This window comes from Thalassospira sp. MIT121401, from assembly GCF_047125595.1.
Classification (GTDB): Bacteria; Pseudomonadota; Alphaproteobacteria; order Rhodospirillales; family Thalassospiraceae; genus Thalassospira; species Thalassospira povalilytica.
Genome location: NZ_CP138926.1, coordinates 2944043 through 3001713 on the forward strand (window position 1 = coordinate 2944043; position 57671 = coordinate 3001713).

Below are 57671 nucleotides of genomic sequence, written 5' to 3' on the forward strand. Positions count from 1 at the left end.
CGACACCATCTATCTCGCGACTGACCCGGATCGCGAAGGGGAAGCGATTTCGTGGCATATTCTTGAAGTTCTCGAGCAGAAAAAATTGCTCCGCGGGCGTGATGTGCACCGCGTCGTGTTTCACGAGATCACCAAGAAGGCCGTCACGGACGCCATCGCTAATCCGCGTGAACTCAATCAGGAACTGGTTGATGCCTATCTGGCGCGTCGTGCGCTTGATTATCTTGTGGGCTTCAACCTGTCGCCGGTTCTGTGGCGCAAACTTCCGGGTTCACGTTCGGCTGGCCGTGTGCAGTCGGTTGCCCTGCGTCTGATTTGCGAACGTGAAATCGAGATCGAGGCCTTCAAACCCGACGAATACTGGTCGCTTGAGGCCGGCTTTGCTGTTCCGGAAGGCAACTTTACCGCACGGCTGACGCATCTGAACGGCGAAAAGCTTGACAAACTGGCGCTTGGCAACGAAGACGCCGCCAAGATCGCCAAGGAAAAGGTCGAAAGCAGAAGCTACGCGGTCTCAAAGGTTGAGCGCAAGGACGTCAAACGTCGTCCGCAGCCGCCTTTCACCACATCGACCCTGCAACAGGAAGCATCGCGCAAGCTTGGCTTTGGCGCAAAGCGCACCATGCAGCTCGCCCAGCGCCTGTATGAAGGGGTTGATATCGGCGGTGAAACGGTTGGTCTGATCACCTATATGCGTACCGATGCCGTGGTTCTTTCGCAGGAAGCACTGGCTGCTGCACGCCGCCTTATTGGAAAGGATTACGGGGATGCCTACCTTCCGGCCAGTGCGCGCAGCTTTGCCAACAAGGCAAAGAACGCACAGGAAGCCCACGAAGCGGTTCGTCCGACCGATCTTTTCCGCCGCCCCGATCAGGTGGCGCGCCACCTTGATAAGGACCAGCTGGCACTTTACACCCTGATCTGGAAACGTACCGTTGCCTGCCAGATGGAAGATGCCCGCTTTGATCAGGTTGCTGTTGACCTGTCATCGAATGACAATCATGTCGTTCTGCGCGCCAACGGCTCGGTCGTGAAGTTTGACGGCTTCCTGAAACTGTATCAGGAAGGCAAGGATGACGAGGCCGAGGACGAAAATGATCGTCGCCTGCCGCCGCTCAAGGAAGGTCAGAAACCCAACCTTGGCAAAGTCAGCATCGACCAGCACTTCACCCAGCCCCCGCCCCGTTATACCGAGGCGAGCCTGGTCAAGAAGATGGAAGAACTTGGCATCGGCCGCCCGTCGACCTATGCATCGATCATTTCGGTTCTTCAGGATCGCAACTATGTGTTGCTTGAACGGCGCCGCTTTGTCGCACAGGACCGTGGTCGCCTTGTCACCGCGTTTCTGTCGAAGTTCTTTGAACGCTATGTTCAGTACAACTTCACCGCCGATCTTGAAAACCAACTTGATGAAATCTCGACCGGCAACCTTGCCTGGAAAGAAGTGCTTCGTGACTTCTGGAAATCGTTCAAGGGCAATGTCGACGAGGCCAAGGAACTGAAAATCACCGATGTGCTTGATGCGCTTCAGGTGATGCTTGAAAATTATCTGTTCCCGCCGCGTGAAGACGGCACCGATCCACATAAATGCCCGAAATGTTCTGATGGCACACTAAGCTTGAAGCTGGGCAAGTTCGGTGCATTCCTGGGATGTTCGAACTATCCGGACTGCAACTTCACCCGACCGCTGGTTGCCAATGAAAATGGCAATGATTCCGAACTTGATGCCGGACCCAAGGTTCTGGGCATCGACAAGGAAACCGGCAAGGAAATCACCCTGCGCAAAGGCCCGTACGGGGTTTATGTTCAGCTTGGTGAAGAAGAAGAAGTCGAAGGCAAGAACGGCAAACCCAAAAAGGTCAAACCGAAACGTACCTCCCTTCCCAAGGGGCTGGAACCATCGGTCGTTGACCTGACCAAGGCCGAAGAGCTTCTGACACTTCCGCGCGTGGTCGGGATTTACCCCGATACCGGCGAGGAAATGAAAGCCAATATCGGACGTTTTGGTCCCTATGTTCAGGCCGGCAGCATCTTTGCGTCTCTTAAGGCCGATGATGACGTGCTGACCATTGGTGAAAACCGGGCCATCGCCCTGATTGCGGACAAGCGCGAAAAAGCCGGCAAGGAAATCGGCAAACATCCCGATGACAACGAACCGATCTTTGTCGCAGTTGGTCGTTGGGGTCCGTTTGTGAAACACAAAAAGACCATCGCCAACATCCGCGATGTTGAACGCGATGACATCACCCTTGAGATGGCGATAAAGGCCATCAAGGAAAAGGAAGCAAAGTCGGGCAAAACATCAAAAGCCGCGACCAAGAAAACGGCAACCAAAACCGCGACGGCAAAGAAAAAAGCCCCCGCGAAAAAGAAAACGGCTGCAAAGAAAACCGCAGCAAAGAAGACAACCACGAAAAAGGCGGCGGCAGATTAATCTGCCGCTTTCCTTTTCAGTGGAAATTAAGTGAAAGGACGCCGCGAAGTTGGCGAACGATACAGAAGACAAAAAACACTTCCCGACCCGGGAAGAAATCATCGAATTCATCGATATGAGCCCCACCCCGGTGGGCAAGCGCGAAATTGCGCGCGCCTTTAACATCAAGGGTGCAGCGAAGATCGAGCTTAAAAAGATCCTCAAGGAACTGAAAATCGGCGGCGATGTCGTCAAAGGACGCAGACGGTTTGACAAACCCGACCGCCTGCCCCCGGTCGAGGTGCTTGAAATCACCGGCATCGACGATGATGGCGAAGTTCTGGCCAAGCCGAATGTCTGGAAACACGACTACGAACCGCCCCAGATTGTTGTCAAATCGATCCGCCGCGGCGGGCCAAGCGCGCCTGGCATCGGTGACAAGATCCTGGCCAAGCTGCGCTATACCGGCAAGCAAACCTACGAAGCCAGCATCATGCGGGTCCTTGGAAGCGGCCCACAGCGCGTTTTGGGACTTTACCGCCCCAACGAACGCGAAGGCCGTGTTGTGCCCACGGATCGCAAGGATAGCGGCGAAATCGCGGTACCGCTTGATGATCATCCCGATCTTGAAGCCGGATCGCTGGTTTTGACGGAAATCCTGCCGGGCAAACATTTCGGATTGCGCAAAGGCAGGATCACCGAGGTTCTTGGCAATATCAACGAACCCAAATCGATCAGCCTTGTGTCGATCCATGCGCGTGGCATTCCGTTTGAATTCCCGCCGGAAGTCGAACTTCAGGCACGGGAATCCAAGGCCACGCCGCTTGGCAAACGCACCGACCTTCGCGATATTCCGCTGGTGACCATTGATGGTGCCGACGCACGTGATTTCGATGATGCCGTCTGGGCCGAAGCCGACCGCGATCCTGCCAATGAAGGCGGCTGGCACATCATGGTCGCGATTGCCGACGTGTCCTGGTATGTGCGCCCGGGCGACGCGCTTGACCGCGAAGCGGTGAAACGCGGCAACAGTTGCTATTTCCCGGACCGTGTCGTCCCGATGTTGCCGTTTGAACTGTCAAACGGCTGGTGTTCGCTGGTTCCCCATGAAGATCGCGGCTGTATGGCAGTCGAGATGTGGCTCGACAAGCACGGGCACAAGCTGCGTCACAAGTTCTGTCGCGGCATGATGCGTTCTGCGGCGCGCCTGACCTATGATCAGGTGCAGCGCGCCATGGATGGTCAGCCTGATGACACCACAGGACCGCTGGTCGACACGATCATCAAGCCGCTTTATGGCGCTTTCCACGCCTTCCTCGAAGCGCGTAAAAAACGTGGCGTTCTGGAACTTGATGTTCCCGAACGCAAGATCGAGTTGAATGATCAGGGCCAGATCGTCGCCATTGCCCCGCGTGCGCGCTTTGACAGCCACAAGCTGATCGAAGAATTCATGATTGCAGCCAACGTTTGTGCAGCCGAGGAACTTGAACGCATCAAGCAGCCCTGCATGTATCGTATCCACGATGCCCCGAGCGAGGAAAAGCTTGAAGCCCTGCGCGAGTTCCTTGAAGGGGCCGGATATCAGCTGAACAAGGCATCGGTTCTGCGTCCGCGGGACTTTAACCGCATTCTGGAACTGGCCAAGGACACGCCCGAGGCAGAGCTGATCAACACGGTCGTTCTGCGCAGCCAGTCACAGGCGATGTATAGCCCCGATAATATCGGGCACTTTGGCCTGGCATTGAAGAAATATGCCCATTTCACGTCACCGATCCGCCGTTATGCCGACCTTCTGGTCCATCGTGCGCTGATTGCCGGTTTGAAACTCGGTGAAGGCGGTCTTCCGCCCGAAGATGGCGAACGGTTCGAGCAGATCGGCGAAGACATTTCCGGCACCGAACGACGCGCGGCAATGGCCGAACGCGATGCGGTCGACCGGTATGTCGCGGCCTATATGTCTGACAAGGTTGGTGCCGAATTCCCGGGCAAGATTTCCGGGGTCACGCATTTTGGGCTGTTCATTTCGCTCAATGAAACCGGGGCAGATGGCTTGGTGCCGATTTCCACCCTGCCCGATGACTATTACATCCATGATGCCGCAAGCCACGCACTGGTCGGGCAAAATCGCGGCAAGAAGTTCCAGTTGGGTGATAGCGTTGTGGTCCGCATCGCTGATGCCGATGCCGCAACCGGGTCACTGGCATTGCGACTGGCCGAACATGCCGACATCACCGCCCGCGATCTGGTCGAACGGCCACGTGGGCGCAAAGGCCAGGGCAAACGTCGGGGCAGCAGTCCCGGGGACCGCAGCCACCGTCATGGCAGCAAACCCGGCTTCCGTTCCGGCCCGCGCGATGGCAAGGGCCCTGGTGGCACGTCTGCGACCAAGTCAAAGGGCAAAAAGAAAACCACGCCCAAAAAGCAACGCAAGCTGGTCGCGTCAAACCGCGTCACCCGCAACACTGCCAAACGCGACGACAAGTCGTAATCAAAACACCCTTGAATAAACACGTAGACAAACAAAGGGCGGCCATCTGGCCGCCCTTTGTGCAATCAAAACAATAAATTACGCCATTTACATCATGGTCGCGATGAATTTCGCCAGATGCTCGGATGTCTGTTTGCCACGATTATTGATGATCGCGACATTGCCCGGCAACCCGTCCAGATCAGGATGCGATGCATCAAAACTTGTCAGAAGGCCCAGTTTTTTATCCGCCAGCGTCTTCATCGCCGCCAAGGCCCGGATCAGTTCAATGCCACTCAGCCCGTCAAGAACAGCCGCGGTGATGATCGCATCGGGATGGGACTGAACAACTGTTTCAAAGGCCTCGACAGCGGTGCGCGCAGTGATGGTGCGGAACCCCTGTTCGCGCAATTCGCGCTGAAGAAAATGGGCCTGAACAGCCGTTGCGGTCACAAGCAGGATTTCCTTGTCCTGCGCCGATCCGTTGTGGGATTTTTCGGCCTTTTCATCACTTTTTACCGTGCGGGTCGGCAAAGAACGCAGGATGCGGGTTTCTTCCTCGGCCTGCGGATTGGTGCCGCTTTCGATGATTTCGCGAATCCAGCTGGTGAAATCGACCAGGGATGCGGCTTCCAGATCATCGATTTTGGTCAGCTCGGCGATGTAATCTTCCATGCGATGGGCAATTGCGCCAACAAGGGGAAACCCGAATGATCCGGCCAAACCCTTGACGGTGTGGGCTTCGCGGCGAATTTCCGCAATCCCCGGCCCCGCTTCATCCATCCCGCCGGCGATACGATCAATCGTTGTTTCAATCCGGTCAACACGTTCAATTGTGTCCTCAATGAAGTCCTGTTTCAGACTGGCAACGATATCGTCCGCATTTCCCATTGGGCACTCCTTTAGCAGGTATTCAATTATGCTTTACAATCGCAAAGTCGCCCATAGGGTGATTAGAACGGGTCGATTTTACTTGCTTGCGCTATTGAACATCATGATGATGGCATACCGTTTCAATGCCCCTTTTTGCCCTTTGGATCAAGTGCGGGCAGAAAAGAAACAGGAGTTAAGCGCCCCATGACGATGCCCCTCAACGATCAGAACGATCCCCTTCGCGATATGACGCCCCCGTCCCATACCGAAGATAGCCTTTCCGGCCCGACCGATAGCGGCAAGCGGTTGCTGCTTGGTCTGCGGCGCGGGTTCCGGCGCAAATGCCCCAATTGCGGCCACGGGCTTGCATTTGGCGGGTATCTCAAGCTGCGCCCGGCATGTGATGTTTGCAGTCACCCGATTGGTGAATATCGCTGTGACGATGCACCGCCCTATTTCACCATCTTTCTGGTCGGACATATCGTTGTGCCCGGCGTTCTGATGATGGAACAAACAATCAAGCCGTCGCTTTGGATGCAAATGTCGATCTGGCTGCCGGCGACCGTGTTGCTGTGCCTTGGTTTCCTGCCCTTTATCAAAGGCGCGGTGCTTGGCACCCAGTGGGCCATGCGCATCAAAGGATAGTCATTGGCTATCGGGCACATTTTCCTTTAGAATAAGTAACTTGGATTTCCAAAATTAGTCGGATGTTTCCCTTGGTCACGATTGGCCGGCCCCGCATTGAAGACCTTTGTCTTAAGACCAGCTTGCGCCATTGGCGGCGTATCGGGGCTACGCTTGGGCTTTGCCTTTTACAGGCGGCTTGTGGCACCCCGCAGGTTGTCGGGATTACCGCCCCGGATGATCCGCAAACCCGCGAACTGGTTACCCAGACAATCGATCTTGTCGCTACCCGGTATATTGATCCGATCAGCCGCGATCAGATTCTGGTCAACACTCTTGATGGCCTGTCTGAAATCGATGACAACATCCGGGTCGATATCACCCCGGATGACCTGGTCTTGCAATATGACGGAAAGACGGTACAAACCATCGCCCTTCCGCAGACCAACTACGATCAGACAAGTGTCGAAGGCAACCAGATCTGGTCTGAAATCACCCTGCGCGGGCTTGGCACCTATCGGGCCTATTCACCAGTGCTGCGCAATAGTGACACCCTTGATGTTCAGGCCGCCCTGGTGAGTGGTGCCATTCGCAACCTAGACCGTTACAGCCGCTATGAAGGCCCAAAACAGGCCGAAACAGCGCGCAACCGGCGTGACGGATATATCGGCATCGGCATTCGCGTTATCGGCGGTGACGGCTATCCGGTGGTGAAACTGGTGCATCCCGAAAGCCCGGCGGCCAAGGCCGGACTGCATCCCGGGGATCAGATTGTCGCGGTCAATGGCGAAGACATGTATGGCAAGACCAGCACCTATACCGCCGATCTTCTTCATGGCGAAGAAGGCACACGGGTAACCATCGACATCAACAAGGCCGACAATCGGGCAATTGTCCCGGTTGAAATCATGCGCGAACGTGTCATTGACCGGACCGTTTTTGCCGAAACCCGCGACAATATCCTGATCGCCCGCATCACCAGCTTCAACAGTGCAACCGCAAGCACATTGGGCGACAACATCCTTAAGGCGCAACTTTATGATGGCGGCCTTAAGGGGGTTATCCTCGATTTGCGGGGCAATCGCGGCGGTTTGCTGCAACAGGGGGTCGCTGTGGCCGACCTGTTCCTTGAAAACGGCCCGATCGGCAACACATTTTCGCGCGTCATGGCCGCCCGCCATACGTTCCGGGCCGGCAATAGCGACCTGACAAGGGGCGCACCGCTGATTGTCCTGATCGACGGGCGCACTGCATCATCGGCCGAACTGGTTGCCGCGGCCCTTCAGGATCGCAATCGTGCTGTGCTTGTCGGATCCACCAGCTTTGGCAAAGGATCGGTTCAGGCAATCAATGATTTGCCAAACCATGGCACCTTGACCTTTACCTGGTCGCGGATGACGGCCCCGTCGGGCTATACATTTGACAGAATCGGACTGTTCCCGGCGATCTGCACGCAATCGAATGATAATGATACCCCGGTTCACCGGGTTTCAACCGCCCTGTCACAGCGTGATCAGACGGCCAGCATGCTGACCAAATGGCGCACCCTTGATTACCGGGATGAAAAAAGCCGCCGGGAACTTCGAAGCGTCTGCCCGGCCCACAGCAACAATGACGAATTTGACATTAAAGTTGCATTGGAATTGCTGAAAAACAGCCCTGATTACAAGAATCTCGCCTTTGTCGGACAACAGGAAATCGCCGATACTTTCGACGCGCATTAAAAATGCATTCTTTTTTGCCAAAATGGCTTGACACTCTGGCGATAACCTTTATGTTCCGCCGCCTGAGATACACCTGAACACAGGATGCAGAGACATGGCGAAGCCCGCTTCGATCCTCGTAAAGTTGGTAAGCACCGCAGACACCGGTTACTTCTATGTTGTTAAGAAGAACCCGCGGAATACCACCGAGAAATTCCAGTTTCGCAAGTACGACCCGGTCGTGCGTAAGCACGTCGTGTTCAAAGAAGCGAAAATGAAGTAATCAGGTTCTTCGGAACCGGACTACTGGACGATTTAAAAAAGACGTGCCCTTCGGGTCACGTCTTTTTTTTATTTCAATGCATCGGGCCAAAACGCCAGCCCGACGGATCGGGCATGGCATTCCCTATCCTGGCTATGCAAACCGGCGATACCCCGCCGCGGCAAGCGCAAGCCAGCCTGCAATGAACGATACACCGCCAATCGGTGCAATGGCCCCAAACGTGGAAATACCGCTAAAGGCGATGACATAAAGCGATCCGCAGAAGAACAGGATGCCAGCCAGCATCGCATAAGCCGCAATCCGCAAAAGCTTTTCGTCAGGAACATGATGCACAAGGCCTGCAATCGCGGCCAGCGCAACCCCGTGAACAAGCTGATAATGCGCGCCCTTTTCAACCAGGCTTCGCGCATATTCCATATCCGTCCCTGCCATCCCGTGGGCGGCAAAGGCACCAAGAGCAACCGCCATCGCCCCGTTAAGCCCCGCCATCACAACCGATAACCGCATTCCTGCCATCCTTTTGCGTTAATGATGCTGAATAATCGCGTCAGATTACAAAGGCATCCGCACCATCGCCATGCGAAAACGCAAAAAAAATGGCCGTACTAAAAAGTACGGCCAGTAAACTCTCTTGGGGGAGATGTGCCGGACCATCGAAATGCCCGTCACAAGATTATTACTACCTGCGTATACTCGCTATTTCTGTGACAGCCATCACAACTGATCGAAAAATCGTTCATTTTGTGACATTTCCGAGCAGAAACATCGTTTTTGGCAATTTTACCGACGATCCGCAAGACGATCAGTGAATGGACTCGCTCAGGAATTCTTCAAGGCGACGGACATCTGGAACATGCAATCCACTGTCAATCTTGTTGACCAGCCCCTTGCGGCCAAGACTTCCCATCACGCGCGCAACGGTTTCGCGCGACGTGCTTACACGGCCGGCCACCTCGGAATGCACCGGTACTGGCGACAAGGTTGCCGCCCCCTTGTCATCGCAAACCTGTTGCGCCCGGCGCAGGATTTCGGCAATCACCCGTTCGTTTGCACCAAGCGTGCTGACATCGACAATCCGGCGTGTTGATGTGCGTACAATCCGCGCCAGTTCGCTGATCACATTCCAGGCCACAGACGGATGACTTTTGACAACTTTTTCAAAGTTCGCGGGGCTCAAAATCCCGACATCCGTATCATCCACGGCAAAAACACAGGCAGATCTGGGTTCCCCGTCAATTGCGGACAATTGACCGACACAACCGCCAGCACCGATTTCTTCAAGCGTGATTTCGCGCCCCGACAGGGAATAATTCACAATCCGTACACGGCCCGACAAAATCAGATAGACGTCTGAGCTGTCTGCTTCGGGCTCGATGATCTGGGCACCGGCTGCATATGTTTTGCGATTGATGTGACGTTCAACGTCCCCAAGTGCGTCTTCGTCGAGGTTAGCAAAAATGCCAACGACAGATAATTTGGTCATGAACCCATGCTTTATGTTGCGCTGTTGTTGTTATTCGAATTGGCAACTGTGACGCTGCCCCTCTTGATACTTCCACTGTCCCGTACACAATCATAAGCAAACAACCAGGCACTGACAATCTATTGCAACAAGATGTAAATCAGCACATCCCGATAGACATGACCATGCTGCATATGCGAACATGTTTGCAGAATTTCCCATACGACTTCATCACATATTGGTCCTGTTTCCTTTAGGAGACCCAGCATGAGTCCAGAACTGGAAATTTTCCGCCGCAGTCCGACGGGCAAACCCAAAAGCAAACACCCGCTTGTCTTCGTGCACGGGGCCTTTACTGGTGCCTGGTGCTGGAACGAGCATTTCCTGAACTGGTTTGCCGACAAGGGATTTGAAACCGTATCCTTTTCACTCAGAGGTCACGGTGGCAGTGGCGGACGACAATTACGCAGCCTTGCCTCGATTGATGATTATGTCGAGGATCTGGAAGAAGTTGTCGACACACTGGGACAGACGCCGGTTCTGATTGGCCATTCAATGGGCGGCTATATCATTCAGAAATATCTGGAACAGCACACTGCCGAAGCCGCCATTCTGATGGCATCGGTCCCGCCCGAAGGCCTTCTGGCCAGCAATGCCATGATGGCGATGGCCCAGCCCGATCTTTATTTTCAGATGGCCTGGCTTCAGGCAATCGGCCCGCACACATTTTTGCGCGAACGACTGGGTCGCGCCATGTTGTCGCCCGACATCGCCGAAGATGAAGGCATGATCTATTTCGGGCGTCTGGAAACGGAAAGTCAGCGCGCACTTCTTGATATGATGGGTGCCAATCCGATTTTCCTGACCGCCGACGAAGCACCGGCAATGCTGGTGATCGGGGCGCATGATGATGAAATCATTCAAAGCGAACTGATCCACCACACTGCCAGGAAATATCACGCCGACTATGCGCTGATTGATGATATTCACCACGCCATGATGCTTGATAAAAACTGGGAAAAGGTGGCCGAGACGATGCTTGAATGGCTTCAGGTCAAGCTGGTGACCCAGCAGCGCACCAAGGGCAACAAAAGCGCGGCATGATCATCGATCATTTGTGGTTGAACTTTTGATCCGCTGCAAAACGATGGCTTTAAATCACAGACATTTTCTGGGAGCATGTTCACCTTAGCCAGAACAAAGGTTGGTGACATGCCCCACATGAACAGTCTTTTCCCATTGATCCGGATCCTTCCCGTCATTGCCATGGCGGGGATCGCAGGCACGATCAGCACATCGGCAACAGCCCAACAGGCCACCGATGCCGTTGCCCCGGAAAACGGTACCGCCACATCCGCCCCGCGCACAGACATTCACGCCCGACACTGGATGGTTTCGGCAGCCAATCCGCATGCCGCAAAGGCTGGTGCAGATATTCTGCAACAGGGCGGCAATGCCATTGATGCCATGGTTGCTGTCCAGACGATGCTGGGCCTTGTTGAACCACAGTCGTCCGGCCTTGGTGGCGGGGCGTTTCTTGTTTATTACGACGCACAAAGCGGCACTCTCACCACCCTTGATGGCCGTGAAACCGCCCCGCTTGATGCGACCCCCACCCTGTTTCAGGATGACAATGGCGAACCGCTTAAATTCTATGACGCGGTTGTCGGTGGCCGGTCCGTTGGAACACCGGGCACCCCGGCATTACTGAAAACGGCCCATGAAAAATGGGGGCAACTTGACTGGCCGGTCGTCCTGTCGCCAGCCATCGCACGTGCAGATGCCGGATTTGCGGTTTCCGAACGCCTGGCGTCATTGATCGCGGCAGATCAGGAAAAATTGTCGCGCGACCCGACGGCACGGAATTATTTCTTTAACAGCAATGGCACCCCGATTGCGGCCGGGACGACCCTGCGCAATCCGGATTATGCGGCCACATTGCGCGATCTAGCCCAACATGGCACTGAAAACTTCTATTACGGGTCCATCGCACGGGACATTGTTGCCAAAATCAAAGGTGCGACCTGGAACCCCGGCGTTTTATCCATGCGCGACTTTGCCAATTATCAGGTCAAGGAACGTCAACCGGTTTGTACCGAATATCGCGGCTATGACATTTGTGGCATGGGCCCGCCATCGTCAGGCGCACTTACGGTCGGACAAATCCTTGGCCTGATCGAGCCATATGACATCGCAACGCTTGGACCGAACGCGGCTGAAAGCTGGCGCCTGATCGGGGATGCATCGCGGCTGGCCTTTGCCGACCGAGGCCGGTATATGGCCGATATCGATTTTGTCCCGATGCCGTTAAGCGGATTGCTCGATAAGGACTATCTTGGTGAACGGTCCAAATTGCTTACCAGCACAAGTGCCCTTGATAACGTCGAAGCCGGTTTGCCATCCTTTAGCCATGCGATGAAGCTTGCCGATGATGAGGCCATCGAGTTCCCGAGTACCAGCCATTTTTCGATTGTCGACAGCTATGGAAATGTCGTGTCGATGACAACAACCATCGAAAACGGCTTTGGTTCGCGGCTTATGGTGAACGGCTTCATGCTTAATAACGAGTTGACCGATTTTTCATTCCGCACGCACAAGGACGGCGTTCCCATCGCCAACCGGCTAGAACCGGGTAAACGCCCGCGATCGTCAATGGCCCCGACCATCGTGATGAAAGATGACAAACCGTTCCTTGCCGTCGGCTCTCCGGGCGGGTCGCGTATTATCGGGTATGTCGCCCAGTCACTCATCGCAATGATTGATTGGAACATGTCCCCGCAAGAAGCCATCAACATGCCCCATCTGGTCAACCGGTTTGGCACATTTGATATCGAGGCGGGCACACCCGCCACATCACTTGTCCCCGAGTTGGAGTCAACGGGCTTTAAAACCAGTATCCAGGACCTTAATTCCGGCATTCACGCCATCATGATCACCGAAGATTCATTGATCGGTGGCGCCGATCCCCGCCGCGAGGGACTGGTTATCGGAAATTAGGCCAAACAAGCGTAGCAAAACACCATGCAACAACAAGGGCGGAACAGCCGTGATGCTGTTCCGCCCTTTTATCTTTGCCGTGATCGGCGGTTATTCAGGCTGCTGTGATCCAGCTTTCAAACAGGCTGTGCAAATCCTTGTGATCATTGGCAATGAAATGCGCACCGGCATCACGCAGATACTGTGCCGGTGTGATGTCAACCAACCCGACGGTTGTTGCCCCCGATGCCACGCCTGCCCGGACCCCGTTCTGGCTGTCATCAACGACCACACAGTCCGTGATCGGCAATCCCATTCTTTCCGCCGCCAGCAAATAGACATCCGGATGCGGTTTGGCATTTTTGACGTCATGGGCCGAACAGATCCGATCCCCGAAGCGATCCTTGATCCCGACCTTGCCCAGTGAAACATCCATCTTGTTATGGGGGCCGTTGCTGCCAACCGCCATCGGAATGCCGTGGTGATCAAGAAGATCAAGGATCGGTCCTAGATCAGCAAACGGTTCCAGATCATTGCGAAACGCCACAAAGGTCCGTTCATAACATTCTGCCAGCCAGTCTTCTGGCAAGGTGATGTCAAACAGTTCCTTCATTTTCGGGGGCACCATCGCAAGCGTCCCGCCGATGAAAAGATCATGGGTCTTTGTCATGTCCATATCGCAGCCATATTCACACAGCTGTTCGGTCAGAACACGACAGGCAAGTGTTTCCGTGTCCACAAGAACACCGTCGCAATCAAAGATCACGCCACGAATAACCGGCTTTGTCATGTCAGATACCCTTAAAGGCCCGCCAGTTCCGTCCAGCGTTTTTCATCATAGGCGACCGAACGGGTCGCACCGAAATCAACGACCGGCCGTTTGATCACAGTCGGGTTGGCAGCAAGAATTTCTGCGGCCTTTGCCCCGCCCTGCTCCAGCGTTGCCTTATCGGCATCAGTCAGATTGCGATAGCTTGGCCCGCGTTTATTGATCAGCACCGCGCCACCGACTTCATCAAGCCATCCTTCGATGGTTTTGGCATCAATGCCGTCCACACGGAAATCATGCAATTTGTTTTCAACACCTTGTGCATCGAACCATTTCAGGGTTTTGCGGACAGTATCGCAATTCTTGATGCCGTAAATCGTGACCATATCTATTCCTGTTAATTTTCAAACTCGGGATGCAGCCATGCATCGCTCAATCGGTTTTGACCCTTAATCCCTGAACCTATATAAAGACGGCGCTTGGAATACGGCAACCCCATTCACCCGCTTTGAACACAAACGGTAGGCATATGACTGTTAATCGACGTATTTCCGTCGCCCCCATGATGGACTGGACGGATCGGCATGATCGCTATTTCTTGCGCCAGATCAGTCGTCATACGTTGCTTTATACCGAAATGGTCACAACAGGCGCGATCATTCATGGCGGCGTTGACCGGCATCTGCGCTACAACACGGCGGAACACCCGGTTGCGCTTCAGCTTGGCGGCAGCGATCCGGATGATCTGGCACGTGCCTGTGACATCGCCAATCAATATGCCTATGACGAGATTAATCTGAATTGCGGCTGCCCATCTGATCGGGTGCAAAATGGTGCGTTCGGGGCTTGCCTGATGGGGACACCCGATATTGTGGCCGACTGCGTCAAATCAATGATCGCTGCCAGTGACGCGCCGGTTACCGTCAAAAACCGGATCGGTATTGATGATCAGGAAGACTATCCGTCGCTTAAACGGTTCACCGAAACCGTTGCCAATGCCGGGTGCAAAACATTCATTGTCCATGCCCGCAAGGCCTGGCTCAAAGGTCTGTCACCCAAAGAAAACCGCGAAGTCCCGCCCCTGAAATACGAGCTGGTTTATCAGCTTAAACAGGAATTCCCGGAACTCGAAATTCTGATCAATGGCGGCATCAAGACGCTTGATGAAACCGAAGAGCACCTTAAACATGTTGATGGTGTGATGATCGGACGCGAAGCCTATCAGAACCCCTATATTCTGGCGGATGTCGACCGTCGCTTTTATGGCGATGATGCCAAACCGCTGACCCGTCATCAGGTCGTCGAAGCCATGTTGCCCTATATCGAGCAACATCTGACCGAAGAAAATGCCACCATTGGTCATGTCACCCGTCACATGCTTGGCCTGTTCCAGCAAATGCGCGGTGCCAAGCAATGGCGTCGTTATCTCAGCGAAAATGCCCATCGCAAAGGTGCCGGAACCGAAGTCGTGCGCGAAGCACTGGCACTGGTGCCTGAACGTGATGACGAGGCCCTGTCTGCATGACAGCACGGGACCATGACGTCATCGGGGAAAATGACGCCCCTGCCAAAGCCGGCGCGATAACCTGGCGCGATGGCGATGTCCCGTTTTCCCCGCATTTTGGCGATGTTTATTACAATCCCAAGGACGGGCTTGCTGAAACACATTATGTATTCGTCGATGGCAACAATTTGCCGACGGCCTGGCAAGGCAAAGACAATTTTACCATTGGGGAAACGGGATTTGGCACCGGGCTGAATTTTCTGGCGGCGTGGCAATGCTGGGCACAGGATCCGGATCGGTCCAAACGCCTGCACTTTGTTTCGGTCGAAAAATACCCGTTATCGCGCGATGACATGATCCGCGCGCATCGAAGCTGGGCGGAACTGGCAGACTTGTCAGAACAACTTGGCGATGTCTGGCCCCATGAAACGATGCTGCCCGGTATTCACCGATTTATTCTTGGTGATGGCGCCATCACCCTGACGCTTTTGATCGGGGATGCGATCGACTGCTGGTCGGGATATTCCGGGGCAATTGATTGCTGGTTTCTTGACGGCTTTGCCCCGTCGCGCAATCCCGACATGTGGCAACCATCCCTGTTTGCGGCGCTGGCAGCGGCATCAAACCCGGCCGGTGCGACACTTGCGACCTTTACGGCCGCCCGCATTGCCCGTGACGGGCTGGAAAGTGCCGATTTCGAGGTCAGCAAACGCAAAGGCTTTGCCTATAAGCGCGACATGATCACGGCAAACCTTCCGGCCCGCCAACCGGAACTTGCCGATGATGAGGCCCGCTATGAAATTGCCGATGATCCGTGGTTTCACCTGCCCGGTGTGCCCACAACCAAAGCAAAAACCGTTGCCGTTATTGGCGGCGGCATGGCCGGTGCCGCCTGCGCGAATGCCCTGCATCAGCGTGACTGCAAGGTGGTCGTGTTCGAACAGCATCGCGACCTTGCCCAAGCCGCATCGGGCAATCCGATCGGGATGCTCGAACCATATCTGACGGTTGATCACGCGATCATGGGCCGTTTCTACGAGGCCGGATATCGGTTCAGTCATCGCATGGTCAAACGCCTGGCCGACCAGGGCAAGGTCGAGGCCGATTTTTGCGGGGTGCTGGACCTTGCGACCAGTCCGCGCAAACGTGAACGTCTTGACGGCCTGATCGCCCGCTTGCATGACAAACCCGATCTCGTTCGGGCTATGACCAGCGATGAAGCCAGCAACATGCTCGGCATTCCGGTTCCGATGGACGGAGTGTTCTATCCTTCTGCCGGATGGGTCCATCCGCCATCTTTTGTCCGCGCCCTGACAGCAGATATCGAATGTCAGCTTGCGACCTCTATTTCCGAAATCATTGATACCCCGGATGGCAAGCGACTGCGCAGCAACGATGGCCGCGAATTTGGTCCGTTTGATACGGTGGTGATCGCCGGTGCCCTCGAAACCGCAAACCTTGCCCAAACCAGCTGGCTTTCCGATCACCTTAACCCGGTCCGCGGACAGATCACCTATTGCCCGGCCGACGCATTGGCCGAAACGTATGTTAGCGCTAACATGCGTTGTGTTCTAAGCTATAAGGGATATATCACTCCCCAACGTGACGGCATGCACGTGATCGGGGCAACGTTTGGGCGCGATGATGCCAAAACAGATCTCCGCGAAAGCGATCATGCATTTAATATCAGACAGTTATCGAAAATCCTTCCGGCACTGTCTGAACATTTGTCGGGCAAGGCACTTGACGGTCGGGCGGCGGTCCGCACCACCACAGCCGATCACTTGCCGCTGATCGGGCCTGCACCGGATTTTGACCGCTATCTTTCGTGCTATCACGATATAGATAAAGGGAAAAAAGGCGCGCGATATATCCGTGCGCCTTACCACAAAGACGTGTATATCTGTACCGGGTTCGGGGCGCGTGGACTGATTGGTGCCCCGCTTGCCGCCGAAATTCTTGCCAGCGAGATTTGCGCCATGCCGTTGCCTTTGGAAAAATCCCTGATGGATGCCATACATCCGGCGCGCTTTGTCATTCGCGGGCTGAAACGTCGCCAGATCACAACATGAATGACCAAGCCACCACAATGAACGCCGCCCCGCAAAAAGACCCGGATCGCATGAAAACAGCGACCGTGCTTGCCCTGTTTTTTTCTGGCCTGTTTTTGATTCAGGGGGTGTTCCTGCCCTATTGGCCGGTATGGCTGAAGGCGCAGGGATTATCGGCCGGTGAAATCGGCATTCTTTTGTCCCTGCCCAACTGGGTGCGGGTATTTGCCGACCCGCTGATCGCACAGCGTGCCGATCGCACCGGCAATCGCAAAACGCCGATGCTGTGGCTGGCGGGCATTTATGTTCTGTCCATTCTGGCCTTCCCGGTATCAAGCAATTTCTGGTGGCTTGCCGCGTTATCGGTGGTGATCGGTTTTACCTTTTCGCCGCTATTGCCGCTTGGCACGACCATTACCGTGCATGAATGCAAGGCACGGGAACTTGATTACGGGCGTGTCCGCCTGTGGGGGTCGCTTGCCTTCATTGTGGCGTCATACGGTGCCGGCTGGGTTCTGGACGGGACATCGACGCAATGGATCGTCTGGATGCTGTTCATTGCCGGCATTGTCAATTTTGTCATCACCACCCGTATGCCCGATCCCCAAACCGATCGTCCGTTGCGTTCGGGATCATCCCTGATCTATTTGCTGCGCAAACCGGTATTTCTGGTTTATCTGGGCTGCATCGGCTTTGCACAGGGGGCACATGGCACCTATTACAGTTTTGCCTCTGTCCATTGGGAATCGGTCGGTTATTCGCATGAAATGATCGGCATGTTCTGGTCAATCGGCGTGGTTGCCGAGATTGTCCTGTTTGCGGTTGCAGGCAGGTTCGTTCGCGGACGCCATCCGGGCATTCTGTTTTCGCTTGGTGCGATGGCCGGTATCCTGCGCTGGACGGTTTTGGGGTCCAGCGACAATGTCTGGATGATCGTGCTTGTTCAGCCGCTTCATGCCATGACATTTGGCATCACCCATCTGGCAGCGGTGAGCTTTATTGCGCGCGCCATCCCGCAACAGCTTGCCACATCGGCACAAAGCCTGATGGCGACATTGTCGATGGGTGTATTTCTGGGCAGCAGCATCTGGGCATCCGGGCCGCTTTATGAGCAATTTGGTTCACATGCCTATTACTTCATGGCTGGTCTTTCGGGGATTGCGCTGGTATTCGCCTTCTGGCTTGTGCGAAGCTGGCGTGGTGAAGACAAAACGTTTTGTGATTAATGTCTTGTGCACCACATAACAGCACAATCCGTGTTCAAACCGTTTGACCATAAGGACTGCCAATATGACGTCGATGCCGTTCTCACGCAGAATGCGCCGTTGGAAACTCGGTTTGAAGACGCTTTTCGGATCCGAACCAGCGGGATATTTCATCCCTTATCGCTATGCCGCGGAAACTCAAAAGGCGGTCGGACGGCCGACATATCCGGCGATTGAAGCCATGATGGAACAGGCCGCCCCGACGATGAAAGCCTGGCTGACCAAGGCTGCCCTTTATCAGGATGCCTTTGCCAGCTTTGGCAATGCGTCACCGCCTGAACCGCGCTGGCAGCAAAGCTGGTTTCCGCGCCTTGACGGAATGATGGCCTATGTCTTTACCCGAGAATTTCGTCCCAACCGGATCATAGAAATCGGATCGGGTCATTCGACACGGTTTTATTACCGGGCCATCAAGGATGGCGATCTTCCGACACGGTTTCACGCCATTGACCCCGCCCCGCGCGCCGACATCGCCAAATTGCCGATCACGATCGAACGCAGCATTGTCCAAAAAGCTGACCAGACCGTGTTTAACGATCTTGTCGGATCGGATTTCCTGTCGATTGATTCCAGCCATATCCTGATGCCCGGCACCGATGTTGATTTGCTGTTTTCATCGGTTATTCCGATCCTGCCCAGCGGAACGATCATTCACATCCATGACATCACCCTGCCCGATGACTATCCGGAAATCTGGCAATGGCGCGGTTATAACGAACAACAGGGCGTTGCTGCGTTGCTGGCGGGCGGTGCATTTGAAATCATGTGGTCGAGCGCCTATGCCACGACCCGGCTTGATGATCTGGTCACAAATTCAATAGCCAATGGCATTCATCTGCCCGACGGCGCACATGAAACCAGCCTTTGGCTGCGCAAACGATAAACAGATATCACCGAACACATTAAAGGGCAGCCTGATCAGGCCGCCCTTTGATGTTATAAGTCGTTCCCGGTTGTCGCGGTTTCCTAGTTCTTGTAGGGGTCCGCGGCATCGCGCAGGCCATCGCCAAGGAAGTTGAAGGCCAGAACAACGATGACCACCGGGACCACGGGCAACATCAGCCACGGATAAACGGCAACGGCGTTGATGTTCTGGGCGTCATTCAAAAGCACGCCCCAACTGGTTACCGGCGCACGCAGGCCAAGCCCCAGGAAGCTGAGGGCGGTTTCGCCAAGGATCATGTTGGGAATTGAAAGCGTCACGGATGCAATCAGGTGACTTGCAAAATTCGGCAACAGATGTCGGGCAATGATGCGTTTGGGCTTTGCCCCCATCAAGCGTGCGGCAAGGGCATAGTCTTCTTCACGCAGTGCCAGAAGTTTTGAACGTACCGCACGTGCAAGCCCGGTCCAGTCAATCAGTCCAAGAATGATGGTGATCCCGAAATAGATCAGGATCGGGCTCCAGGTTACGGGCAAGGCCGCCGACAGCGCCATCCAAAGCGGGATTTCAGGCAATGATCGGATGACTTCAATGGCACGCTGTGCCGTGGCATCCACCCATCCCCCGTAGTAGCCGGCAGCACCGCCTATCAGGATCCCCAGAAGGAAACTGACCGAAATCCCCACCAGTCCGATGGTCAACGACACGCGCGCGCCATATACCATGCGCGAAAACATGTCGCGTCCAAGCCGGTCCGTTCCAAAGATGAACAATGTCCCGTCTTCCGATGGACAGACGAAATGGAAATCCATATCCACCGTGCCCCAGAATTCATATTCATCCCCCGAACAGAAGAACCTGACAGGATCAACACGGTCCATATTCGTCGTATAGGTCGGCTTCAGCGTTTCCATATCCACCGAGAAATCCGTGCCATAGGTAAATGGCCCGATAAACTCCCCGTCATGAAACAGGTGGATTGCCTGTGGCGGGTGATGGATGAATTCCGAATTGCGCGTTTCCTGCGCATAGGGGGCGATAAACTCGACGATGAACACCGAGGCATACATGATCGCCAGAATGATCAGAGAAAAATACGCCAGCCGGTGACGTTTAAGACGCCACCACATCAATTGCCATTGCGATGCCAGATAGTATTTTTCCTGTTCCGGCGTCAGAGCTTCGCGGTCCCAGGGATCAAAGGGCGCGGTATCAACAAAATGTTCGTTGCGCTTGTTGTCATCCGTCGTCATTTGGAGACGCCTCCCTGCAAGCGAATGCGGGGATCAAGCCAGGCCAGCAATACGTCAGAAATGAACATGCCAACAACGGTCAGCAACGCCAGAAACATCAGGAACGACCCGGCCAGATACATGTCCTGACTTTGCAGCGCGGCAAGCAACATCGGCCCGGTGGTTGGCAATGACATCACCACCGATACAAGGACCGAGCCCGACACCACCTGTGGAAGGATATTGCCAATATCGGCAATGAACGGGTTAAGCGCCATGCGCAGCGGATATTTGAACAGCACCTTGGTCGGTGAAAGGCCCTTGGCATGGGCGGTTACGACATATTGTTTGCCGAGTTCATCAAGCAGATTGGCACGCAACCGCCGGATCATCGATGCGGTCCCCGACGTGCCGATCACCACGACCGGCGCCCAAAGATGTTCGGCAACGGACATGATTTTGGCAAATGACCAGCCCTGATTGATGAATTCCGGATCCATCAGACCACCGATCGACGTCCCGAAGACCACATTGGCGTAATAAAGCAGGATCAGGGCAAACAGGAAGTTCGGCATTGCGAGGCCGAGGAAGCCCAAAAGGGTAAAACCATAATCGCCCCAGCTATATTGCCGTGTCGCGGAATAGATCCCGATCGGGAAGCTTACGACATAGATGAAAATGACCGTGCTGAAATTCAGCACCATCGACAACCACAACCGGTCGCCGACCACGTCACTTACCGGAAGGTTATATTCAAACGAGAAGCCGAGATCACCGTGCAACAACCCCCACGCCCATTCGGCATATTGCACATAGATCGGTTGATCGAGCCCGTATTGCCGTTTGAGAAATTCGATCTTTGCCGGATCGACGGCCTCGCCCTGGGCCTGAAGTTCATTGAGATAGGTGCTCAGAAAATCCCCGGGCGGGAGCTGAATGATCACGAATACCAGCACACTGATCAGGATCAGTGTCGGTACCATTACAAAAAGCCGTCTTGCCAAAAAAGTCAGCATCGGCGAAATCGCTCCCCCGTGTCGTTTTGCGCCCTTCCCTCGTTGGCAACAAAACGTCTTGTTATCAGTATGTCAGGCTTATCTGTCCCACCAGAATGTGTCTGGACGATACATGCCAAAGAATGCGCCCGGTTCCCAACTGTGAATGCCTTTTTCCGGTACGTTGCGCAGATCCTTGTCGACCACGACAGGCTGCGGCACGTTTCCGATCAGGCCGATTGAAAACATGTTTTCCGAATTGATATCCAGAATACCCTGCCAGGCTTCCTTGCGGCCCTTTTCATTGCTGGACTGCCATTTATTGTAAAGGTCCATCAATTCCCGAGCAGCCGGCATGTCAGGTGCTTCGCCGGCCTCGCCGTTGGTTTGATAATACTGTCCCCATTTCGGCCATTGCAGGCTGTCTTGCTGTACCGGTACGAATTCGGACGGCACCGAGTTCGCGGTGGCAAGACCGTTATCAACACCGTTAAAGATCGACATGATCGTCTCGCCGCTATAGGCGCGGTTACGCAGGACTTCGCGTTGAAGTCCCTTGATATACATTTTAACGCCGATCTTGCGCCAGCTGTCACCGATCAGCTCAAGCATGTCGTCATGTTCGGGATTTTCGCCGGTGGTTTCGACGATAATTTCCATCGGACGCCCATCAGGCAGCAAACGGATGCCATCACCGTCACGCTTGTCCAGCCCCATTTCGTCCAGCAGGGCGTTTGCCGCCTTGACGTCGAATTTTATAAAGTTTTCGCGATATCCCGGTTTGAAAAGCGGGCTTTTGGGCAGAACCGTATTATTCGTCGGCTGCGCCAGACCAAAGAACAGAACGCGGTTGATTTCGGTCCGGTTGATGCCCAGCGAAAGCGCACGGCGGAACCGCACATCGCGAATGACATCGCGCCATACCGGGTCGCTGCATGTCAGGTTGGGATAAAGCGCGGCATAGGCCCCCGCCCCGACATCCCACAAACGCACCTGATAGTTCTGTTTGGCTTCGGACTGTTTAAGGAACGTATAGTCCTTAAGCGACAGAATGCGGCTTTGCAAATCGACTTCACCGGCACCGACCTTTGCCGGGACCAGTTTGGAATTGGAAATATTGAAGATCATCCGGTCGATATAGGGCAACTGGTTCCCTTCGGGATCGACACGATGATAATACGGGTTGCGCACAAAAACGAACCGGTCGGACGGTTCCTCGGTCGTGATCAACCACGGTTCGAGGGACGGACGGTCGATATTTGAAAGTTTGTACGGGCGATCCATGTCGGTATGCAACACCGCCCAGCTGCGCAGGCCACGTTCCTGCACCAATGCGTCCAGTTCGGCCGCATCCCGGTATTTTTCGTGAAACTGCTTAAGATAATGGGCCGGACGGTAGATGAATGGCGGACGGGTCGCTGCCAACTCGGTCAGAAAGAACGGGTTGGGCCGCGACCAGCTGTAACGCACCGTGTATTCATCAATGACTTCGAAACTTGCCGGTTCATCGCCAACAAACAGGAAGCGTGGCGGGCCGACCGGGAACAATTCATCATTATTGACGATATCTTCCCAGTAATACCGGAAATCTTCGGCCGTAAAGGGCGCACCATCAGACCATTTGTGACCCTTGCGCAGATGAAGGGTGAAAACATTGCCCTCCTCGTTAACGTCAAGTGCCTCAAGAATATCGGGTTGCAGATTCAGGTCCTGGTCATAGCCCACCAAGCGCGCATAGCCATAAACAACCGCCATGCGGATATCCTTGGACCGCCCCATGATGGTGACAAATTCACCGCCATATTTTCCGACTGTTTTGCCTTCGGCACCGAAATCAATGACATTGGGATGTTCAGGAAGCCGCTGCAACATTGGCGGCAAGGTGCCCTTGGCAACCGCGTCTTCGAAATACGGGACTTCTGCCTGTGCGCCGGTTGGCAACAAGCTGGTCCCGACAAGCCCCATCCCCATCATCAGACCACCGAACAGACGGCGGGCTGATACAGCTGAACTGGCACAAAGCTTGATCATATTGCGATCTCCGTGAAATCGGCACGTTCGGCACGCACAAAATGGTCTTCGGCAAATTGCATCATTTTGGGTGCACTGGTGTCATTGATCGTAAAGGGTGCAGGCCAGCGTGCCGGATCAGACGCCTTGCCATCAACGATTTTGTCGAAATCAAGCAAATGTTCCAGATCGGCAAACGGCACAGCATTGAGCAAGGCCTGCGTATAGGGATGCAACGGATTACGGAACAACTGTTCGCGTGGTGCGGATTCAACAATTCGCCCGGCACACATCACCGCAATCCGGTCCGCGATATAATCGACAACTGCAAGGTTATGCGAAATAAACAGATATGTCAGATTAAGGTCACGCTGCAAATCTTTCAAAAGATTAAGAATTTGCGCCTGAACCGATACATCAAGTGCGGATGTCGGTTCGTCAAAAATCAACAGATCGGGCTTAAGGCTTAGCGCGCGGGCAATGCCAATACGCTGGCGCTGTCCGCCGGAAAAACTGTGCGGATACCGGCTTAGAAAGCGTGGATCAAGCCCGACCAGATCCATCAGTTCAAGGACCATATTCTTGCGATATTCCGCATCACCCACCCCGTGGATCAACATCGGTTCGGTAATGATATCCTGAACCGTCATGCGTGGATTAAGGGACCCGAACGGATCCTGAAACACGAATTGTATCCGTTTGCGATACGGGTTGAGCTGATCTTCATCAAGTCCGGTCAATTCGGTCATCTGGCCGCTTTCACCACGGAAAAGAATGGATCCCTCGTCCGGGTCCATTGCCCGCATGATCAGCTTCGAGAGCGTTGTCTTCCCACAGCCGCTTTCACCGACCAGGCCGACACATTCCCCGCGATTGACCGTCAGCGACACATCCGCAACAGCTGGGATCAGCCGTTGTTCGGATTTGATCCAGTTGCCCTTGCGCGTGGTGAAGCTTTTGCTGAGATGGCGGACCGACAGAACCGGTTCACTTGCCATCGCCGGATGCAGGGCCAGTGACGGCGGAACATCGGATGTTTCGCGCGCGCTTTCTTGCTGGCTGCTTTCGGCAAGCAGACTACCGGTTTTCGGTTTGATTTCACGAAGCGGACGCAACCGCTCATCCGGCCCCATATCAAAATGCGGAACAGCCGCCAGAAGCGATTGCGTATAGGTATGCCCTGGATTGATAAAGACATCATCGGTTTTGCCGGATTCAACAACGCGGCCGTCATAGACCACCACCATGCGGTCCGCCATGTTTGCCACCACACCAAGATCATGGGTGATCAGCAAAACCGACATTTGCAGTTCTTTTTGCACATCCTTGATCAGCCGCAGAATTTGCGCCTGGATCGTGACATCAAGGGCGGTTGTCGGTTCATCCGCAACCAGAAGTGCGGGACGGCACACCATGGCCATGGCAATCATCGCGCGTTGGCGCAAACCACCCGACAGTTCGAATGGATATGTTTTCAAGGCCCGCTTGGGATGGGGAAAGCCGATCAGTGTCAGCATTTCAACAGCAAGTTCTCTGGCCTCTGCCCGGCCGACCTTCCGATGCAGGCGCACGGCCTCGCAGATCTGGTCACCGATGGTATGCAACGGTGACAGCGAACTCATCGGTTCCTGAAAAATCATGGAAATACGGCCACCGCGGATCGCGCGCATTTCTGCGCCCGAACGATCAAGCATGGCAAGATCAACCCGCGTCCCCGGTTTTTTCGGGTCGGCAAAGATGATTGATCCTTTGGTGATCTGCGCTGTTTTGGGCAGCAGTCCCATAATGGCCTGGGAGATCGTGCTTTTGCCCGAACCGGATTCCCCGACCAAAGCGACAGTTTCTTGCGCACCGATGCGAAAGCTAACGTTTTCGACGGCCTTGACGCGCATATGCGGCAAGACAAACTCAACTTTCAGATCCTTGATACGCAGAATGTCAGTCATGTTCGTTTGGCACCACCATTTGTACGCTCGGCTGCGGCGGCCTGAACCAGTGTTTCGGCCTCATCCATGCGCATCAGGTTTGTTCTTGTCACATCATCGACCAGAAGTTGGTTATCTTTCGCCCAATCCCGTGAAATTTCAAGCAGATCATCAAAACCGTCCAGTGTTGATTCTGCGACAATTTTGGTTTCACCGGCATGAAGGGTCAGTTCAAACCAGCCTTTGTTGCCATCGCGCTTGGTGCTGAAATAACGCAGACGGAATTTCGAAAGTTCCGGCCAGGCAAAAGCGGTCCCGCCTCGAAGGCTTGAAAGACGAATGCCATATTCCGAAACAAACAGCTTTGACTGGAACCGGATCAATGTTCGCGCAAAATAGAACACGAACAACAATGCCAGCCCGGCCGCCGTCCACTGAATGATTTCAAGCATGTCAGGGATCAGCGCGATCACTCCACAAATCAGCAAACCGACAATCGATTTCGCCAGATCCGGTGCCATCAGTTTGGGGGGATAGGACATCATCTGAACGTCGCTGTCACCGACACCCGCCGGTTTGACAGGATCGACATTCGGGGCCGCTTCTGGCGCGTCCACCGGTTCCGCTTCGATATGATTTCTGGGCCTTATTGCCATGGAAATACTCCAGGAATTCTAAGCCAGCTCAATGCTGAATGTTCCATTGAAAACAAATTATCGAGAAACTTCGTGGTGGCGCGATCATGGACAAGATGGTGGGTCAAAATGCCGGTTGGCTCGGCCTTGTCGACCTGCCCTGTTCGCCGGGCCGCCAGATGCGACACCATGGCGCCAAGGGCGGCGTCTTCGCCGACAAATCCGCGCGACCCGCGCCAGTCAATGACATCGACATGGGTGTTTACCTGTATCAGGCCCTTGTCAGGTTCGGCAACTTTGCGCGGGTTAAAGGTGCTAAGCCCACAAAACCCAAGTGAATGCAGCACGGCCACAACATCATCTGCAATGCGGTTCCACGGCGGCACCATTACCGGCAGGAAACGGTTTCCGAACCGCGATTCCAGCACGTGAAACCCCTGTCGCAAGTCCGCAACCACCGCACCGATATCGCGAACATCATCGAGTTCCTGTTTCTTGCGACCTTCGGGCATGTGGTTCTGATGGGACCAGCCATGCTGCAAAACGCGGGTATCAAGCGTTTCGGCCAGCCGCTCAACCAGATCATCCTGCAGGTTGGCCGGGATGACCGCCAGTGCCAAGGGCACCTTGTAATTCTGTTCAAACGAAAGAAGGGTTTCGAGTTCCGGGGTCACGGTCACAGCATCATCATCGCGCCACCAAGCCGTGGCAACACGCCCTGCGGCCTGCCACAGATCAAGCTCCGTGCGCAAATGATCCCAACTGCTCATACCTGCCCCTTAATCATCCCTGCGATAATTGCCGCAGTTTTTTGCGCGCCATCCAGGGCAATTTTGACATTTGCCGGTTGGCTGGCGCGATCTATGTATTTCGCCAATGATTGCGCAGACAGGCCATCAAGATCAAGCAGGGAAATAACCCCTTCTTTTGAAAGAATTTCTGCGCGCTCTGTCTGTTCGCTTTCACCGCCATCTGCAAACGGCACCATAACAGCCGGCGTCGCCGTCGACAGCACATCCATCAGCGTATTATATCCGGCTTGTGACACCGATACAGCGGCCTTTGCCATCCGTTCACGGAAATCTGGCAGGAACCGGTGAAGTTCGACCCCGTCGGGCAACGTTGATGCAATCTTGTCAAACCGGTCGGGCGGGAAATGCGGCCCGGCAACGATATCCCATTTCGCCTGCCCGTAGGCCCCGGAATACTGGCGGGCAGCAATGGCAAGTTCAATCAGCTCCGCGCCAACCGCACCACCGCCGGCAGATACCAGAACCCCCGACCGTGATGCAGTTGTTTTTATACCGGGATCGGCTGCGACGTATCCGGTATGCGTGATCAAATCGGCAATCTGGTCGGCACATTCAAAGCTGTGTGCGAAATCAAACACGTTCGGATCACCATGTACCAGCATCCTTGTCAGATACTTTCTGGCGATGGTTGCCATCCACTGCGTTTTTGCCGGGTCCTTTTTGCGGACCAGAAGATCACGCACGGAACAGACAACCGGAATGCCAGCAGCCTTTGCGGCCTCGAACAACGGGATCAGTTCAAATCGAAATGCCCGGCGTCCAAACGGGAACATCTCGACCAATAGCAGCTTGGGTCTGGCATCGACAAAAGCCGTCAGCAATTCGGCCTTGCGCGTTTCTTTCCAGTCATCGCCAAGACGATTGCCCTTGGGATCAACAAGGGTTGAAAAGCTGGTGTCTGCTGTTTTGCAAGGCGATAGCTGCACAACCTGATCTGCTGCAAAATCAAGTCCGTCATCGGGTACCCCGCCACTTGCGACCAAAACCGAAAGCCCGCGGTCACGGATCGCACGGTTGATCAGGGCCATCCGGCGAACGTGGCCAATCCCCAAAAGATGCTGCACATAGACAAAAACGTCTGCCATCAGGTTTCCTTTGTTCGCGCGATCAGGGGCACATTCAGATTCCAGATTGAAAACCCGTCACGATCCGACCAGTCAAAAACATGAAGGCAATCCCAATCGAGCTTGTCCGGGCATTTTCCCATCATGTTCCATGGTGTGGCCGCGGCATAAACCGCGCGAATAACCCCCTTGTGGGTCACGGCACCAAAGACCGTATCTGAACCGGCTTTCAGGAAGTCTTCCACGCGCCTGACGACGTCCCGCGGACTTTCGCCCCCTTCGGGCCGGAAGTCCCAGCCACGATCTTCATTGTCCTGCATGGCATCGCCCAGTTCGGTCCGCAAATCGGCCAGTTTGCGCCCTTCCCATGATCCCCAGTTCATTTCTATCAGCGACGGCGCGATATCGACCGTTTTGATTCCCAGTGCATCGGCCGTTTCACGCGTACGTTTCAACGGTGTGCAATACCATGGAACATTTTGCCAAACTGCGGGTAAGGCTTTGTCCTGATAGGCTGCGACCGTTTCGGGGCGTAGCGATATGTCGGAATGACCCTGAATACGTTTTTGGGCATTCCAGTCCGTAACCCCGTGACGCAGCAACGCGAACCGAACAGTTTTCATGCGCCGTCCTTTCCCGGGATCTGCGCTGCATGATCACCCACAATCGCGCGCAATGTCGTGCCCAGAATGTCCGATGCGGCTGAAACAGTATGATGTTGCATTGCCTTTGATGCCCCGGCCGCCCCAAAGGACCGCAAGACCGATATGTCCGTGCCAAGACATTGCGCAAGCCGATCGGTAAAGGCATCCTCGTCCCCCACCGGAACCAGCCAGCCGGTCACACCATTGGAAACGATCCCCGAAACACCCCCGGCATCCCCGGCCAGCACAGGCACCCCTGCTGCTTGTGCTTCGAGCATCGCCATCCCGAAAGCCTCGTTAATTGCCGGCCAGACAAAAAGATCGGATTGCCCCAAAATGTCGCGCGTCTGATCAGGCACGCACAGGCCAGCCAACGTGACATGGTTTTGGGTAATGCCGGCGTGGTCAAACATCGCCTCGACCCGGTCACGGGCCGGGCCATCCCCGATCACGGTCAGGTGCCAGTTCCCTATTCCATCACGCAACAACCGCCCCAATGACCGCGCAAGGAGGTCAAATGATCTAAGCTTGTCGCCATCGCGCATCATCGCTGTGGTGACAAGTCGGAGACAGGCGGGATCAACCGGTGGGCGGTGGGAAATCTGCCAGTTTTCAACATGGGTAAACGGGGCAATGAAATGCAGAACCTCGTCGGGGCAAACATCGCGCAGGCAAACCATGTCTGAACGGTTAAGCGAAAAGACCGCGCGACTATGGCACAACGCGGTTTCAACCGCAGCATGACTTTGCGCCCAGGGACCACCTGCACGTTTGGATGCAAAGGATGCCTCGGCCACGACATAGGGAATATCAAGAGCACTGGCGACAATCGGCCCGATCCAGTCCGGGGCCTTGTAATACAGATGATAGGTAAACCAGATATCGGGACGCGGGCGAAAGCCTGATTGATATTGGCGTAGCAGGCGACCGGCCAGTTTCGTGCCAAGTTCGGCAAGCCGGGCCTGTTTCAGAACACTGCCATCCGCCACCCGGCTGCGCAGTCGCGCCGCAATATCGACATTCATGTCCGCATGGCGCAGCGCATCACATAACAGGCGCGCCAAAAGCCGGTCACCCGACGGGACCGGATGGTCAACTGGCTTCAGCGGTGCATAAAAGGCAACCTGCAAACGCATGCCTCCTACTGGGCGGCGGGTTGATGAATGTCCGAATTCAGGAAACCGTCACCGGCAAGCGGATCTGAAACACCGAAACGATGTGCCAGATCTTTCATGCCGCGATAAAATGAAAAGTCGCGGCGCACAATTTCATTGCCCTTGCGCCCCATGGCATCACGCATCGCCGGATCGGTAATGACGACTTGCAGGGCATCTGCCAGGGCATCGGGATTGCGTTGCGGAACAAGTTTTCCATTCACCCCGTCAACGAGAAGTTCCGGAATGGCCGAAATTGCCGTCGACACCGCAGCAAGACCACAAAGCTGGGCTTCCATCAGAACGTTGGGCAAGCCGTCCCGATCACCATCCTGTTCAATGCGGCTGGCCAGCACGAAAAGGTCCGATGACTGACAGGCAGCGATGACTTCTTTCTGATCGCGCGGACCACGCCAGTCACATTTCACCGCAATGCCAAGTTCGGACGCCAGCTGTTTATATTTGCTGTCACTGCCACCGCCGATATGAATAAACCGCCAATGCAAGCCGTCTGGCAATTTTGCCAGCGCACGCAAAAGATCGTCATATCCCTTTTTGCCGACCAGACGACCGACCGACAGTATGGTCACCGGGTTGCCCGGATCACTGCCGTCACGCATCGGCCGGTTTGGCAATTCTTCGGGAAAGCGCGAAAAATCAAGCCCATGATAGAGCAGGTTCACCTTATCCGGGTCTTCGGCAAGCCTGCGCAGATAATCAACATTGGCCTTGGTACAGGTCACCAGCCAATCCATATCGCGCAGCTTTTCGCGCATGTCCCAGTCTTCACTGGTATAGATGTCCTTGGCGTGCGCCGAACATGACCATGGCAAGCCGCGCATGATCGCGCAATAACGGGCCACCGATGCGGGGGTATGCAGGAAATGCGCATAAATGCGCGTCACATCATCAGGCAGCTCGGCCGCCATGACCACTGCCTGTGCGAACCGCCGTGCGCGGTTGGACGTGCGATCACGACGGTAATCCTGCCACCAGATATTGAAAGCCCGGCGATATCCCGGAAGTTTGCGGGCCTTTAACCAGGCACGCAAAACACGCATCGGTTCCTGATAAACATATTCCGGAAGGTAATCGACAGCCCCGGTGATCCGGTCATTGATCGGATGGCGTTTTTTGTCGGTCGGATGACGCAATGAAACGATGCGATACGGAATACCTGCCTGCTGAATGCCAAGAATTTCCTGCGCAATAAAGGTTTCCGACAATCGCGGATATCCCTTCACCACGATTGCAAGATTGTCGCGTGTCATCAATTTTGTTCCCGGAAATGCTTATTCAGCGGCCATTTGCGGCGGAAGCCAGCGATCAACAAGATCCCCGACCCGATCAAGCCCGCCCATAAGGTTAGGCACCGTGACGTGAGACGGTTTGGGCTGATGGATCAGTCCGTGAAGGGCATCGGCCATTTCACGCGGATCGCGCCCGCCATCTTCGGTCAGCATCTTGACCAGTCCGAGCTTTTCGGCGGCCGATGCGCGGACATATTGTTCCAGACGCGGCACCGTGCGCGGCACGATAACTGCTGGCTTGTCAAAGGACAGGATTTCGCAAAACGTGTTGTAACCGCCCATGGCAATGACACCGGCCGATTTATCCATCAGCATTTCGACATTGGCATCAAAGGTAATGACCGAAAGCTTTTCAATCTTTTCGGCACGTTCCATGAAGGCCTTTTGTTCTGCGGGCGCCATGAATGGTCCCAGAACAACAAGCGATGGAACCGCAATCGTCGGGTCGGTTTCATAGGCACTGATCACCCAGTCCACCAGATTGACACCGTCCCCGCCACCACCGGTGGTTACCAGGTAATAGGGTTCTTCAAGACCAAGCGCACCATGTTCCGGGGTCGGGCGGCGTGTTGCTGTACGCGGCAGATATCCGGTATAGGCCATCTTGTTTTCGACACCTGGCGGCAAATCAATCCCTTCGAGCGGATTACAGATTTCCTGCAAACCATAGACCCAGATTTCGTCATACAGATCGGCCAGCGCCGGAACACATTGTTTGCGATCCCATTCTTCGCGCAGATTGGCCGGGTCATCCATCACATCACGCAAGCCCATCACCAGACGGGTCCGGCGATGACGCAACATCTTAAGCGTCGATTCCACTTCGCCACGAAGACCAAGCGGTTCCTTATCAACGATGAAAATGTCGGGATTGAAGACATCGGCCGTGTGCTGAATGATCGATTCACGCATCGCAAGGATCTGATCAACGTCGATATTCAGATTAAGGGACGTATATTCCCCGTTCGACAGTTTGATCACGCCGGGAATACGGACAAAGTCGACTCGCGAACGGAATTCGAAACTGCCAATGATCGGTGACCCGGACAGGATAAGAACAGAAACATCATCACGACGTGACACAAGCGCATGCGCAATTGTGCGGCAACGGCGCAGATGGCCGAGCCCAAACGTATCATGACTGTAAATTAGAACCCGATACCCGGAGTTCCCCACGATAGACATATACCCGCCCGTCTGCGTAGTGATCCTTAATATCCTGTCTCCCCACCTCACAGGGTGACAGGATATCTCTTATTGGCAAGCAAATCCGTTTGTACAAATCCGGTTTGCCATTTTGTTTTCCCAGCTAATTGCTCTCACACTGACCCAATATCGCGCAAGACTTTTTCGAGCAGCTTCTGCCTTTCGGCTGGTGTGCCAAGTGACTGCAACTTCTCGGAAAGCGCGGTGATGGTCCCGGCATACATGTTATGCCAATCATCACGCGACAGTTCTTCACCCGAAAGTCTTGGCTTGTGCTGAACCACATGCAAGGTGCCCTTTTGCAAGGTCACTGTTTCATCAAGCATGGGCAGGGATATCTTTTCGACAGGTATGTCATGGGCACTCAGCGCTTGTTGGAAGGCAGTTCGCGCGCCCTCTTCACCATGGGTAAGGAAAATGCGCTTGGCCACAGGTAGTCTGTCTTTGGTCCAGCGCAAGAGCATGTCCTGATCGGCGTGACCGGAATAGACATCAAGCGTGCGAATTCGGGCATGGACCTCGATCTCGTCGCCATGAATGCGGACATGTTTTGCCCCCTTCTGCAAAACACGTCCGAATGATCCTGCTGCCTGGAAGCCGACTAGCAAGACGGTGCAGTTGGCCCGCCACAGATTGTTTTTCAAATGATAGCGAATGCGACCCGCATCACACATGCCGCTTGCCGACAAAATGATCGCACCGCTGGTCACTCGTGCCAATTGCTTGCTGGCTTCAACATCGGGAACCATATGGAATTTCGGATGTTCAAGGGCACGCGCATCTTCGTGACTGAGATGACGGGCAAAAACATCTGTGGCATGTTGCGCAAGCGGGCTGTCGACAAAGACATTTGCCTCGGGCAAGTGCCCGCGATTGAACAGATGCGCAAGATCGACCAGCAATTCCTGGGTTCTGGCGACGGCAAAGCTTGGAATGACAAGGTTGCCACCGGCATTCAGCGCATCACGAACTTCCTTGCCCAACATGGCACGACGTTCATCATCACTGACATTCGGGCGATTGCGATCACCATAGGTCGTCTCGACAAACAGATAGTCAAGATCAGACGGGCCTTCGGGGGCCTCGTTAAACACGGCTTCGCCAGTACCGATATCGCCCGAAAACAGAATGCGGGTCGGTTTGGTTTCCTTGCCAACCGGTGCGACTTCAACCTCGATCGAGGCCGAACCCAGCAGATGCCCGGCATCCCAATAGCGGGCGCGTACACCGTCGATGACATCAATCCATTCGTGATATTCGACGGGTTTGAGCCTTTGCAAGGTTTGTTCGGCATCCTTGCGGGTATAGATCGGGGTTACTTCCGGACGTCCACGGCGTGCATTGCGGCGGTTAAGGCGTTCGACCTCGCTTTCCTGAATATATCCGGAATCGGGCAACATATAGGTCAGAAGATCACAGGTTGGTTCTGTCGCCAGAATGTGATTTTCAAAGCCTGCCTTGACCAGTTTCGGCAACAATCCGGAATGATCGATATGGGCGTGGGTCAACAAAACGGCTGAAATGTCGGACGCCTTGAACGGAAACGGTCCATAGTTCAGTTCGCGGACAGTTTTGCTGCCCTGGAACATGCCGCAATCAACAAGAAACTGACCATGGTCGGTCTGCAACAGATAACACGAGCCGGTCACACCGCCAGCGGCACCACAAAACGTAACTGATACGGTCATTCCCGTTCCTCCTGCACGTCAACAAGGCTGCAAGGATTCAGGAATAAACCTGTCATTGCAATGATATGGATCACTTATTGGACGCTTTATTGCAAACCACGCAGCGGCAGATACAAAACCTGATCGCCCTTGGACAGCTTGCCGCAATTTTCAGGGATTTCAATCAGGCCTTCTGCCCATACCATGGATGATAGCATCCCCGAACTGGTCGAAGAAAAGGCGACCGCTTCGAATTCACCGTCATCCGTCAGTATCAGTCTCGCACGCAGCCACTCGCGACGTCCGGTCCCACGCTGAAAATCAAAACCGGCGCGAACCGGAATGCGCACAGGCTCACTCCACGACCGTTCAGCCCCCATCATATGACGAAGCAGTGGCAAAACATACAGCAGACCGGACACCAGAACTGAAACAGGATTGCCCGGCAATCCGATGACCAGGCATTTGCCAATCCGGCCACGCATCAACGGCTTTCCCGGTTTGATGGCAAGCTTCCAGGCCGTGATTTCACCAAGCTTGTCGACAACCGGTTTCAGCAAGTCCGCCTTGCCCACAGACACCCCGCCCGATGTCATCACAACATCATGATTTTGGGCAGCCCCCCCTATCGCGGTGGCAAGCACGTCGAAATCATCCGCAAGCAGGCCAAGATCGGTGACCTGACATCCGATGTCGCGCAACATGCCGATCATCGCAAACCGGTTGGAATCATAAATCCCCCCGGGCGGAAGCGGATCTCCCGGTTTTGCCAATTCATCCCCGGTTGAAAAGACCGCAACACGAAGCGGACGGGCGACTTTCAGACTGGCACACCCCTGCCCGGCTGCAATCGCGATATCCTGTGGGCGCAAGACCATGCCGGCACGCAGAACAACATCACCTTTTTTGATATCTTCACCCGCCCAGCGGATGTTCTGATGACGCCGGGTCCGGACAATCACGTCACCGGCAATTTCGATGCCGGTTTCATCCTGATCGGCGATGACATTTTCCTGGATAATGACGCAATCTGCCCCATCGGGAATGGCGGCCCCGGTGGCAATCCGGATGGCCGTTCCTTCTGGTACGGTGCCCGAATACGGATGCCCGGCCAATGACGTCCCGACAACGGGCATAGTTCCTTCAACCGTCGCCAAATCGGCAAAGCGCACGGCATATCCATCCATGGCCGAATTATCGACCGATGGCACAGAAAAACCGGCCATCACATCTTCGCGCAGGACGGCACCATAACAGTCCGTCAGGGGGCGTTCTTCGATATGTTGCGCGACCGGCACCTCGGAAAATGCGATTTCAAGCGCATCGGAAAGCAGTGTCAGTCCGGGTTTGATATTTTGCATCTATGTTACCTGCCCGCGTTGACGTGATTTGGATTTCAGGACTCGCCACCATGGCCCGGGCGGGATTTTGAAATGGCACGGCTTAGCATGATCACCGGCACCACACCGACAAGAACGATGGTCAGCGCACCAAGGGCAGCCTGTTCGATCATCTCGTCCTTGGCAAACTGATAGACATGAGTTGCCAATGTATCGAAATTGAACGGTCGCAAAATCAATGTTGCCGGTAGTTCTTTCATGCCATCGACAAACACCAGTACGGATGCCGCCAGAATTCCGCCCCGCACCATCGGAAAATGAATACGTTTCAGCGTTCCCCACGGGCTTTCGCCAAGGGTCCTTGCTGCGTCATCCATGCTTGGCCGCACCTTGCCCAAGGCAGCTTCGATCGAACCATACGACACCGCCATGAACCGCACCGCATAGGCAAAAACAAGCGCAAACACCGTCCCGCTGAGCAACAAGCCGGTCGAAATCCCGAACGTGTCGCGCATCACCGCATCCAGCGCATTGTCAAATCGCGCAAACGGGATCAGAACCCCGATCGCCAGAACTGCGCCAGGCACGGCATAGCCCACAGATGACAACCGCACGAAGAATTTCAGGAATGGTTGCGGGAATAACCGCAACGCATAGGCCATGAACAATGCACATCCAACCGCCAACGCCGTGGCAAGCCCCGACACCAGCAGACTGTTACCGGCAAATTCAAAGAAATCTGCCGTCCAGCTTTGATCAAAATAGCCGACCGAATAATAAATCAGCACCATCGACGGGACAACAAAGCCCAGCACAATCGGCAAAATGCAGATTGCCAGCGCCCCGGTTTTTGCCATCGGCCCAAGATCATAGCCCGGCAGTTCCTGATACCGGTTGGTTGTATCGTGGAAGCGCTGGCGACGGCGCGAATAGCGTTCAATCACCAAAAGCGCAATAACCACCGCCAGCATCGTCAGCGCAATCTGTGCCGCACCACCGGCATTGCCCATGCCAAGCCATACATTAAAGACCCCGGCTGTCAGGGTATGCACCGCAAAGAAATCAATGGTGCCGAAATCGTTCAGCGTTTCCATCAGCGCAATGACAACACCGACAACAATCGCCGGGCGCGCCAATGGCAATGCAACGGTGACAAACGAGCTCCATGCGCTGCGGCCAAGAACGCGGGCTGCTTCGATCACGCAGATTGACTGCGCCAGAAACGCCGCGCGGGCGAGCATGTAAACATAGGGATAAAGTGTCAGACTAAGAACAAGGATCGCCCCGCCCTTGGTACGGATATCGGGGAACCAGTAATCTGCCGCTGATGACCAGCCAAAAATATCACGCAACAACCGTTGCACCGGCCCGGCATATTCCAGCAGATCCGTATAGACATAGGCAACGATATAGGCTGGCACCGCCATCGGCAGAAGCATGGCCCATTCAAAGAACCGCTTGCCCGGAAGTTTGCACATCGTGACAACCCAGGCCGATGAAACGCCAAGCAATGTCACACCAACGCCGACACCAAGCATCAGTACGGCCGTGTTTTTGACATAACGCGGCAACATGGTCGATGCCAGATGCGGCCAGATATTCTCTGTCGGGAAGAATGCCAGATAGGCCACGGCGATAATCGGGGCTGCCACCATCATCGCAATAACAAATGCCCCAATCAGCCAGACAGCCGATTGTCCGCGCGGCAACCAGCGCATGGCAGAATTGCCGCTGGGCGTGCGCATCGGATCAAACGTTTCAGTAACTGCGGCGGGACGGATATCCTCGTCCTTTGGCGTGTGGCATGCGTTGTTCAAGGCAGTTTCCGTCTCAGTCGTCAAAGGCCACTTCATCAAGAAGCTGTTTCGCCAAATCCTGATAGCCTGCAATGACGGTTAAAGGCAAATGTTCAGAGGTGAATTCACCCCATGAACGCAACATTTCCGGCCAGACGATCCCGACCGGATATTCGAAATTGACCGCGGCATAAACGTGCTGGATTTCGTTGCTCGACATGAATTCGATCAGTTTCAGCGCATTTTCACGGTTCGGGGCCTGCTTCATCAAGACCACACCGGTGATATTAACGTGGGTGCCAGTCGATTTCTGATTGGGAAAGACAATCTGGACCCTGCTGGCATCCTTGCGCGTGGCCGGATCATCCAGCATTTTCCCGTAGTAATAGGAATTTGCAATCGCGACACTGCATTCCCCGCGTGCGACCGCCGCAATCTGATCGGCATCGCCGCCCTGGGGTTTGCGCGCCAGATTGCCCTTAACATAGCGCAGCCAGTTTCGGGTATATTCCGGCCCGTGATGCGCAAGCATCGATGCCACAAGGCCGGTATTATAGACATGATATCCCGACCGGATGCAGATCTTGCCACGCCATTGCGGATTGGCCAGTTCCTCGTAACTTTCGATTTGCATCTGGTTTCCGGCCTGACGCGGGGTGACCAATACCCGTGCCCGCGATGTCAGCCCGACCCAAAGATTGTTGGTATCGCGATATGTCGTGGGAATGTTTTCATCAACGATTGGCGATGTGATCGGTGATGCGATATCGGCATTTGCCGCCTCGACCAGGCGCCCGACATTCACGGCAATCAGGATATCGGCCGGGGTTGATTCATGTTCGCGTCGAATTCGGTCGACCAAATCTGTTTGGGAATACAGGACGTTAACCCGAATTCCTGTTGCTTTGGTAAAGCGATCAAAGACAGGCTGAATGAATTGCGGCTGGCGTTCGGTGTAAACATTGACTTCATTGCCGGCCTGCGCGGATGTGCCCATTCCCAACGCCAGCAGACATCCGAAAATCACCCTTTGAACGTAACTGCCCGTCATCAACCCGCGCCATGTTCCCCAACCACATCAATCTGGACATAGTTGCCCAATGTGTCCGGGAAATCAATTCAGACAAATCAATTATACCAACCAGCTTGCCGCCCCTATCCGGAAGACAGGGGCGTTATGGCGTGATGAATTTATTCGTTAAAGCCGACTTCATCGATCAGACGAATGGCCGCGCCGCGATTTTCGGCGATCTTGTTCAAAGACAGTTCATCATGGGTAAAGGTACCCCAGGACCGCACCATTTCCGACCATGCCACACCCGGCTTCACCGGATATTCGAAATTGACGTCGGCATACATGTGCTGGGCTTCATCGCCTGACAGGAACTCGACCAGCTTGATGGCGTTTTCCTTGTTCGGGGCATGTTTCATCAGGGCGACACCCGAAATATTGACATGCGTACCCCGGTCACCCTGGTTCGGGAAGACAATGCGCACCTGTTTTGCTGCCGGGGCCTTGTTCGGGTCATCCAGCATCTTGCCGTAATAATAGGAATTGCCGATCGCCAGATCACATACGCCCTGCGAGACGGCCTCGATCTGGTCGATATCGGCCCCTTGGGGCTTGCGCGCCAGATTTTCCTTCACCGATGTCAGCCAGGTTTTCGTATATTCTTCGCCGTGATGGGCAATCATCGATGCGATCAGCGCGATGTTATAAACATGCATGCCCGACCGCACACAAATCCGGCCTTTCCATTTCGGATCGGCCAGTTCCTCGTAGGTGGAAATCGCATCCGGTGCGACCCGGTCAAGCGATGTGTAAAGCACACGCGCACGGGTCGTCAGACCAACCCACAATTCATTTTCATCGCGAAACTGGTCCGGGATGTTTGCTTCGAGCACGTCACTTGTCAGCGGCTGGGCGATATCGGCATCAACGGCATCCTGAATACGACCGATATCAACCGTCAGAAGCAGGTCAGCAGGACTGTTGCGCCCTTCATGCTTGATCCGTTCAACCAGACCACTTTGCGAAAACAGCGTATTGACCCGGATACCGGTTTCTTCGGTGAAACGCTTGAACATCGGTTCGATCAGGAATGGCTGTCGTAACGAATAGACATTCACTTCTTCTGCTGCATTGGCGCCCTGAACCATCGAAAGTCCCATTGCCGCCGCGACCAGACCATAGACCGTTTTGCGCAGAAAAATCATGAATGCCTCTTGTGGATGTGCTGTGCGAACAAACAGCAATTAGGAATGATTTGTATTCGCCGTCGGCGAAATTAAAGGCCAGAGCCCGGTTCTTGCAAGCCCGAAAGCACAGATTTTCGATGTTAAAGGGCTGACATGCGGACAAATGCGGCTTTTTGGCCATCCTAACCACAAATATGAAAAAGGGATGGCAATGTGCCATCCCTTCAAAAATTCTGCTCTCAGAATCAGCGATTTATTCGTTGTAGCCGACCGTATCGACCAGCTTGATCGCATCCGGGCTAAGACGTGCAATATCGGAAAGCGGCAGTTCGTCAGCCTTGAAGGTGCCCCAGGATTTGACGTTCTCGGCCCATTCGACACCCGGTTTCACAGGGTATTCGTAATTGACCTCTGCATAGATTTGCTGAGCGACATCGCCGGTCAGGAATTCCATCAGCTTCACGGCGTTTTCGCGGTTCGGGCCATCCTTGATCAGGCTCATGCCCGAGATGTTCATCGACATGCCACGATCTGCCTGGTTCGGGAAGACGATATTGACCGACTCTGCCCACGGGCGCTGCTCTTCGTTGTCGAGCATCTTGCCATAGTAATAGGTATTGCCGATCGCGACGTCACATACGCCTTCCTTGATCGCCTTCACCTGGGCGCGGTCATTGCCCTGCGGCTTGCGGGCAAGGTTGTTTTTCAAACCTTCGAGCCATTCTTTGGCTTTTTCTTCGCCATGAACTGCAATCATCGATGCAAACAGCGCAACGTTATAAACATGCGTGCCGGAACGGGTGCAGATTTTGCCTTCCCATTTCGGGTCCGCCAGATCTTCGTAAGAGGTGATTTCACCTTCGGCCACGCGGTCCTTGGACGCATAGATTGCACGACCACGCTGGGTCAGCGCAAACCAGTGACCTTCGGGATCACGCAGATGCGCCGGGATGTTGCCATTGATGACATCATTGGAAACGGCTTCGGTTACGCCGGCATCAACAGCCTGCTGAATGCGGCTGATGTCGACCGTCATCAGAATGTCGGCCGGGCTGTTCGCCCCTTCCTGCTTGATACGTTCGACCAGACCTTTTTCCGCAAAGATCACATTGACCTTAACGCCCGTCTGTTCGGTGAATTTTTCAAACAGCGGCTCGACCAGGAATTCCTGGCGAAGGGAATAAACATTCACTTCCTGTGCGCTGGCAATGGCTGCTGCAAAGGTGGTCGCACCGAATACGGCACCACCGATCAATTTCCTGATTTCCATCTGAACGATCCCTATTGAACGTGATTACGTCTCAACTCCCATGAAGTTGCAATTAATTTGCAACCGCGCTTGCAATTAAGAGCAATCCGCCATCATTTCAATAAGGTTTCATCCTAAGGCCGCCCGCAGTGTGATTCACATCACTCCATCGCACCCCGCATTGAAAGAATGCTTGAACTCCTAGAGAACGTTGAACGACCCGCCGCTTGAGGCACGCCATGCATCCAAAAATTCCTGATAGGCGGGAATGTCCCCTGCCCGTTCTTCAAGCCAGCCAACCGTCAAATTGATCGCGTGATTATATCCGTCATGATCGGTCAGCCCGGTATGCAAAGCATGGCGCAGATACAGCAAATAGGTATTGAGCACATCTGTTTCACAATAACGGCGAATGCCATCGATCTCGCCATTGTCAAACATGTCCGAGACCTTGCTGCCATCAACACCAGTCTTGCCCGGCAAATCCAGTGCGGCACAGACTTCATTCATCTTGGTGCGGGCTGATGCACCGTAATCAGACAATACTTCGGCAAGGTCGCAATGCCAGTTCGGTGCATAACGGGATGTGTAGTTTTCCCATTTGTTCGATGCCTGATGCAGCCAGCGCGCCGTAACGCCATGCTTCATCGCGCGGTATTTAAGAACCGGCAAATCAAACCCCCGCCCATTGAAGCTGACCAGTCTGGGATAAAGCTTTCCGCAATAGGCAAAGAACCCGTTCACGAGATCCTTTTCCTCGGATGTCAAATCCCCGCCGGACCGCAATTCTTCGATCTCGTACATTTCAAGATCACCATCGCGCTGGATGGTTGCACGCAGAAAACTGATTGCCACAACCTTGTGAAACGGTTGACGGGGGAACCCATTGCGACCGCTGGTGATTTCCAGATGATAATCTTCGAGCATCTTCTGTCCGGTTTCCGGATCAGGTGCCGTTTCACCAGTCAGTTGCGGCAAAACATCAATGTCGGGAACGGTTTCAATATCAAAGACGAACAGACTGGAATGCATCATCGCGGGCCCCACAGGTTTGTTTTGCCCACCATAACGGCAAGCAGACCGGATTTCACGGGAATATCGGCATGAATTCCATCCAGTATAGCTGACATCTCCTGCCATCATTGTCAGGAGCAATCTGTCATCATTGCTGCAACTGACCGGGATCACATCATGGTTAACTGACGCACCGGGGGTTGCATCCATTTTGCGCGCCCGGTTAAACTTGCGCATGGGACTTTAACCACCTGTATCAGGGGCACTGTCGGCTTCATCGGGGGACCCAACCAGGATGAGCCACGCAATTACCGGGCAAAAGCAGTGCATTTGATGCGATTCCGGACCGCAACCACGAAGGGACAGAAGGATGAAAACCCTGCCTACCGGAGCCGCAATGCTGATGGCCGCTGGCCTTGCATTTTCCACATTCATTTCAACCGCACAGGCGCAGGACGCGACATGCGAAATTGATCGCCCCGTCATGTTTGCCGGCCTGAATTATGACAGTGCGCTTTTTCACAATGCCGTCGCACGGTTCATCATCGAAAAGGGGTATGGCTGCAAAACCGATGCCCTGCCCGGTGATGTCATTCCGCTGTTGACCGGTGCCGGCAAAGGCGATGTTGACGTCGTCATGGAAATCTGGCGCGACAATGTGGCCGATGCCTGGAAAAAGGCAGAGGCCGCCGGAACCGTCAGCCAGATCGGGGTGAATTTTGACGATGCTGTCGAAGGATGGTTTGTCCCGCGCTATGTGATCGAAGGCGATGCCGCACGCGGGATCGAGCCGATGGCACCGGATCTGAAATCGGTTGATGATCTGCCAAAATATGCATCCTTGTTCGAAGACCCCGAAGAACCCGGCAAAGGGCGCTTTTATAACTGCCCGTCGGGTTGGGTATGTGAAAAGGTCAACTCGGCAAAGCTTTCGGCCTATCAGCTTGATGACAGCTTTACCAATTTCCGCCCCGGCACCGGTGCGGCACTTTCCGCGGCAATCGCATCTGCGCATAAACGCGGAAAGCCGGCACTTTATTATTACTGGGGACCAACCTGGGTCATGGGGCTTTATGACAGCTATCGGCTCGAAGAACCGGCCTATGACCAGACCATTTTTGATGCGCTGAAAACCGATCCTTCCCCGAAGAAGGCAACCGCATATCCGCAAAGCACGGTGACGGTCGGCGTCAATTCCGACTTCATGAAATCCGCGCCGAAACTGATCGAGTTTCTGACCCATTATGAGACCAGCAATGCACTTGTTTCGGAAATGCTGGCTTATATGCAGGAAAATAACGAAAAGCCCGAAGGCGCGGCACTTTATTTCCTGAAACAAAAACCGGATGTATGGAAAGCCTGGGTGCCGGAAAAGGTCGCCGCCCGGGTTGAGGCCGCTTTGTAAGCTGCTGTGTAAAGCAACCTTGCAAAAGGCACTTCAAACAACTGATTTTGATGTATGGGGCGGATCATTTTCCGCCCCGTATTTTTTGCGCATTTTGCCCCTGCCATCACATCCATTCCGGCATGGCGTCATCCTGACGGGCTAACTCAGCTCATTTTCCAAGTGAAAACAACCAAAGGAAACAGAGATGAAAATCCGTTTTGATGCCTTGCGTGGTCTTGCGCGCCACGTGATCATGGCCGGAATCATGATTGCGCTTGGTGCGGTCGTTGTACCTTCCCCATCGCATGCAGCTTCTTGCACGGCCACCACCAATTCCGCCTTTGCCACGACGATCGCAAACGGGCATGCCTATACCAAACACAAGGACGAATTTGTTAAGGGAAAAGTCATTGACAATCTGGCTTTTCCGGACGCCACCATCGCCAGTGCTGGCGAGTTTGCCACTTTCCTGGAGGGCATTCTGGACGCTCCCAGCGAAAACAAGTCGCTTGCCAATAGCCGCGCGGCATACTGGGACAGCCGTACCGGCACAATCATCATCACCAATGCAAATGCAGGTGATTGCGGCACGGCATTTCGCCCCACGGATGGCGTTACCTATTACAACCAGCAAAAATGACACCTGACAGGACTGGATTTTAATAATCATGCCCGGCACGCAGCCGGGCATGACAAACCGAAACAGATCAAAGCTGCAAGGAACCCGAAATGTCAGAGCATGACAGCAAAATATCTCTGTTGCTTACACGCGACGAAGCGATCGCAGTGTCAAATGCATTAAACTATATGGCAGCCGGTTGCGATGCGAACGAGTGTTCCACCCTCACCGGCGCAAGCCCGAAACAAATTCAGGCAATTTTTGATCGTCTGAAACAGAATTTGGATGAAACCGAAAAATGAACTGAATTAACCCGGGCACGCGGAGATAAAATACTTGGCCCATCTGCTGCCCTGCCTGCCCGTATGCCAATGGTGAATGATCATCAATCACCATAAGGCGAAGAACCATCTGTTCGGGTCGGCGGCCTTGGATCGACTTCGGTCGTATCCATCAAACGGGCAACATGCTGCAACGAATCAAGGATCTGCTTGCGTTCATCCAGATCAAGCATTTCATAGCGCAACATGAAATGGCCATCCATCAAAGGTGGCGTATTGATCAGAACTTCCCGCCCCTTGTCGGTCAGGCTGCTATTGACGACACGTTTGTCGCTGGCATTGCGCGTGCGCACGATAAAACCGCGTTCTTCAAGACGGTTCAGAATTGTGGTTACCGTCGCCTGACTAAGCGACACGTGGCGAGATATTTCACGCACAGTAACCGCACCAAGTTCTTCGATCGCAAGCAACACAACCAGCTGCGGAACCGTAAGACCACAAACCTTCATCACATGTTTTGAATGAAGATCCGTTGCTCGGATAATCTGTCGCAATGCGACAAGAACATCGAGAAATTCCCTACGCTTTGGCTGTTCCGACCCCATCTTGATGCGGCTCCTTCCGTTCTTCGTTGCGCCCAACTTAACGCCATTATAATTTGACATCAAATGTTTTGAGCTGTAACTATCGCCTTAACGAATATAACGAGACTTGGGGGAACCTGCGCCTGGCGGCCATCCGGTCCAAAGGCGCCTTGCGGGTTTCACAATGAAAAAATCCGACGGGCACCATGATCGCGCCAACGTTTTGTCCTGGCGGGATTCAAGATGTTCATCGCCAAAATTCGATAAGGGCTCATGACCGAAAAAATCGTTGTAAAAGACCTCTATAAAGTCTTTGGCGACCATCCTGATCAGGCCATGCAAATGATCAATGACGGTATCGACAAGGACGAAATTTTCGACAAGACCGGCCAGACCGTCGGTGTCTGTGGCGCCAATTTCACCGTCCATGAAGGTGAAATTTTTGTGGTGATGGGCCTGTCGGGATCAGGAAAATCCACCCTGGTGCGGCTTTTGAACCGTCTTATTGAACCGACATCGGGTCAGGTTTTGTATGATGGCGTCGATATTGCCGCGATGTCGGACGAAGAATTGCGCGCCCTGCGCCGCAGCGACATGGCCATGGTTTTCCAGTCATTTGCCCTGATGCCGCATCTGTCCGTCATCGATAATGCTGCCTTTGGCCTTGAACTGGCCGGCGTTGACGAGGCCGAGCGTCATGAACGCGCTCTTGCCGCCCTTGATCAGGTTGGCCTTAAGGCCCATGCCAATTCTTATCCGGATGAACTTTCCGGCGGTATGCAGCAGCGCGTCGGCCTTGCCCGCGCACTGGCCAATGACCCGGCCGTCATGCTGATGGACGAAGCATTTTCCGCACTTGATCCGCTGATCCGGACAGAAATGCAGGACGAACTGCTTACGCTTCAGCGTGAACACAAACGCACGATCATTTTCATTTCGCATGATCTTGACGAAGCCATGCGCATTGGTGACCGCATTGCCATTATGGAAGGCGGGATTGTGGTTCAGGTCGGCAGCCCGGAAGAAATCCTCAACAACCCGGCGAATGACTACGTCAAATCGTTCTTCCGCGGTGTTGATGTTTCCACCATTCTGAGCGCCAAAGACATTGCGTCAAAACGTCAGGTCACGGTTATCGAACGCGAAGGCGTTGGCCTTAAGACCGCCCTTAACCGTCTGCGCAATGAAGACCGCGAATATGGGTATATCGTCGGTGACAAGCTTGATTTCCATGGAATCATTTCTGTCGACAGCCTTGACGAAGCCATCAAATCAGGTGCGGACAAACTGTCGGCGGCCTTCCTGCCAAATGTCGAACCGGTTTCCCATGACACACCGCTTTCCGATCTGATCGGGACGGTTGCGCATGCACCATGCGGCGTTCCCGTCATCGCAGAAGACGGCAAATACATGGGCGTGATCAAGAAAGCCAACCTGTTGGCAACCCTTGACCGAGAAGGAGACGGCACCAATGGCTGATACCAGTAATCCTTGGGGCCAGAGCACAGAGGCCGGCTCCGCTGACAGTGCGGGTTCATCCGCAACAAGCACAACCAGCAACCCGTGGGGAAGCGCAAGCCCGGATGCCGCGGCAAGCGGCCCGGGCGGCAGTACCGGTGGCGATGCCGCAGCATCGTCTGACTGGCTGTCAAACGCGGCCCCTGCCCCGGAAAAGCATTTTGATATTTTCCACCCGTTCCAGGATGCGCTGATCCCGCTTGATGGCTGGGTCAATGACGGTCTTGAATGGATTGTCGAGAATTTCCGAAGCGTCTTCCAGGCCATCCGCTGGCCGATTGATGCGGTTCTAAGCGGTGTTGAAGCCGGGCTGCAAGCAACCCCGGCGATCCTTGTCATCATCATCATGGCGCTGATTGCCTGGCAGCTTGCCGGACGTCGTTTGGCCATCGGGACATTGGCATCGATGATTGCGGTCGGTCTGATAGGTGCCTGGTCCGAAGCAATGGTGACGCTGTCGCTTGTCATCACATCGGTCTTTTTCTGTGTTGTGATTGGCCTTCCGACCGGTATCTGGCTGGCGCGTAACGAACGCGCATCCAATGCCGTGCGTCCGATCCTTGATGCCATGCAGACAACACCGGCCTTCGTTTATCTGGTGCCGATTGTCATGCTGTTTGGCATCGGCAACGTGCCGGGTGTGGTGGTTACCATCATCTTTGCCCTGCCGCCGCTGATCCGCCTGACCATTCTTGGCATTCGACAGGTCCCCGGTGATCTGGTCGAAGCTGCGCGGTCATTTGGTGCCAGCCCGAAACAGCTTCTGTTCCGGGTTCAGCTACCGCTTGCGATGCCGACCATCATGGCTGGCGTTAACCAGACGCTGATGCTGGCGCTGTCGATGGTTGTGATTGCCTCGATGATTGCGGTTGGCGGTCTGGGTCAGATGGTCCTGCGTGGCATCGGCCGACTGGATATGGGTCTGGCAACGGTTGGCGGCATTGGCATCGTCCTTCTGGCGATTGTCCTTGACCGCATGACCCAGGCGCTGGGCCGCGACCAGCGATCCAAGGGAACCCGTCACTGGTATGAAAGCGGCCCTGCTGCTGTCGTACGGTCGATCCTTGGCAAGAAATAATACCGAACAACGAGATAGCTGACGGAACCAGGAGCGGTTCCGTCAGTTTGGAGAACAGGGACAGATAAACTGTCCGAGGCTCATTAAAACCAGGAGAAGCTCATGACGATCCTCAAAAAACTGACAACCGGCGCTGCGATTGCCGTTACCGGCTCCATGCTGATGACCGGTGCTGCATTTGCCGATCATCATATGCCGGGCAAAGGCGTCGAAGTTCAGCCGCTCAAAAGCTCGATCGCCGAAGAAACCTTCCAGACCCTTCTGGTCATGAAGGCACTTGAAGAACTGGGCTATGACGTCAAGCCGATCCAGGAAATCGAATATGCTGCCGGTCACGTTGCCATCGGCAACGGCGATGCAACTTTCCTGGCTGACCACTGGAACCCGCTTCATGCCGATTTCTACACGGCTGCTGGCGGTGACGAGAAAATCTATCGCAAGGGCGTATATTCGCCGGGCGCGCTTCAGGGCTACCTGATCGACAAGAAAACCGCCGACAAATACAACATCACCAATGTCAGCCAGCTTGCTGATCCGGAAATTGCCAAACTGTTCGACAATAATGGCGACGGCAAAGCCGACCTTTCGGGTTGCAACCCGGGCTGGGGCTGTGAAGGTGTGATCGAACATCACCTTGACGCATACGGCCTTCGTGACACCGTAACCCACAATCAGGGTTCCTATTCGGCCATCATCGCCGATACCATCACCCGTTACAAAGCCGGTGAATCGATCCTGTATTACACCTGGACCCCGTACTGGGTTTCGGGCGTTCTGGTTCCGGGCAAAGACGTAACCTGGCTGCAGGTACCGTTCTCGTCGCTTCCGGGCGAACGTAAAGATGCCGATACCTCCCTTCCGGATGGTTCGGATTTCGGTTTCCAGGTCAACAACCAGCAGATCATCGCCAACAAGGCATGGGCAGAAGCCAACCCGGCAGCAGCCAAGTTGTTTGAAGTCATGGAAGTTTCGGCCAATGACATTTCGGCTCAGAACCTGCGCATGCGCGATGGCGAAAAGTCCGCCGAAGACATCGGCCGTCACGCTGATGCCTGGATCAAGGCACATCGCGAAATCTTTGATGGCTGGCTTGAAGAAGCTCGCGCTGCTGCGAAGTAATTCCGGCAAGCCGTTCCTTCAGGCATCCGCCTGATTTGAAAGACCAGACACCCCGCAGATCAAATTCTGCGGGGTGTTTTTTTTTGCGGACAGACCAAAAACTGTCAGGAGATGTCAGGCGTCGCTCGATTTACAGTCGCATGGAAAGATCGAACTTGTTAGGCTTTCAAACTCATTGATTTTTTGAGCAACACGGGCCTGCCGTCGCCATGTTTCCGGAACAATTGAATGTGCCTTTGGGCAAGTGGGTCAATCAGTTCGTTGATTGGCTGGTCATCAATTATGGCACAGCGTTCGAGGCCTTTGCCGACAGCTTGCTGACCATTCTGGTCGCGCTGGAACAACTTCTGCGTGGTGCGCCATGGTGGCTGATCCTGATTGCGATTGCTGCCATCACCTGGCATGCCAGCAAAAACTGGAAGCTGGTTGCCGGCCTTGTGATCGCGATGTTTGCCATCGGCACGCTGGGCCTTTGGGACAAGGCGATGCAAACCCTTGCCCTGATGATTGTTGCGACCTCGCTTTCGGTCGTCATCGGGGTTCCGGTCGGCATCGCAATGGCAATGTCCAACCGGTTGCGGGCCATTATGCTGCCTGTCCTGGACACCATGCAAACCATGCCAAGCTTTGTGTATCTGATCCCTGCCCTGATGCTGTTCGGGCTGGGCAAGGTACCGGCCATTCTGGCCACCGTGATCTATGCCGCACCACCAGTCATTCGCCTGACCGATCTTGGTATTCGTCTGGTCGATCCCGAAGTTCTTGAAGCATCACGTTCGTTCGGCGCCAGCCGCAAACAGATCCTGTTTGGTGTTCAGCTGCCGCTTGCCCTTCCCAACATCATGGCGGGCATCAACCAGACAACCATGATGTCCATTTCCATGGTGGTGATTGCGTCCATGATCGGTGCACGCGGCCTTGGCGAACAGGTCCTGATGGGTATCCAGCGCCTTGATGTCGGCGCAGGCATGGAAGCCGGCATTGCGATTGTGCTTCTGGCGGTTGTCTTTGACCGGATCGGCCAGGCCTATGGCAAGCGATCCCAGCGCACATCAAGCGCGGAGGATGGGCAATGAGCTATATCGAAATACGCAATATTTTCAAAATATTCGGTCCTGATCCGGATGTTGCACTTGAATTGGCAAAGTCCGGCTCGGACAAGGAAGAAATCCTTGCAAAGACCGGCAACACAGTGGGACTTCATGATGTGTCCCTGTCAATTGAACAGGGCGAAACATTTGTGGTCATGGGCCTTTCGGGATCCGGAAAATCGACATTGATCCGCCACCTTAATCGCCTGATTGATCCAACCGCAGGCCAGGTATCGTTTGGCGGCGAAGATATTCTGTCGATGGATATCCCGACCCTGAATGCATTTCGTCGCAAGCGGCTTGGCATGGTGTTTCAACGGTTCGGGTTGCTCCCCCATCGCAATGTGATGGACAATGTCGCCTATGGGCTCGAAATCCAGGGAACTGATCGCAAAACCCGCGAAGCAGCCGCAAGCAAATGGATTGATCGCGTCGGGCTTGCCGGGTACGAAGCCAAGTTCCCCGATCAGCTTTCAGGTGGCATGCAACAGCGTGTTGGCCTTGCCCGGGCACTCGCCACCGACCCGGAAGTCCTTTTGATGGACGAGGCCTTTTCCGCCCTTGATCCCCTGATCAGATCGGACATGCAGGATGAGTTGATGAAGCTACAGGCGGAACTGCACAAGACCATTGTCTTCATCACCCATGACCTTGACGAGGCACTCAAGATCGGTGACCGGATTGCCATCCTCAAGGACGGGAAACTCATCCAGGTCGGCCGACCCGAAGAAATTGTTCTCAATCCGGCTGACGCCTATGTGCAGGCCTTTACCCGGGATGTGAACCGGGGCAAGGTCCTGCGTGCCAGAAGCATCATGGAACCGGTAAAACCGGCATCCGGCGCGGACGGGTTTTCAACCGCGCATGTGGTCCGCTACGATACCCGGCTTGAGGATATCCTGCCTGTGGCACTTGGCTCGGATACCGCAATCACGGTAACGGGCCACGACAATCACCCCATCGGAACCATTGGCAAAAAACAGATTCTTGACGCCCTGTCGGTGCATAGCAACGACTAGCCAACACTTGAATTTCGCATTCTTCTACTTTAACTCGATAAGAAGGGGATTTGAACAGATTGAGCAAGCGTCGGGACCGTGCCGCAAGATAACGTAAACATAATTCACGTCCTGTGCGATCAGGACCACCGTCACTTGCTTCCGGAAAGCTTGATGGGGTTTGATCTGTGCCTGCTTGATCCGGCAAAGCCGATCCGGGCTGATATCATGTCGCTGATCATAGATGTCGATCTTCAGAACCCGGACATGATTGCCAGGCTTCGGGCCTTTCGCAAAGTATCGGAACGCGGCTCGGACCAGATTATTGCAATCGGCAAAGGCAACCTTCAAGACGAGTTGCAGGCCACAGCACTTGGCGCGCGCAAAACCATTCTCAAGCCGCTATCGGAGAAGTCGCTGGCGACTTATATCGAAGACCGCCGCACGGCCTATGGCATGACGGGCAAGACTGCAACCGCCACCACGCAGCTGGCAGCAAAAGCCATCCAGAACAGCTTTGACAAGATCACCAGCAATCAGCCCGTCGATCTGAAACAGATCAACGAGGCCGGCCAGAATATCGCAACTGCCATTGCCGATCTGGGCATTTCGGAATGGCTAAGCACGGTGCGCGTCTATCACCAGTCAACATTCCAGCACATCTTGCTGGTGACCGGTATTGCCTGTGCCTTTGCACAAAGTACGGGCATGAGCAAAACCGACGTCGCCAAATTGACCGAGGCCGGGCTTCTGCACGATATTGGCAAGATCTGGATTTCGGACACGATCCTCGACAAGCCGGGGGAACTTACCCCCGAAGAGTTCGAGATCATCAAACGTCACCCTGTCGAAGGGTACAAGAAGCTGTCTGAACAGGGAAATCTTGACCCGGCCGTCCTTCATAGTGTCAGACACCATCACGAATATCTTGATGGCAGCGGCTATCCCGATGGGTTGACGGCGGACGCCATTCCCGATCTGACGCGTATTCTTACGATTTGCGATATCATGGGGGCGTTGCTTGAAGAACGTGCCTACAAGCCACGATTTAGCGTCGAAAAATCAATCTCGATCCTGAAATCGATGGGCAAGGAAGGCAAGGTCGAGCTGGCACTGGTGCTGGCGCTCGAAACCGTGATGAAAAAGCACACCTCAATTCCCGAAAATGTTGCCGATCTGATCAATCAAACCGGCTGACTTTGCCGGTTGCATAAATCACGACGGGTTGCCATCCGTCAGAACACATCGCCGGAAATAGCGAATAACATCGCCGTCCTGCCCGTTTGTCGGCTTCTGATGATGTGCGCGATACATGCGGCTGTCCAGAACCCCGGAATTGTCAGTGGCAATTATCAGCCACAAAAAACCGTCCACATCGGCACGACCACGATCCGTTGTTGAGGGCAAGACACTGCCATTTGGATGCGAATGAAAGCAGCCCACCACCTCGTCACCGCTTTGACGGGCCAGACGATAGGTATCAATCAGGGTTTGCGGATCAATTTCAAAGGTTCTGAGCGGATCATCGGCAACATTGCGTGCTGCCACCACCCGACGGATCCGGTTTGGTGTCTGCTTTGACGCAACAAGAAGCCCACAGCATTCTTCCGGCCATTGCATTGCGGCCAGATTGCACATTTCCTGATGCAGGTCAGCAGACAGAATGACAGCCGAATGATCGCCGGTGTCGCAGGCTTTCTGATTTGTCATGCTGCCGCTATCCTGTTTGTCCTGCACTTGTTGGCCTGTCTGATCGCCTGCGCGAACCCTATTGGCCGTCAGCATTCAAAATAATACGACCAAGGACCTTTTTATCGGTCAGCGACACAATCACAAGACGCGCACCAAGTCCGTCCGGGCCTTCGATATGCAGGATTGCCTGTGTTCCCTGAACGGAATAAGCGACCAGCACTTCACCAGGTGCAACATCGATAGTGATGTCACCAAAATCCGGGATGACGGGTGCACCGGAAAGTCCGGTCGCCGCCTGCGGGCCGTTTTCAAGGCCTGCGATCGGAACCGAAGGCGCCTGCCCCGTATCAGTGCTATCTGCTTCCTTGGCATTTTTATCAAGCGACAGCCCATAGGCAACAAGCCCGATGCCGATCACGATCAGCACCCCCATGAACACAACCAAGGCCTTAACTACACGCATCTTGTTTCCAACCAACCCATCTGTTTGACATCAGCATGGCCGGTCAACTGCCCCGATCACGCAAAACACATCCCAAGGCCATAGCTGCAAGCACCAACAATTGCAAGATCACAACATAAACGGGCCGCGCCCTTTGTCGTGCCCTGTGTATTGGATCGCTCCTTTTGATGGTTTCCGTATTCCGGCGCGCACACGAGGCGGCCTCATCCCCGGGATCATGACGGCATTTCATTGCAATCGGGCATAAAACAGCTACAAGCTGCCAGCACAAAGCATAACCTGTTACACTGCATATCGAAATCAGACTGCAAGACATTGATGACCAGTAGCGACCAGATGCCAGAACAACTCCGCTATATTGCAACTGCCCAGGACGAAGGTGCGCGCCTTGACAAGGTGCTGGCTGTGGCCTGGCCGGATCAGTCCCGATCCCGCATCAAGGCATTGATCGAAGATGGTCATCTGCGCATGAATGGTGACGTCGCGCGCAAGATGTCGGCCAAGGTCAAGCAGGATGACGTGTTTGAACTTGTCATTCCGCCCGCTGAACCGGCCGAGCCGATTGCCGAAAATATCAAACTTGATGTCCTCTATGAAGATGATGACCTTTTGGTGATCAACAAACCGGCGGGGATGGTTGTCCATCCAGCAGCCGGAAATGAAAGCGGTACGCTGGTCAATGCGCTTCTGGCCCATTGCGGCGATAGTCTTTCGGGGATTGGCGGGGTCAAGCGACCCGGCATCGTCCACCGACTGGACAAGGATACCAGCGGCGCGATGGTCGTTGCCAAAAACGATACGGCCCACCGTGCCCTTTCGACCCTGTTTTCCGAGGACAAGGAAAATATCGATCGGGCGTACCTTGCGGTTGTGTGGGGTGTTCCGCGTCCGCTTGCCGGTGATATCGAAGGCAATATCGGCAGAAGTCCGCGCAACCGTAAGAAAATGACGGTTCTTAGAACCGGCGGAAAATATGCACTAACCCACTACAAAACACTTCAGTTCAGAGACGACTCGTTAGCATCTCTGGTTGAATGCCGTCTTGCGACCGGCCGAACCCACCAAATTCGGGTGCATATGACCCATATCGGCCACTCACTTGTGTGTGATCCAGTTTACGGCAGGAATAAAAATTCACAGAAGTGCAACTTGGAGACGCAAGAACTTCTGAACGCATTCAACAAACAGGCTCTACACGCCAGAACTCTGGGATTTATTCACCCTCGCACCGGGGAATATATATCGACAACAGCCCCCCTTCCCGACGACTTGAACGCATTGATTGAGAGCCTGAACCTATCCCAAGGGATAGTATAGATTAAACTTTATGGTCAAAAAATAATTGACGCCATCTAATACCCTCGTATAAGGTTTAGTCAGTGCTAGGGGATAACAGCACTTGATCGAAGCATAACGGGAGGCTTCAATGAAACAGGGAAATGCTCTGCCAGTAATCTCTCAGGATGGTCTGACTGTATATTTGCAGCGTATCCGACGTTACCCGATGCTTACCCCCGAACAGGAAACGACGTACGCATGCAATTTCCGCGACAACGATTGTGACAAGTCGGCGGAAAAACTGATCACAAGCCATCTGCGACTGGTTGCCAAGATTGCCATGAGCTATCGCGGCTATGGTCTGCCTTTGAATGAATTGATTTCCGAAGGCAACGTGGGCCTGCTGCAATCTGTCAAACGTTTTGACCCTGACAAGGGTTTCCGGCTTGCAACCTACGCCATGTGGTGGATCCGCGCAGCCATTCAGGAATACATCCTGCATTCCTGGTCGCTTGTGAAAATGGGCACCACGGCCGCGCAGAAGAAATTGTTCTTTAATCTTCGCAAACTCAAAAGCCAGATGCAGGCGATTGATGAAGGGGATCTGTTACCAGAACAGGTCGAACTCATCGCGACCAAGCTGAATGTTTCCGAAGATGACGTGATTATGATGAACCGTCGCCTTGCCGGTCCTGATCATTCGCTCAATGCACCTGTCCGTGTTGACGGCGATGGTGAATGGGTCGACTGGATCGAAAGCGACGACGAAGACCAGGAAACCCTTTACGGCAAACGTGAAGAATTCCTGCAACGGATGAATATGCTTAAAAGTGCCATGTCGCATCTTAACGATCGCGAGCGTGACATTCTGACCCAGCGTCGCCTGCTTGAAAGCCCGGTTACTCTGGAAAACCTCAGTGTCGCCTATGGTATTTCACGCGAACGCATTCGGCAGATCGAAGTCCGGGCCTTTGAAAAAGTCCGCAAATCGATCCACAGCGATCTGCCACACTAAGGGTGCTTACCAGCCCTCTTCCCCCTTGCAACGAACTACGGCGGACAAATTGTCCGCCGTTTTTTATGTCATCGATGATGTAAATCGGAACAAAACATCATGGCATGATCAGTTCCCGGACCGGTCGACTTCCTTGATCAGGCTGTCGCCCCAGGTTTTGATCAGGGCACGCTGCTTTTTGCGAAGCTCCCCTACCCGGCGCTGGGCAGAAAGATTAAGCACATTGGCAACGATCGGCGGCATCGCAAGATACAGCAACCAGCCAAGGCCCGCCGCCCCGTACATGATTGATAATGCCAGTGGCTGAAAGATCTGCTGGGTCGCACCGCCCACTGTTTGCGACGGCACTTGCCACAGTTCAAGGATATAGGGTGCGACACCGGAAAAATTCAGACCAAACACACAGCGCGCCATGGTCCGGCCCGGACTGCGATCAAAAATGAACGCGACCAGCGACGGCAACAAGCCGACCACCAATGTCACAAAGGTCGGCAGGGCGACCATGAATAGCAGCACAGCAGATGCAACCACGGACAAACCGGAAAATGCGCTGCGGCCGCCCTTTTTGGTGCTTTTACCTTTTGCCATGTCGATCCCTTAAAAGATATGCATCAAGAACAGTGCCGATACCGTCAGCAGCGCGATCATGGTTGATGCGAATGCTGCGGCCTGCTGACCGACTTTTTCCGCAAGTTCCAATCGCGCCGGCCCCGACGATTCAAGGTCGAAAACCTCGCTTTCGGCTTCGGAATATTCAGCCACGGCCTCGACAAATTCGGACTGATCCTTGCGGCGTTCCTGTTCATCATTGATCAGGTTGTAAAGCTCCACCAGATTGCCGCGCTTGGCCAGTTTCGGGATTTCGGTTTCAACCCGTTCCCGACGCGCCTTGCTGTGGAATACCTTGATGGCCGGTTCCATAAGCCGCGCCACCCAGTGCGACAGATTTTGCAAATTGTCCGGTCCGTGACGCCATTGCACAATCGCCAGCATACTGATGATGGCGCGGCTGTATTCGACCTCGTCAGACGGGTTTTGCATGGCCAGCAACTGGCCTTCGATATCATCTTCAAGACGGGTGGCGATGAAAGCAGCAATATGGCGATCGACCGGCCAGCTGTCTTCAGACGCACTTTCCGCTGCCTTTTCGAGCGCCGGAAGAAGTTGCGAAATTTCAACAACATATTCCTGTTCGATCATCGGGCTCAGGCAATGCTGGTTACGCACAAGCGCATAAAGACAACGCTCATAGCCATAACCTGCACTTTGTTGCTGAACGTAATAGCGCAGGTTTTTATATACCTGCTGAAGCTTTTGAATTTCCGGGCTGAAGCCTTCCTGGCGGCCAAACCAGTAGGCCGGAATATCGCGGACGATCACATCGGCAAATCGCTGTGGGCCACGTCCATGCTGCACGTCATAGGACAACATATATCCAAGACCATCGACCATGGCCGAAAAACCCTTGAACCGGACCGGTCCCTGATGGTCCATGATCAGGATAGCACGTGCGACCAGAACATCCTCGGCCGCACGCTTGTCCGCGCCTGCCCATTGCAACTGCCGCATGGCATCTGCAAGTGCCTTGGCCCGATCATTGTCGCCAAGACCGCGCCGCAGCCAAATCTCGATCGTGCCGTCGCGCAATGGCGCAAGTGCACTGACCCAGTTCTTTGCCATTCCTTGGGCAAGGGAACGCACGGTATAGTAGTCACGCCCCGACAGGTTCTGGGATCGTGCGGCGCGTTTTTCGCTATTGGCCTGTACCGGCTTGGTCCGGCGACCGTCCAGCCATGCATTCAGTTCGGCAAAGCCCCAGCGTTCTTCGGGATCATCACAAAGCAATCCGCGAACCGGTTCGATCAGAACCAGTGGCAATCTTTCCTGTGATGCAATTGCCTGAAACGATCCCTTTGCCAGTTTGAGATCCATGATCTCCTGATCGCCCAGTTTGCTGAGCGGACGGTGACCGATCCCGAGTTCCGCCAATGTCATGCCCAGGGCATACAGATCGTCCATGATGGTACCCGATCCGCGACCTGCGGCATCGGCGCTCATTCTGGCGGTTGTTTCATAGACAAGCGGCTGGGCATAGCCCGGCGGTGTCGCGGCACAATCCCCCAGAACGACTTTCTGGCGCAACGGGTCGGCATAAAACAGATTGCCCGCACGAATATTGCGATGTGCCAGATTTTTTTCGCCAAAGGACTGCAACACACCCATAAGCGGTTCGATGACCACTGTGCCGATTTCGTGTTCGTCGATGGTCGCCTTTTTGCTTTCACCAGTGACGACACGACCGCCAGCGGGCTTTTCATAGAACAACACCATGGTGTTGCGCCCGAATGGCGGCCAATAGGCAATCTCGCTGTCAAGCAGGTCAATCTGCCCTGCCATATGCATACCGGTCAGAAAGTTGATATGTTCCTGACGGGTTGGCAAGGCCGGGTCGGCAACAACCGCAAACGCACTGCCTTCATCGCGGCGTAAATTATCAGCGGAATAGGCCTTGCACGGGCCCATATCAAATTCCGGCATACGCAGATCAAGAAAAACCCGAAAATTGCCGATTTCGATGCTTTTGCCGCCGGTTGAAAACTCGACATTTTCCGGGCTGGCTTCGGGATTGGCATCATCGGGTTCTTCAGGTGCAGGCGCACCGCCGCCCGGCGCATCCATCACTGGTTCTCGCGCAGCACCGCTCGAAACTTCCTGTTCCTGGTCTTCTGCTTGCTCTGCCATGATCCCGATATTTCTTTACGAGTTATCGTTATTTGGTGACGCGCATGATCTGATGAACCGTCATCCTGACGCGACATTCAGTACGCTACCGTCAAAAGGTTGATAAAACGATACTTCTGATACGCCACACGAGCAAGCTGTTATAAGACCGGCACACCGGGCCTGCATGCGACAACACATTCAGACAAAACGAAAAAAGCCACCAGTCGGAACTGGTGGCTTTTGCTGTGCGATGCACAAACCCTGTATCAGGCGCTGAACGGGTCGTGAACCAGAATGGT

General features: G+C 54.4%; 51 protein-coding genes (2 of these 51 running past the window's edge). 22 read left to right on the plus strand and 29 right to left on the minus strand.

All coding sequences use genetic code 11. The annotated features are described in order from the left end of the window. Window positions 1–2434: the 3' portion of a type I DNA topoisomerase gene (gene topA / locus SIB88_RS13590; RefSeq protein WP_068519382.1), read on the plus strand. It extends 215 nt beyond the left edge of the window; the window shows 2434 of its 2649 coding nt (coding positions 216–2649); its start codon lies beyond the left edge, outside the window; the stop codon is at window positions 2432–2434. A gap of 49 nt (window positions 2435–2483) precedes the next feature. Beyond that, window positions 2484–4901, plus strand: a complete 2418-nt coding sequence (gene rnr / locus SIB88_RS13595) for a ribonuclease R (RefSeq protein WP_412558266.1) — start codon at window positions 2484–2486, stop codon at window positions 4899–4901. 87 nt (window positions 4902–4988) lie between these two features. On the opposite strand, the gene SIB88_RS13600 is transcribed toward rnr, so the two are convergent. Next, window positions 4989–5771: an Hpt domain-containing protein gene (locus tag SIB88_RS13600; RefSeq protein ID WP_068519380.1), complete on the minus strand. Its 783-nt coding sequence runs from the start codon at window positions 5769–5771 to the stop codon at window positions 4989–4991. A gap of 186 nt (window positions 5772–5957) precedes the next feature. On the opposite strand from SIB88_RS13600, the gene SIB88_RS13605 reads away from it, so the two are divergent. From SIB88_RS13605 to rpmG, 3 genes are all read left to right on the plus strand, one after another. Continuing rightward, entirely contained in the window at window positions 5958–6398 is a 441-nt protein-coding gene (locus SIB88_RS13605; RefSeq protein WP_289078143.1) for a DUF983 domain-containing protein, read from the plus strand. A 71-nt stretch (window positions 6399–6469) separates the two neighbouring features. Next, entirely contained in the window at window positions 6470–8101 is a 1632-nt protein-coding gene (locus SIB88_RS13610; protein ID WP_412558267.1) for a S41 family peptidase, read from the plus strand. 94 nt (window positions 8102–8195) lie between these two features. Further along, entirely contained in the window at window positions 8196–8363 is a 168-nt protein-coding gene (gene rpmG / locus SIB88_RS13615; RefSeq protein ID WP_008890790.1) for a 50S ribosomal protein L33, read from the plus strand. Between the two features lie 132 nt (window positions 8364–8495). Here rpmG and SIB88_RS13620 read toward each other — a convergent pair whose 3' ends face one another. Together SIB88_RS13620 and SIB88_RS13625 are read right to left on the minus strand one after the other, a co-directional pair. Next, entirely contained in the window at window positions 8496–8870 is a 375-nt protein-coding gene (locus SIB88_RS13620; protein ID WP_412558268.1) for a DUF423 domain-containing protein, read from the minus strand. Window positions 8871–9165: 295 nt separating this feature from the next. Continuing rightward, on the minus strand, window positions 9166–9846 hold the full coding sequence (locus SIB88_RS13625; RefSeq protein WP_068519378.1) for a Crp/Fnr family transcriptional regulator: 681 nt from the start codon (window positions 9844–9846) through the stop codon (window positions 9166–9168). 246 nt (window positions 9847–10092) lie between these two features. Between SIB88_RS13625 and SIB88_RS13630 the strand changes: the two genes are divergently transcribed. After that, window positions 10093–10929 carry an alpha/beta hydrolase gene (locus SIB88_RS13630; RefSeq protein ID WP_412558269.1) on the plus strand — a complete coding sequence of 279 codons (837 nt, stop codon included), beginning with the start codon at window positions 10093–10095 and terminating at the stop codon, window positions 10927–10929. A 117-nt stretch (window positions 10930–11046) separates the two neighbouring features. Then, the gene (gene ggt, locus SIB88_RS13635) at window positions 11047–12822 is read left to right on the plus strand and encodes a gamma-glutamyltransferase (protein ID WP_412558270.1); all 1776 of its coding nucleotides are present in this window, start codon (window positions 11047–11049) and stop codon (window positions 12820–12822) included. Window positions 12823–12916: 94 nt separating this feature from the next. Here the strand turns inward: ggt and SIB88_RS13640 are convergent, their stop codons facing one another. Both SIB88_RS13640 and SIB88_RS13645 read right to left on the minus strand, forming a co-directional pair. Beyond that, complete coding sequence (locus SIB88_RS13640) at window positions 12917–13591, minus strand: HAD family hydrolase (RefSeq protein ID WP_206927512.1); 675 nt, start codon at window positions 13589–13591, stop codon at window positions 12917–12919. An 11-nt stretch (window positions 13592–13602) separates the two neighbouring features. After that, entirely contained in the window at window positions 13603–13956 is a 354-nt protein-coding gene (locus SIB88_RS13645; RefSeq protein ID WP_412558271.1) for an ArsC/Spx/MgsR family protein, read from the minus strand. A 143-nt stretch (window positions 13957–14099) separates the two neighbouring features. Here SIB88_RS13645 and dusA point away from each other — a divergent pair, with 143 nt between their 5' ends. The 4 genes from dusA (at window position 14100) to SIB88_RS13665 (ending at window position 19273) form a co-directional block, all read left to right on the plus strand. Further along, complete coding sequence (gene dusA, locus SIB88_RS13650; protein WP_114112448.1) at window positions 14100–15095, plus strand: tRNA dihydrouridine(20/20a) synthase DusA; 996 nt, start codon at window positions 14100–14102, stop codon at window positions 15093–15095. Continuing rightward, the gene (gene mnmC / locus SIB88_RS13655) at window positions 15092–17146 is read left to right on the plus strand and encodes a bifunctional tRNA (5-methylaminomethyl-2-thiouridine)(34)-methyltransferase MnmD/FAD-dependent 5-carboxymethylaminomethyl-2-thiouridine(34) oxidoreductase MnmC (protein ID WP_412558272.1); all 2055 of its coding nucleotides are present in this window, start codon (window positions 15092–15094) and stop codon (window positions 17144–17146) included. Before dusA ends, mnmC begins: the two co-directional genes overlap by 4 nt. Next, window positions 17143–18351 carry a 3-phenylpropionate MFS transporter gene (locus tag SIB88_RS13660; protein ID WP_068519372.1) on the plus strand — a complete coding sequence of 403 codons (1209 nt, stop codon included), beginning with the start codon at window positions 17143–17145 and terminating at the stop codon, window positions 18349–18351. The genes mnmC and SIB88_RS13660 overlap by 4 nt, the downstream gene beginning before the upstream one ends. A 112-nt stretch (window positions 18352–18463) precedes the next feature. Next, window positions 18464–19273, plus strand: coding sequence for a class I SAM-dependent methyltransferase (locus SIB88_RS13665; RefSeq protein WP_242512851.1), 810 nt, complete (start codon window positions 18464–18466; stop codon window positions 19271–19273). Window positions 19274–19356: 83 nt separating this feature from the next. On the opposite strand, the gene SIB88_RS13670 is transcribed toward SIB88_RS13665, so the two are convergent. The 18 genes from SIB88_RS13670 to SIB88_RS13755 all read right to left on the minus strand — a co-directional run bounded on the left by SIB88_RS13670 (window position 19357) and on the right by SIB88_RS13755 (window position 41546). Next, window positions 19357–20526, minus strand: coding sequence for an ABC transporter permease (locus SIB88_RS13670; RefSeq protein ID WP_412558273.1), 1170 nt, complete (start codon window positions 20524–20526; stop codon window positions 19357–19359). Continuing rightward, window positions 20523–21521, minus strand: a complete 999-nt coding sequence (locus tag SIB88_RS13675; RefSeq protein WP_412558274.1) for an ABC transporter permease — start codon at window positions 21519–21521, stop codon at window positions 20523–20525. Before SIB88_RS13675 ends, SIB88_RS13670 begins: the two co-directional genes overlap by 4 nt. Before the next feature lie 78 nt (window positions 21522–21599). Then, window positions 21600–23531, minus strand: coding sequence for an ABC transporter substrate-binding protein (locus tag SIB88_RS13680; protein WP_412558275.1), 1932 nt, complete (start codon window positions 23529–23531; stop codon window positions 21600–21602). Further along, on the minus strand, window positions 23528–25456 hold the full coding sequence (locus SIB88_RS13685; RefSeq protein WP_412558276.1) for a dipeptide ABC transporter ATP-binding protein: 1929 nt from the start codon (window positions 25454–25456) through the stop codon (window positions 23528–23530). The genes SIB88_RS13680 and SIB88_RS13685 overlap by 4 nt, the downstream gene beginning before the upstream one ends. Then, window positions 25453–26052 carry a hypothetical protein gene (locus SIB88_RS13690; protein WP_412565917.1) on the minus strand — a complete coding sequence of 200 codons (600 nt, stop codon included), beginning with the start codon at window positions 26050–26052 and terminating at the stop codon, window positions 25453–25455. Before SIB88_RS13690 ends, SIB88_RS13685 begins: the two co-directional genes overlap by 4 nt. Window positions 26053–26081: 29 nt before the next feature. Beyond that, complete coding sequence (locus tag SIB88_RS13695) at window positions 26082–26840, minus strand: polysaccharide deacetylase family protein (RefSeq protein WP_114112455.1); 759 nt, start codon at window positions 26838–26840, stop codon at window positions 26082–26084. Continuing rightward, on the minus strand, window positions 26837–27967 hold the full coding sequence (locus tag SIB88_RS13700) for a glycosyltransferase family protein (RefSeq protein ID WP_412558277.1): 1131 nt from the start codon (window positions 27965–27967) through the stop codon (window positions 26837–26839). Before SIB88_RS13700 ends, SIB88_RS13695 begins: the two co-directional genes overlap by 4 nt. Next, window positions 27967–28569, minus strand: a complete 603-nt coding sequence (locus SIB88_RS13705; protein ID WP_412558278.1) for a histidine phosphatase family protein — start codon at window positions 28567–28569, stop codon at window positions 27967–27969. Before SIB88_RS13705 ends, SIB88_RS13700 begins: the two co-directional genes overlap by 1 nt. Beyond that, a complete protein-coding gene (locus SIB88_RS13710; protein ID WP_412558279.1) occupies window positions 28566–29726 on the minus strand; it encodes a glycosyltransferase family 4 protein in 1161 nt (386 codons plus the stop codon). Before SIB88_RS13710 ends, SIB88_RS13705 begins: the two co-directional genes overlap by 4 nt. Window positions 29727–29731: 5 nt before the next feature. Beyond that, the gene (locus SIB88_RS13715; protein ID WP_412558280.1) at window positions 29732–31015 is read right to left on the minus strand and encodes a glycosyltransferase family 4 protein; all 1284 of its coding nucleotides are present in this window, start codon (window positions 31013–31015) and stop codon (window positions 29732–29734) included. 21 nt (window positions 31016–31036) lie between these two features. Then, a complete protein-coding gene (locus tag SIB88_RS13720; RefSeq protein WP_228195356.1) occupies window positions 31037–32137 on the minus strand; it encodes a glycosyltransferase family protein in 1101 nt (366 codons plus the stop codon). A gap of 236 nt (window positions 32138–32373) precedes the next feature. Then, a complete protein-coding gene (locus tag SIB88_RS13725; protein WP_412558281.1) occupies window positions 32374–33948 on the minus strand; it encodes an MBL fold metallo-hydrolase in 1575 nt (524 codons plus the stop codon). An 86-nt stretch (window positions 33949–34034) separates the two neighbouring features. Beyond that, complete coding sequence (gene glp / locus SIB88_RS13730; protein ID WP_412558282.1) at window positions 34035–35288, minus strand: gephyrin-like molybdotransferase Glp; 1254 nt, start codon at window positions 35286–35288, stop codon at window positions 34035–34037. 35 nt (window positions 35289–35323) lie between these two features. Then, window positions 35324–37084 (minus strand): ABC transporter permease, encoded by a 1761-nt coding sequence (locus SIB88_RS13735; protein WP_412558283.1) that lies wholly within the window; start codon window positions 37082–37084, stop codon window positions 35324–35326. A 13-nt stretch (window positions 37085–37097) separates the two neighbouring features. Then, window positions 37098–38114 (minus strand): extracellular solute-binding protein, encoded by a 1017-nt coding sequence (locus SIB88_RS13740; protein WP_412558284.1) that lies wholly within the window; start codon window positions 38112–38114, stop codon window positions 37098–37100. Between the two features lie 140 nt (window positions 38115–38254). Next, window positions 38255–39280, minus strand: coding sequence for a Fe(3+) ABC transporter substrate-binding protein (locus tag SIB88_RS13745; RefSeq protein WP_114112462.1), 1026 nt, complete (start codon window positions 39278–39280; stop codon window positions 38255–38257). 235 nt (window positions 39281–39515) lie between these two features. Next, entirely contained in the window at window positions 39516–40532 is a 1017-nt protein-coding gene (locus tag SIB88_RS13750; protein WP_068519355.1) for a Fe(3+) ABC transporter substrate-binding protein, read from the minus strand. Between the two features lie 180 nt (window positions 40533–40712). Then, entirely contained in the window at window positions 40713–41546 is an 834-nt protein-coding gene (locus SIB88_RS13755) for a 3'-5' exonuclease (RefSeq protein WP_412558285.1), read from the minus strand. 349 nt (window positions 41547–41895) lie between these two features. On the opposite strand from SIB88_RS13755, the gene SIB88_RS13760 reads away from it, so the two are divergent. From SIB88_RS13760 to SIB88_RS13770, 3 genes are all read left to right on the plus strand, one after another. Continuing rightward, complete coding sequence (locus tag SIB88_RS13760) at window positions 41896–42930, plus strand: ABC transporter substrate-binding protein (protein WP_068519354.1); 1035 nt, start codon at window positions 41896–41898, stop codon at window positions 42928–42930. A 187-nt stretch (window positions 42931–43117) separates the two neighbouring features. Further along, window positions 43118–43552, plus strand: coding sequence for a hypothetical protein (locus SIB88_RS13765; protein ID WP_286884851.1), 435 nt, complete (start codon window positions 43118–43120; stop codon window positions 43550–43552). Window positions 43553–43641: 89 nt separating this feature from the next. Next, entirely contained in the window at window positions 43642–43833 is a 192-nt protein-coding gene (locus SIB88_RS13770) for a hypothetical protein (RefSeq protein WP_068519352.1), read from the plus strand. Window positions 43834–43916: 83 nt separating this feature from the next. On the opposite strand, the gene SIB88_RS13775 is transcribed toward SIB88_RS13770, so the two are convergent. Then, a complete protein-coding gene (locus tag SIB88_RS13775) occupies window positions 43917–44417 on the minus strand; it encodes a MarR family winged helix-turn-helix transcriptional regulator (protein WP_412558286.1) in 501 nt (166 codons plus the stop codon). Between the two features lie 252 nt (window positions 44418–44669). Here SIB88_RS13775 and proV point away from each other — a divergent pair, with 252 nt between their 5' ends. The 6 genes from proV to SIB88_RS13805 all read left to right on the plus strand — a co-directional run bounded on the left by proV (window position 44670) and on the right by SIB88_RS13805 (window position 51397). Further along, window positions 44670–45875 (plus strand): glycine betaine/L-proline ABC transporter ATP-binding protein ProV, encoded by a 1206-nt coding sequence (proV, locus tag SIB88_RS13780; protein ID WP_068519350.1) that lies wholly within the window; start codon window positions 44670–44672, stop codon window positions 45873–45875. Then, the gene (gene proW / locus SIB88_RS13785; protein ID WP_206927495.1) at window positions 45868–46992 is read left to right on the plus strand and encodes a glycine betaine/L-proline ABC transporter permease ProW; all 1125 of its coding nucleotides are present in this window, start codon (window positions 45868–45870) and stop codon (window positions 46990–46992) included. The genes proV and proW overlap by 8 nt, the downstream gene beginning before the upstream one ends. A 102-nt stretch (window positions 46993–47094) precedes the next feature. Further along, window positions 47095–48111 carry a glycine betaine/L-proline ABC transporter substrate-binding protein ProX gene (gene proX / locus SIB88_RS13790; protein ID WP_068519348.1) on the plus strand — a complete coding sequence of 339 codons (1017 nt, stop codon included), beginning with the start codon at window positions 47095–47097 and terminating at the stop codon, window positions 48109–48111. Window positions 48112–48320: 209 nt separating this feature from the next. Next, on the plus strand, window positions 48321–49187 hold the full coding sequence (locus SIB88_RS13795; protein ID WP_068519347.1) for an ABC transporter permease: 867 nt from the start codon (window positions 48321–48323) through the stop codon (window positions 49185–49187). Then, window positions 49184–50221 carry a quaternary amine ABC transporter ATP-binding protein gene (locus SIB88_RS13800; RefSeq protein WP_412558287.1) on the plus strand — a complete coding sequence of 346 codons (1038 nt, stop codon included), beginning with the start codon at window positions 49184–49186 and terminating at the stop codon, window positions 50219–50221. The genes SIB88_RS13795 and SIB88_RS13800 overlap by 4 nt, the downstream gene beginning before the upstream one ends. Window positions 50222–50374: 153 nt before the next feature. Further along, the gene (locus tag SIB88_RS13805) at window positions 50375–51397 is read left to right on the plus strand and encodes an HD-GYP domain-containing protein (RefSeq protein WP_412558288.1); all 1023 of its coding nucleotides are present in this window, start codon (window positions 50375–50377) and stop codon (window positions 51395–51397) included. Between the two features lie 18 nt (window positions 51398–51415). Here SIB88_RS13805 and SIB88_RS13810 read toward each other — a convergent pair whose 3' ends face one another. Further along, window positions 51416–51910: a Mov34/MPN/PAD-1 family protein gene (locus SIB88_RS13810; RefSeq protein ID WP_170310150.1), complete on the minus strand. Its 495-nt coding sequence runs from the start codon at window positions 51908–51910 to the stop codon at window positions 51416–51418. A gap of 58 nt (window positions 51911–51968) precedes the next feature. Beyond that, window positions 51969–52355: a hypothetical protein gene (locus SIB88_RS13815; RefSeq protein WP_412558289.1), complete on the minus strand. Its 387-nt coding sequence runs from the start codon at window positions 52353–52355 to the stop codon at window positions 51969–51971. A 318-nt stretch (window positions 52356–52673) separates the two neighbouring features. Between SIB88_RS13815 and SIB88_RS13820 the strand changes: the two genes are divergently transcribed. Together SIB88_RS13820 and rpoH are read left to right on the plus strand one after the other, a co-directional pair. Beyond that, window positions 52674–53672, plus strand: coding sequence for an RluA family pseudouridine synthase (locus tag SIB88_RS13820; RefSeq protein ID WP_412558290.1), 999 nt, complete (start codon window positions 52674–52676; stop codon window positions 53670–53672). A 109-nt stretch (window positions 53673–53781) separates the two neighbouring features. Next, entirely contained in the window at window positions 53782–54648 is an 867-nt protein-coding gene (gene rpoH / locus SIB88_RS13825) for an RNA polymerase sigma factor RpoH (RefSeq protein ID WP_068519342.1), read from the plus strand. Between the two features lie 108 nt (window positions 54649–54756). Here the strand turns inward: rpoH and SIB88_RS13830 are convergent, their stop codons facing one another. The 3 genes from SIB88_RS13830 to SIB88_RS13840 form a co-directional block, all read right to left on the minus strand. Further along, window positions 54757–55236, minus strand: a complete 480-nt coding sequence (locus SIB88_RS13830; protein WP_101246082.1) for a hypothetical protein — start codon at window positions 55234–55236, stop codon at window positions 54757–54759. A 9-nt stretch (window positions 55237–55245) separates the two neighbouring features. Continuing rightward, window positions 55246–57390 (minus strand): protein kinase family protein, encoded by a 2145-nt coding sequence (locus tag SIB88_RS13835; RefSeq protein ID WP_412558291.1) that lies wholly within the window; start codon window positions 57388–57390, stop codon window positions 55246–55248. Between the two features lie 248 nt (window positions 57391–57638). Next, window positions 57639–57671, minus strand: partial view of an adenylosuccinate synthase gene (locus tag SIB88_RS13840; RefSeq protein WP_068519339.1) — the final stretch only. It continues 1263 nt past the right edge of the window; the window shows 33 of its 1296 coding nt (coding positions 1264–1296); its start codon lies beyond the right edge, outside the window; its stop codon occupies window positions 57639–57641.

Bases quoted from the DNA above. Each gene is read 5' to 3' on its own strand.
- SIB88_RS13600 (WP_068519380.1), bottom strand. From the start codon at position 5,771: ATGGGAAATGCGGACGATATCGTTGCCAGTCTGAAACAGGACTTCATT.
- SIB88_RS13605 (WP_289078143.1), top strand. From the start codon at position 5,958: ATGACGATGCCCCTCAACGATCAGAACGATCCCCTTCGCGATATGACG.
- rpmG (WP_008890790.1), top strand. From the start codon at position 8,196: ATGGCGAAGCCCGCTTCGATCCTCGTAAAGTTGGTAAGCACCGCAGAC.
- SIB88_RS13620 (WP_412558268.1), bottom strand. From the start codon at position 8,870: ATGCGGTTATCGGTTGTGATGGCGGGGCTTAACGGGGCGATGGCGGTT.
- SIB88_RS13625 (WP_068519378.1), bottom strand. From the start codon at position 9,846: ATGACCAAATTATCTGTCGTTGGCATTTTTGCTAACCTCGACGAAGAC.
- SIB88_RS13630 (WP_412558269.1), top strand. From the start codon at position 10,093: ATGAGTCCAGAACTGGAAATTTTCCGCCGCAGTCCGACGGGCAAACCC.
- ggt (WP_412558270.1), top strand. From the start codon at position 11,047: ATGAACAGTCTTTTCCCATTGATCCGGATCCTTCCCGTCATTGCCATG.
- SIB88_RS13640 (WP_206927512.1), bottom strand. From the start codon at position 13,591: ATGACAAAGCCGGTTATTCGTGGCGTGATCTTTGATTGCGACGGTGTT.
- SIB88_RS13645 (WP_412558271.1), bottom strand. From the start codon at position 13,956: ATGGTCACGATTTACGGCATCAAGAATTGCGATACTGTCCGCAAAACC.
- dusA (WP_114112448.1), top strand. From the start codon at position 14,100: ATGACTGTTAATCGACGTATTTCCGTCGCCCCCATGATGGACTGGACG.
- mnmC (WP_412558272.1), top strand. From the start codon at position 15,092: ATGACAGCACGGGACCATGACGTCATCGGGGAAAATGACGCCCCTGCC.
- SIB88_RS13660 (WP_068519372.1), top strand. From the start codon at position 17,143: ATGAATGACCAAGCCACCACAATGAACGCCGCCCCGCAAAAAGACCCG.
- SIB88_RS13670 (WP_412558273.1), bottom strand. From the start codon at position 20,526: ATGACGACGGATGACAACAAGCGCAACGAACATTTTGTTGATACCGCG.
- SIB88_RS13675 (WP_412558274.1), bottom strand. From the start codon at position 21,521: ATGCTGACTTTTTTGGCAAGACGGCTTTTTGTAATGGTACCGACACTG.
- SIB88_RS13680 (WP_412558275.1), bottom strand. From the start codon at position 23,531: ATGATCAAGCTTTGTGCCAGTTCAGCTGTATCAGCCCGCCGTCTGTTC.
- SIB88_RS13685 (WP_412558276.1), bottom strand. From the start codon at position 25,456: ATGACTGACATTCTGCGTATCAAGGATCTGAAAGTTGAGTTTGTCTTG.
- SIB88_RS13695 (WP_114112455.1), bottom strand. From the start codon at position 26,840: ATGAGCAGTTGGGATCATTTGCGCACGGAGCTTGATCTGTGGCAGGCC.
- SIB88_RS13700 (WP_412558277.1), bottom strand. From the start codon at position 27,967: ATGGCAGACGTTTTTGTCTATGTGCAGCATCTTTTGGGGATTGGCCAC.
- SIB88_RS13705 (WP_412558278.1), bottom strand. From the start codon at position 28,569: ATGAAAACTGTTCGGTTCGCGTTGCTGCGTCACGGGGTTACGGACTGG.
- SIB88_RS13710 (WP_412558279.1), bottom strand. From the start codon at position 29,726: ATGCGTTTGCAGGTTGCCTTTTATGCACCGCTGAAGCCAGTTGACCAT.
- SIB88_RS13715 (WP_412558280.1), bottom strand. From the start codon at position 31,015: ATGACACGCGACAATCTTGCAATCGTGGTGAAGGGATATCCGCGATTG.
- SIB88_RS13725 (WP_412558281.1), bottom strand. From the start codon at position 33,948: ATGACCGTATCAGTTACGTTTTGTGGTGCCGCTGGCGGTGTGACCGGC.
- glp (WP_412558282.1), bottom strand. From the start codon at position 35,288: ATGCAAAATATCAAACCCGGACTGACACTGCTTTCCGATGCGCTTGAA.
- SIB88_RS13740 (WP_412558284.1), bottom strand. From the start codon at position 38,114: ATGACGGGCAGTTACGTTCAAAGGGTGATTTTCGGATGTCTGCTGGCG.
- SIB88_RS13745 (WP_114112462.1), bottom strand. From the start codon at position 39,280: ATGATTTTTCTGCGCAAAACGGTCTATGGTCTGGTCGCGGCGGCAATG.
- SIB88_RS13750 (WP_068519355.1), bottom strand. From the start codon at position 40,532: ATGGAAATCAGGAAATTGATCGGTGGTGCCGTATTCGGTGCGACCACC.
- SIB88_RS13755 (WP_412558285.1), bottom strand. From the start codon at position 41,546: ATGATGCATTCCAGTCTGTTCGTCTTTGATATTGAAACCGTTCCCGAC.
- SIB88_RS13760 (WP_068519354.1), top strand. From the start codon at position 41,896: ATGAAAACCCTGCCTACCGGAGCCGCAATGCTGATGGCCGCTGGCCTT.
- SIB88_RS13765 (WP_286884851.1), top strand. From the start codon at position 43,118: ATGAAAATCCGTTTTGATGCCTTGCGTGGTCTTGCGCGCCACGTGATC.
- SIB88_RS13770 (WP_068519352.1), top strand. From the start codon at position 43,642: ATGTCAGAGCATGACAGCAAAATATCTCTGTTGCTTACACGCGACGAA.
- SIB88_RS13775 (WP_412558286.1), bottom strand. From the start codon at position 44,417: ATGGGGTCGGAACAGCCAAAGCGTAGGGAATTTCTCGATGTTCTTGTC.
- proV (WP_068519350.1), top strand. From the start codon at position 44,670: ATGACCGAAAAAATCGTTGTAAAAGACCTCTATAAAGTCTTTGGCGAC.
- proW (WP_206927495.1), top strand. From the start codon at position 45,868: ATGGCTGATACCAGTAATCCTTGGGGCCAGAGCACAGAGGCCGGCTCC.
- proX (WP_068519348.1), top strand. From the start codon at position 47,095: ATGACGATCCTCAAAAAACTGACAACCGGCGCTGCGATTGCCGTTACC.
- SIB88_RS13795 (WP_068519347.1), top strand. From the start codon at position 48,321: ATGTTTCCGGAACAATTGAATGTGCCTTTGGGCAAGTGGGTCAATCAG.
- SIB88_RS13800 (WP_412558287.1), top strand. From the start codon at position 49,184: ATGAGCTATATCGAAATACGCAATATTTTCAAAATATTCGGTCCTGAT.
- SIB88_RS13805 (WP_412558288.1), top strand. From the start codon at position 50,375: ATGGGGTTTGATCTGTGCCTGCTTGATCCGGCAAAGCCGATCCGGGCT.
- SIB88_RS13810 (WP_170310150.1), bottom strand. From the start codon at position 51,910: ATGACAAATCAGAAAGCCTGCGACACCGGCGATCATTCGGCTGTCATT.
- SIB88_RS13815 (WP_412558289.1), bottom strand. From the start codon at position 52,355: ATGCGTGTAGTTAAGGCCTTGGTTGTGTTCATGGGGGTGCTGATCGTG.
- SIB88_RS13820 (WP_412558290.1), top strand. From the start codon at position 52,674: ATGACCAGTAGCGACCAGATGCCAGAACAACTCCGCTATATTGCAACT.
- rpoH (WP_068519342.1), top strand. From the start codon at position 53,782: ATGAAACAGGGAAATGCTCTGCCAGTAATCTCTCAGGATGGTCTGACT.
- SIB88_RS13830 (WP_101246082.1), bottom strand. From the start codon at position 55,236: ATGGCAAAAGGTAAAAGCACCAAAAAGGGCGGCCGCAGCGCATTTTCC.
- SIB88_RS13835 (WP_412558291.1), bottom strand. From the start codon at position 57,390: ATGGCAGAGCAAGCAGAAGACCAGGAACAGGAAGTTTCGAGCGGTGCT.